At 72.7% G+C, this 52,709-nt stretch carries 44 protein-coding genes and 1 pseudogene; 26 read left to right on the top strand and 19 right to left on the bottom strand.

Translation table 11 applies throughout. The features are described 5' to 3' along the window. The first annotated feature begins 186 nt into the window (after nt 1-186). Complete coding sequence (locus ACWD4B_RS20575) at nt 187-996, top strand: polysaccharide deacetylase family protein (RefSeq protein WP_451422087.1); 810 nt, start codon at nt 187-189, stop codon at nt 994-996. A 23-nt stretch (nt 997-1,019) separates the two neighbouring features. Here ACWD4B_RS20575 and ACWD4B_RS20570 read toward each other — a convergent pair whose 3' ends face one another. Then, entirely contained in the window at nt 1,020-1,685 is a 666-nt protein-coding gene (locus ACWD4B_RS20570; protein ID WP_451422086.1) for an ABC transporter, read from the bottom strand. Continuing rightward, entirely contained in the window at nt 1,682-2,524 is an 843-nt protein-coding gene (locus ACWD4B_RS20565; protein WP_451422085.1) for an ABC transporter ATP-binding protein, read from the bottom strand. Before ACWD4B_RS20565 ends, ACWD4B_RS20570 begins: the two co-directional genes overlap by 4 nt. 22 nt (nt 2,525-2,546) lie before the next feature. On the opposite strand from ACWD4B_RS20565, the gene ACWD4B_RS20560 reads away from it, so the two are divergent. The 3 genes from ACWD4B_RS20560 (at nt 2,547) to ACWD4B_RS20550 (ending at nt 4,108) form a co-directional block, all read left to right on the top strand. Next, nucleotides 2,547-3,293 (top strand): peptidyl-tRNA hydrolase, encoded by a 747-nt coding sequence (locus ACWD4B_RS20560; RefSeq protein WP_451422084.1) that lies wholly within the window; start codon nt 2,547-2,549, stop codon nt 3,291-3,293. A 238-nt stretch (nt 3,294-3,531) separates the two neighbouring features. Continuing rightward, the gene (locus ACWD4B_RS20555) at nt 3,532-3,858 is read left to right on the top strand and encodes a plasmid stabilization protein (protein WP_451422083.1); all 327 of its coding nucleotides are present in this window, start codon (nt 3,532-3,534) and stop codon (nt 3,856-3,858) included. 94 nt (nt 3,859-3,952) lie between these two features. After that, nucleotides 3,953-4,108: a DUF6131 family protein gene (locus tag ACWD4B_RS20550; protein ID WP_451422082.1), complete on the top strand. Its 156-nt coding sequence runs from the start codon at nt 3,953-3,955 to the stop codon at nt 4,106-4,108. Nucleotides 4,109-4,121: 13 nt separating this feature from the next. On the opposite strand, the pseudogene ACWD4B_RS20545 reads toward ACWD4B_RS20550, so the two are convergent. Then, nucleotides 4,122-4,493 (bottom strand): annotated as a pseudogene (locus ACWD4B_RS20545) (glycoside hydrolase family 15 protein); the annotation flags it as partial. Beyond that, complete coding sequence (locus ACWD4B_RS20540) at nt 4,433-4,654, bottom strand: hypothetical protein (protein WP_451422081.1); 222 nt, start codon at nt 4,652-4,654, stop codon at nt 4,433-4,435. The gene ACWD4B_RS20540 and the pseudogene ACWD4B_RS20545, both read right to left, overlap by 61 nt. A gap of 352 nt (nt 4,655-5,006) precedes the next feature. On the opposite strand from ACWD4B_RS20540, the gene ACWD4B_RS20535 reads away from it, so the two are divergent. Beyond that, a complete protein-coding gene (locus tag ACWD4B_RS20535; protein ID WP_451422080.1) occupies nt 5,007-6,299 on the top strand; it encodes a hypothetical protein in 1,293 nt (430 codons plus the stop codon). An 18-nt stretch (nt 6,300-6,317) separates the two neighbouring features. Here the strand turns inward: ACWD4B_RS20535 and ACWD4B_RS20530 are convergent, their stop codons facing one another. After that, nucleotides 6,318-8,396 carry a transglycosylase domain-containing protein gene (locus ACWD4B_RS20530; RefSeq protein ID WP_451422079.1) on the bottom strand — a complete coding sequence of 693 codons (2,079 nt, stop codon included), beginning with the start codon at nt 8,394-8,396 and terminating at the stop codon, nt 6,318-6,320. A gap of 145 nt (nt 8,397-8,541) precedes the next feature. Between ACWD4B_RS20530 and ACWD4B_RS20525 the strand changes: the two genes are divergently transcribed. Further along, nucleotides 8,542-8,922: a BlaI/MecI/CopY family transcriptional regulator gene (locus tag ACWD4B_RS20525; protein WP_451422078.1), complete on the top strand. Its 381-nt coding sequence runs from the start codon at nt 8,542-8,544 to the stop codon at nt 8,920-8,922. A 145-nt stretch (nt 8,923-9,067) separates the two neighbouring features. Here ACWD4B_RS20525 and ACWD4B_RS20520 read toward each other — a convergent pair whose 3' ends face one another. The 5 genes from ACWD4B_RS20520 to ACWD4B_RS20500 form a co-directional block, all read right to left on the bottom strand. Then, a complete protein-coding gene (locus ACWD4B_RS20520; RefSeq protein ID WP_451422077.1) occupies nt 9,068-10,873 on the bottom strand; it encodes a phospholipase C in 1,806 nt (601 codons plus the stop codon). Nucleotides 10,874-10,881: 8 nt separating this feature from the next. Beyond that, nucleotides 10,882-12,255, bottom strand: coding sequence for a Dyp-type peroxidase (locus tag ACWD4B_RS20515; RefSeq protein ID WP_451422076.1), 1,374 nt, complete (start codon nt 12,253-12,255; stop codon nt 10,882-10,884). Further along, a complete protein-coding gene (locus tag ACWD4B_RS20510; protein WP_451422075.1) occupies nt 12,252-12,452 on the bottom strand; it encodes a hypothetical protein in 201 nt (66 codons plus the stop codon). The genes ACWD4B_RS20515 and ACWD4B_RS20510 overlap by 4 nt, the downstream gene beginning before the upstream one ends. Next, nucleotides 12,449-13,669 (bottom strand): imelysin family protein, encoded by a 1,221-nt coding sequence (locus tag ACWD4B_RS20505; RefSeq protein WP_451422074.1) that lies wholly within the window; start codon nt 13,667-13,669, stop codon nt 12,449-12,451. Before ACWD4B_RS20505 ends, ACWD4B_RS20510 begins: the two co-directional genes overlap by 4 nt. A 144-nt stretch (nt 13,670-13,813) precedes the next feature. Beyond that, complete coding sequence (locus tag ACWD4B_RS20500; protein WP_451422073.1) at nt 13,814-14,491, bottom strand: nuclease-related domain-containing protein; 678 nt, start codon at nt 14,489-14,491, stop codon at nt 13,814-13,816. A 367-nt stretch (nt 14,492-14,858) separates the two neighbouring features. On the opposite strand from ACWD4B_RS20500, the gene ACWD4B_RS20495 reads away from it, so the two are divergent. From ACWD4B_RS20495 to ACWD4B_RS20485, 3 genes are all read left to right on the top strand, one after another. Beyond that, entirely contained in the window at nt 14,859-15,524 is a 666-nt protein-coding gene (locus ACWD4B_RS20495) for a DUF4142 domain-containing protein (RefSeq protein ID WP_451422072.1), read from the top strand. Nucleotides 15,525-15,528: 4 nt separating this feature from the next. Beyond that, a complete protein-coding gene (locus ACWD4B_RS20490; RefSeq protein ID WP_451422071.1) occupies nt 15,529-16,545 on the top strand; it encodes a DUF1996 domain-containing protein in 1,017 nt (338 codons plus the stop codon). Between the two features lie 120 nt (nt 16,546-16,665). Beyond that, on the top strand, nt 16,666-18,237 hold the full coding sequence (locus ACWD4B_RS20485) for an alpha/beta hydrolase (RefSeq protein ID WP_451422070.1): 1,572 nt from the start codon (nt 16,666-16,668) through the stop codon (nt 18,235-18,237). A gap of 67 nt (nt 18,238-18,304) precedes the next feature. Here the strand turns inward: ACWD4B_RS20485 and hemQ are convergent, their stop codons facing one another. Then, nucleotides 18,305-19,021, bottom strand: a complete 717-nt coding sequence (gene hemQ / locus ACWD4B_RS20480; RefSeq protein WP_336416791.1) for a hydrogen peroxide-dependent heme synthase — start codon at nt 19,019-19,021, stop codon at nt 18,305-18,307. 10 nt (nt 19,022-19,031) lie between these two features. Next, the gene (gene hemG, locus ACWD4B_RS20475; RefSeq protein ID WP_451422069.1) at nt 19,032-20,456 is read right to left on the bottom strand and encodes a protoporphyrinogen oxidase; all 1,425 of its coding nucleotides are present in this window, start codon (nt 20,454-20,456) and stop codon (nt 19,032-19,034) included. Between the two features lie 111 nt (nt 20,457-20,567). Here hemG and ACWD4B_RS20470 point away from each other — a divergent pair, with 111 nt between their 5' ends. The 3 genes from ACWD4B_RS20470 to pcaG are packed head-to-tail and all read left to right on the top strand — an operon-like array spanning nt 20,568 to nt 23,036. After that, nucleotides 20,568-21,761, top strand: coding sequence for a thiolase family protein (locus ACWD4B_RS20470; protein WP_451422068.1), 1,194 nt, complete (start codon nt 20,568-20,570; stop codon nt 21,759-21,761). A 58-nt stretch (nt 21,762-21,819) separates the two neighbouring features. After that, nucleotides 21,820-22,512, top strand: coding sequence for a protocatechuate 3,4-dioxygenase subunit beta (pcaH, locus tag ACWD4B_RS20465; protein WP_451422067.1), 693 nt, complete (start codon nt 21,820-21,822; stop codon nt 22,510-22,512). Further along, nucleotides 22,512-23,036, top strand: a complete 525-nt coding sequence (gene pcaG, locus ACWD4B_RS20460) for a protocatechuate 3,4-dioxygenase subunit alpha (protein ID WP_451422066.1) — start codon at nt 22,512-22,514, stop codon at nt 23,034-23,036. The genes pcaH and pcaG overlap by 1 nt, the downstream gene beginning before the upstream one ends. Before the next feature lie 21 nt (nt 23,037-23,057). On the opposite strand, the gene hemE is transcribed toward pcaG, so the two are convergent. Continuing rightward, the gene (hemE, locus tag ACWD4B_RS20455) at nt 23,058-24,122 is read right to left on the bottom strand and encodes a uroporphyrinogen decarboxylase (RefSeq protein ID WP_451422065.1); all 1,065 of its coding nucleotides are present in this window, start codon (nt 24,120-24,122) and stop codon (nt 23,058-23,060) included. A gap of 91 nt (nt 24,123-24,213) precedes the next feature. On the opposite strand from hemE, the gene ACWD4B_RS20450 reads away from it, so the two are divergent. The 5 genes from ACWD4B_RS20450 to ACWD4B_RS20430 all read left to right on the top strand — a co-directional run bounded on the left by ACWD4B_RS20450 (nt 24,214) and on the right by ACWD4B_RS20430 (nt 30,706). Continuing rightward, entirely contained in the window at nt 24,214-24,876 is a 663-nt protein-coding gene (locus tag ACWD4B_RS20450) for a DUF3000 domain-containing protein (RefSeq protein WP_171078128.1), read from the top strand. 232 nt (nt 24,877-25,108) lie between these two features. After that, nucleotides 25,109-25,768, top strand: coding sequence for a response regulator transcription factor (locus ACWD4B_RS20445; RefSeq protein WP_086571339.1), 660 nt, complete (start codon nt 25,109-25,111; stop codon nt 25,766-25,768). A 77-nt stretch (nt 25,769-25,845) separates the two neighbouring features. Beyond that, entirely contained in the window at nt 25,846-27,123 is a 1,278-nt protein-coding gene (locus ACWD4B_RS20440) for an HRDC domain-containing protein (protein WP_451422064.1), read from the top strand. A gap of 227 nt (nt 27,124-27,350) precedes the next feature. Next, nucleotides 27,351-28,571 (top strand): thiolase family protein, encoded by a 1,221-nt coding sequence (locus ACWD4B_RS20435; RefSeq protein ID WP_451422063.1) that lies wholly within the window; start codon nt 27,351-27,353, stop codon nt 28,569-28,571. Continuing rightward, complete coding sequence (locus tag ACWD4B_RS20430) at nt 28,568-30,706, top strand: 3-hydroxyacyl-CoA dehydrogenase NAD-binding domain-containing protein (protein WP_451422062.1); 2,139 nt, start codon at nt 28,568-28,570, stop codon at nt 30,704-30,706. The genes ACWD4B_RS20435 and ACWD4B_RS20430 overlap by 4 nt, the downstream gene beginning before the upstream one ends. 76 nt (nt 30,707-30,782) lie before the next feature. On the opposite strand, the gene ACWD4B_RS20425 is transcribed toward ACWD4B_RS20430, so the two are convergent. Then, nucleotides 30,783-31,697 carry a UTP--glucose-1-phosphate uridylyltransferase gene (locus ACWD4B_RS20425; protein ID WP_451422088.1) on the bottom strand — a complete coding sequence of 305 codons (915 nt, stop codon included), beginning with the start codon at nt 31,695-31,697 and terminating at the stop codon, nt 30,783-30,785. A 62-nt stretch (nt 31,698-31,759) separates the two neighbouring features. Next, complete coding sequence (locus ACWD4B_RS20420) at nt 31,760-32,884, bottom strand: LCP family protein (protein ID WP_451422061.1); 1,125 nt, start codon at nt 32,882-32,884, stop codon at nt 31,760-31,762. A 155-nt stretch (nt 32,885-33,039) separates the two neighbouring features. Between ACWD4B_RS20420 and ACWD4B_RS20415 the strand changes: the two genes are divergently transcribed. The 7 genes from ACWD4B_RS20415 to ACWD4B_RS20385 all read left to right on the top strand — a co-directional run bounded on the left by ACWD4B_RS20415 (nt 33,040) and on the right by ACWD4B_RS20385 (nt 44,997). Next, a complete protein-coding gene (locus ACWD4B_RS20415) occupies nt 33,040-34,752 on the top strand; it encodes a hypothetical protein (protein ID WP_451422060.1) in 1,713 nt (570 codons plus the stop codon). Nucleotides 34,753-34,911: 159 nt separating this feature from the next. Next, nucleotides 34,912-36,549, top strand: coding sequence for a stealth family protein (locus ACWD4B_RS20410; RefSeq protein WP_451422059.1), 1,638 nt, complete (start codon nt 34,912-34,914; stop codon nt 36,547-36,549). After that, nucleotides 36,546-38,156, top strand: coding sequence for a sugar phosphotransferase (locus ACWD4B_RS20405; protein ID WP_451422058.1), 1,611 nt, complete (start codon nt 36,546-36,548; stop codon nt 38,154-38,156). The genes ACWD4B_RS20410 and ACWD4B_RS20405 overlap by 4 nt, the downstream gene beginning before the upstream one ends. After that, nucleotides 38,153-39,943 (top strand): stealth conserved region 3 domain-containing protein, encoded by a 1,791-nt coding sequence (locus tag ACWD4B_RS20400; RefSeq protein ID WP_451422057.1) that lies wholly within the window; start codon nt 38,153-38,155, stop codon nt 39,941-39,943. The genes ACWD4B_RS20405 and ACWD4B_RS20400 overlap by 4 nt, the downstream gene beginning before the upstream one ends. After that, complete coding sequence (locus ACWD4B_RS20395) at nt 39,940-42,042, top strand: glycosyltransferase family 4 protein (RefSeq protein WP_451422056.1); 2,103 nt, start codon at nt 39,940-39,942, stop codon at nt 42,040-42,042. The genes ACWD4B_RS20400 and ACWD4B_RS20395 overlap by 4 nt, the downstream gene beginning before the upstream one ends. Before the next feature lie 37 nt (nt 42,043-42,079). Beyond that, on the top strand, nt 42,080-44,050 hold the full coding sequence (locus tag ACWD4B_RS20390; protein WP_451422055.1) for a hypothetical protein: 1,971 nt from the start codon (nt 42,080-42,082) through the stop codon (nt 44,048-44,050). Between the two features lie 65 nt (nt 44,051-44,115). Next, a complete protein-coding gene (locus ACWD4B_RS20385; protein ID WP_451422054.1) occupies nt 44,116-44,997 on the top strand; it encodes an endonuclease/exonuclease/phosphatase family protein in 882 nt (293 codons plus the stop codon). Here ACWD4B_RS20385 and ACWD4B_RS20380 read toward each other — a convergent pair. After that, nucleotides 44,994-46,085: a hypothetical protein gene (locus ACWD4B_RS20380; RefSeq protein ID WP_451422053.1), complete on the bottom strand. Its 1,092-nt coding sequence runs from the start codon at nt 46,083-46,085 to the stop codon at nt 44,994-44,996. The two genes, ACWD4B_RS20385 and ACWD4B_RS20380, sit on opposite strands and share 4 nt — an antisense overlap. 119 nt (nt 46,086-46,204) lie before the next feature. Between ACWD4B_RS20380 and ACWD4B_RS20375 the strand changes: the two genes are divergently transcribed. Next, nucleotides 46,205-46,579, top strand: coding sequence for an NTP pyrophosphohydrolase (locus tag ACWD4B_RS20375; RefSeq protein ID WP_451422052.1), 375 nt, complete (start codon nt 46,205-46,207; stop codon nt 46,577-46,579). Nucleotides 46,580-46,586: 7 nt separating this feature from the next. Here the strand turns inward: ACWD4B_RS20375 and ACWD4B_RS20370 are convergent, their stop codons facing one another. The 3 genes from ACWD4B_RS20370 to ACWD4B_RS20360 all read right to left on the bottom strand — a co-directional run bounded on the left by ACWD4B_RS20370 (nt 46,587) and on the right by ACWD4B_RS20360 (nt 51,084). Then, entirely contained in the window at nt 46,587-48,068 is a 1,482-nt protein-coding gene (locus ACWD4B_RS20370; protein ID WP_451422051.1) for an amino acid permease, read from the bottom strand. 170 nt (nt 48,069-48,238) lie between these two features. Next, complete coding sequence (gene dxs, locus ACWD4B_RS20365; RefSeq protein WP_451422050.1) at nt 48,239-50,170, bottom strand: 1-deoxy-D-xylulose-5-phosphate synthase; 1,932 nt, start codon at nt 50,168-50,170, stop codon at nt 48,239-48,241. A 95-nt stretch (nt 50,171-50,265) separates the two neighbouring features. Next, nucleotides 50,266-51,084, bottom strand: a complete 819-nt coding sequence (locus ACWD4B_RS20360) for a TrmB family transcriptional regulator (RefSeq protein ID WP_451422049.1) — start codon at nt 51,082-51,084, stop codon at nt 50,266-50,268. A 222-nt stretch (nt 51,085-51,306) separates the two neighbouring features. Between ACWD4B_RS20360 and ACWD4B_RS20355 the strand changes: the two genes are divergently transcribed. Next, complete coding sequence (locus ACWD4B_RS20355; protein ID WP_451422048.1) at nt 51,307-52,590, top strand: S53 family peptidase; 1,284 nt, start codon at nt 51,307-51,309, stop codon at nt 52,588-52,590. Nucleotides 52,591-52,709 lie beyond the last annotated feature (119 nt).

Raw genomic sequence — 52,709 nt, 5'->3', positions numbered from 1 at the left:
TGATGACCCTCTTGCGGGTCGGTTTCGATGCACTGGTGTGCTCGGCCATCACCTCCCGCGCCGTTGCCACCCAGCGGTCGTCCCGCGCCCCTGACGGGGGCGCGGGGAACTGCGCGACCAGCCACGACGAGCCCGCATCCGACGCACCGCACCTCCCGCAGAGCGCTCAGCGGATACGGTGCCCGCGTGCTCCCTTCGACCAGGCTTCGCGCCACCGTCCTTGCGACGCTGCTGAGTTGCGCTCTCGTCGCCTGCGGCGGAGGGAAGAAGGCGCCTCCCCAGGCGGCCACCCCGGCACCGAGCGCCTCCCCCTCCGCCGGCCCCGGCCCCGTCCCCGTCTTCACACACGGCAGGCGCAACGGCGCCAAACGCGTCGCCCTCACCTTCGATGCCGACATGACGGCCGATCAGGGGCCGCGTGCCGCACGTGGTGAGCGTTTCGACAATCCCGCCCTGATCGCGACGCTGCGCCGGCTGAAGGTGCCCGCCACGGTCTTCATGACGGGCATGTGGGCCGACCAGTACCCCGCCGAGGCCAAGTCCCTCGGCGGCGACCCGCTGTTCGAGGTCGGCAACCACTCGTACACCCATCACGCGTTCTCCATGCCCTGCTACGGTCTGCCGGCCGTCGCGCCGGGCACCGCCCGTGCCGATGTGGAGCGTGCCTTCGACGCCTTCCGGCGCGCCGGAGTCGCGCGCACGGTGCCGTACTTCCGTTTCCCGGGCGGCTGTCACACGGATGCGGTGCTGCGCGAGCTCGGGCCGACGAGGGTGACGGCCGTGCAGTGGGACGTCGTGAGCGGCGACGCGTTCGCCGAGCAGGCGGGGCCGGTGGCCGCCGAGGTGCTCGACAAGGTCCGGCCCGGCTCGGTCGTCGTGATGCACTGCACGCGGAGTGCTGCGCCGGCCACGGAGGAGGCCGTGAGGCAGATCGTGCCGGAACTGCGGGCGCGGGGCTACGAGTTGGTGCGGGTCTCGGAGTTGATCGGAGGGTGAGGTGCCCCGGCCCCGGACACCCCCTACCTCCGCCCACTCACCGCACACGCCACAGCCGTTGCCCCCGCCGCAAGCACGGCAGCTATGCCGAACGGCAGCAGCGGCATGGTGACGGTCCCGTGCTGCGAGCCGGTGACCAGCCCGGTCACGGCGGCGTTGGCGGGTGAGCCCGCGGCGACCGTCACGATCAGTGCGGCGAGGACGGTCGAGGGCACCGCCCACGCCGTACTGCGCAGCAGCGGCCGGTTGCACAGTGCGCCCACGCCCGTGCCGAGCAGTGCGCACGCCAGCGCGGTCAGCAGGCCGGCCAGGGAGGCGGACAGGACGGGGACGGCCACGCGGTGATCGACGCTGCGGGGATCGCTGATCGCGGCGACGAGGGCCGTGCCGGCGACGGCGAGGACGGTCGAGGCGGACAGCCCGGTGAGCACTGCGGCGAGGTGCACCCGCCGGGGACCGGCCGCCGCGACGGTGCAATTGCGCGCGGCTTCGGGCTCGTTGGTCACGCACACCCGCACGAGCCAGGCGGCGACGGGCACGAGCGCGGCGGCGGCCCAGCCGAAGGAGTCGAGGATGGGCTGCCCGCCCTGCACCCCGATGCCCATGACGGCTCCGTAGAAGAGCAGCGGGGGCAGCCAGCGGTACGAGCGCAGCAGCAGGGCGGTCTGATAGCCGAGCAGCGGGATCACGGACGGGACTCCTCTTCGTGCACGGCCCTGATGTGCCAGGGAGGCTGGGCGGTCAGCAGGGATCCGAGCAGCGCGTCGGAGTGCGCGGCGGCGACGGTCAGCCGGACCGCACCGGGAAGGACTTCCCAGCGCGGGTCGCCGGGCAGCTCGGGCGGCAAGTGCGCGCCGCCGGGCGGGGCCTGGGCCTCGATGCGGACGCGGGGGCCGGCGGCGGCACCGCTCCCGGGGGCGGGAACCGTGGCCAGCCGGCCGGCCTCCACCCGGTACCCGGCGTCGGCGGCGCCGGCCAGGCGGCGCGGGTCGTGGTCGACGAACACCACCGACGCCCCGGCCGCCACCCGGTCCCGTACCGCGCCGTCGAGGAGGGTGCGCGAGGCCCGGTCGAGGCCCGTCCAGGCCTCGTCCAGGACGAGCAGGCCGGGGGTGCCCAGCAGGCCCTGGGCGACGGCCACCTTCTGGCTGGTGCCCTTGGAGAGTTCGGCGAGGCGGGTGCGGGCGTGGCCGCCCGCGCCGAAGCGGTCCAGCCAGTCACGGCCCGCAGCGGCCGCGGCCGCGCGGCCCAGGCCCTGCACGCGGCCCATGTGCGTGAGCCAGCCGAGCGCGGTGAACGGCAGCGCGGACGGGAAGCGTTCGGGGACGTAGGCGGTGCGGGGGCGGTCCGCGATGCGGCCGGCGCTCGGGGCGTCGATGCCCGCGAGCAGCCGCAGCAGCGTGGACTTGCCGCTGCCGTTGGCTCCTTCGATCCGCAGCAGCGTGCCCGCCGGCACTTCGAGATCGACGTCGCGCAGCACCCACGGTCCGCCGACTCCGTAGCGGCGACCGACCCCCATCAGTCTCATGGCCTCACGGTAGCGTGGGAGTGTGACAAGCCCTGCGACCAGCCCTGACACCCCCGACGAGATCCCCGCCACGCCCGATCCGCGCGACGACGCACCGCAGTTCGTGCTGCCGCTGGTGGTGCGGATCGAGAAGACGGCTCCCCCGGCCCGCACGGACGCGCTGGAGACGGCGGCGCGGGCGGTGCTGACCCTGCTGTCGGATGCGCGCGCGACCGACGAGGACGGGGAGTGGGCGCAGGCCGTGCGGGACTGGCAGGACGCCCGTATCCGCAAGGTGGTGCGCAGGGCGCGCGGCGCGGAGTGGCGCAAGGCGTCGGGGCTGCCGGGCATCACGGTGCACGGGGCCGGGGCCGAGGTGCGGGTCTTCCCGCCCGTGCCCCTGGACGGCTGGCCGAAGGAGCTGATCAAGCTCCAGGTGTCGGGCACGAACCTGGACGACCCGGAGCCCCCGGCGGCACCGGACCCCGCGCGGCCGGTGCTGTGGCTGAACCCGGAGCTGGACATGTCCGCGGGCAAGGCCATGGCCCAGGCCGGACACGGCGCCCAGCTGGCGTGGTGGGCGCTGGACGGGGCGGCCCGCAAGGCCTGGCAGGAGGACGGCTTCCCGCTGTCCGTGCGGACGGCGGACGCGGCCCGCTGGGCGGAACTCACGTCGAGCGGGCTGCCCGTGGTGCGGGATGCCGGCTTCACGGAGATCGCGCCCGGGCCGACTGTTGCCGTCGAAGGAGGCGAGCACTACTGCCCGCTCCCGCGCCTACGACGACCGTAAGGTACGTCCGGTAGGTCGGGGCGGACTCACCGGACCGGCCAGGCGAGGTCAAACCGGCCGTCATCGGGCTGCCGTTGCTCGCCGGAGGCGTGGGCGACCCGGACGGCACGCCATGTTCTGTGGCTCGCCGGCTGAGCCGCCGGGCCTCGATCGGCGGCTCACGCCCTGCGTCGCCGGGCAACGGGTGTCACGGTGAGTGGTGAACGACCAACCACGCACAGGCCGAGGAGACAGTGCGATGCCCCGTGGAGCAAGCCCCAAGCGCGAGCGGCAGTACGAGCACATCAAGGAGAGCGCGAAACAGCGCGGCGAGAGCACCAAGCGTGCGGAAGAGATCGCCGCGCGCACCGTCAACAAGGAACGCGCCCGCGCAGGCGAGTCCAGGACCGCCAGCCGCACCTCCCTGCAGGACATGTCCTCCTCCCGGCGCGGCGGACAGCGCTCGCACCCCGGCGCCCAGGGCCCCACCAAGGAACAGCTCTACAACGAGGCGAAACAGAAGAACGTCGAAGGCCGCTCCCACATGAACAAGGCCGAACTGAAGCGGGCCCTGGGCCGCAGCTGAGCCAAGGGCAGGGCCTGCGGGCGCCCCGGTTGCATACCCGCGGAAAAGAGCGTGAGCTGGATACGGAAGCAGCCGCGGGACTCAGGAGATCGTCATGATCGTCCTCGGGATCGTCTTGCTCATCATCGGATTCCTGACGGGGTTCAACATATTGTGGACGATCGGCATCGTTCTGGTCGTCATAGGCCTCGTCCTGTGGGTACTGGGGGCTGTCGGCCATGCCGTCGGCGGTCGACGTCACTATTGGTAGTCACTACCGGTAGTCACTGTTGGCAGGAGGCAAGGCGAGCAGCGCATTCCAGCATCAGTGCGTGGACGAAGGCCTGCGGAAGGTTGCCGCGCATCTGACGCTGGGCGATGTCGTACTCCTCGGAGTACAGCCCGGCCGGGCCGTATGCGGCGCGGTTCCGCTCGAACCACCGGAACGCCGCCGCTTCCCGGCCCTGTTGGTGTTCGGCCAGAGCCGTGATGAAGCCGCACAGCAGGAACGCTCCCTCGGCCTCCTGCAGCGGCCGTTCGTCGTGGCGGAAGCGGTAGGCGAAGTGGTCGTCAGTGAGCTCCCGGATGTACGCCTTCAAGGTCGCCACCGTCCGCGGGTCGTCGCCCGGAACCGCTCCGCGGATCGCGGCCAGCAGACGTACCGGTAGTCGTAGTTGCGCCCTTCCTCGGTGCGCTCGGGGAGGCTGGTCGTGCCGGCCGCCACCATGCCGCCGGACGCCGCCGTCAGACCGCGCAGCACCGTGTAGGCGTGCCGGGCATCCGCCGGTCGCCGTGCGGTCCGACCAGAACGCCCCACTAGCCGTCCGCCAGCAGCGCGTACCGGCGCAGGGGCTGCGGCGACATGAGCGTGGCGCCGAGCCCCGGGACGGGCGACGCTGCGTTCATGAGCTCCCTCGGCCGAGATCTCCACGCGGTGACGGGCCGCACCGTTCCGGCCGCCGGGCCGGGTGCGGGGATCGCACCCTCACACCCCCAGCCTTTCAGATGGCGGTCACCGTCGCCGGGGCACGCGGTACTCGCAGAGCGCCTTGATGAGCAACCACCCCAGGTTCACCCTGGCGGACCACCCGGACCTTCGCGACCGAACTGTCACATAGGCCTGTGATACTGGCGGCGGAACATCCGTACTGGCGTCAGGGAGTTCGACGTTGCCAAGGGGGAAGCGGGCGAAAAGGGCGAAGCCGCCTAAATACTCGAAGAAGACGACCCTTTACGCGGCGTCGGCCGTGGGCGCCGCCGCCTTGGTCACCGCCCTCGCGGTCGGCCTGCTGACGGGCTCCGACGGCTCGGGCCGTACGGGCAACGCCGCCGCCACCGCGCAGGCCAAGGCCCGCCCGGAGGACGGCGCCGACGGCCAGGACGAGCCGTGGGACGGCAAGGTCAAGGTGCTCGGGGACGGTTCGACGTCCTTCACCGGTCCGCAGCCCCACGTGCCCAAGCCCGAGAAGCTCAAACCGGGCGAAAAGCCCCCGCAGTTCGTCGTCTTCTCCTGGGACGGCGCCCTGGAGAACGACGACAAGCTCTTCTCCCACTTCCGCGAGGCCGGCAAGAAGTACAACGCGCAGATGACGTACTTCCTGAGCGGCATCTACCTGCTGCCCGATTCCAAGCGGAGCCTCTACCAGGCGCCCCGGCACAAGCAGGGCGCGGCGGACATCGACTTCACCTCCGACGCGCACATCAAGGACACCCTGGAACAGCTGCGCGGCGCCTGGCTCGACGGCAATGAGATCGGCACGCACTTCAACGGCCACTTCTGCGGCAAGGGCGGGGGCGTCGACTGGACGTCCGACGAGTGGCGCAAGGAGATCGACCAGGCGTATTCCTTCGTCCAGAACTGGAAGACGAACACCGGCTTCAAGGACGTCGACCCCCTGCCCTTCGACTACAAGAAGGAGCTGGTGGGCGGCCGCGCCCCGTGCCTGGAGGGACAGAAGGCGCTGATACCCGTGGAGAAGTCGCTCGGCTGGCGCTACGACGCCAGTTCCCCGGGCGACTTCCAGATATGGCCGTCGAAGACCGACGGCGTCTGGAACTTCCCGCTGCAGCTGCTCCCCTATCCGAAGAGCAACCGCCAGGTCCTCTCCATGGACTTCAACTTCCTCTACAACCAGTCCGGCGACAGCACCAAGGGCGATCCCGCGAAGTACGCCGAGTGGGAGAAGACGACCCGCGACGGCTATCTCAACGGCTTCGAGCGCGTCTACAACGGCAGCCGCGCACCGCTGTTCATGGGCAACCACTTCGAGACATGGAACGGCGGCATCTACATGAAGGCCATGGAGGACGTCATGCAGAGCGTGTGCCGCCGGGACGGGGTGCGCTGCGTGTCCTTCCGGCAGGTGGCCGACTGGCTGGACGCCCAGGACCCCAAGGTGCTGGCGAAACTGCGCACGCTGGACCCGGCGCAGTCGCCGGACTGGAAGACGTTCCTCAAGTAGAAGAAGCAGAAGCAGCCGTCAGCGCACGGCGGTCATGTACGCCGTCCAGATGTCGATGGGGAACGTGCTGCCGGTCACGGACGCGGCGGTGCCGCCGATGCCGGTGAGCGGGAGCAGTTCCTGACTCTTGGGGTCGATGCGCGAGAGCGAGATCGCGGTGGCCACCTTGCCCCGGTAGCCCGCGAACCAGGCGGACTTGTCGTCCGGCCCGGTGCCCGTCTTGCCCGCGGCATCGGGACCGGCCGCCTTGGCGGTGCCCCCGGTGCCGCGCTTGACCACGTCGTGCAGGGCGTCGTCGACGGCCCCGGCGACGCTCGCGGGCAGCACGCGATCGGCAGTGGGCTTCTCCACCTTGACGGCGTCGCCGTTGCGGCTGAGCCGGTCGACGGAGTACGGCTCGCTGTGCAGGCCCTGGGCGGCGAAGGTGGCGTACGCGCCCGCCAGCCGGATGGCGCTGGGCCGGGTGGTGCCGAGGGAGAAGCCGGGCACCTGCGGGCCGAGGCTCTCCTCCAGCAGCCCGGCCTGCACGGCCGTCCTGCTCACCCGGTCCAGGCCCACGTCCATGCCCAGCTGCACGACCGGGGAGTTGACGTTCTGCACGACGGCTTCCTTGAGGGGTATGTTCCCCCAGGACTTGCCGTCCTCGTTGACCGTCTTCGCCATCTTTCCGGCCCGGTCCCAGTACGGCCCCTCGGGCGTGCGGACGGCCGCCTTGTTGTCCCCGTTGTAGAGGGTGCCGGGGCTCACGGGCGTGCGGGCCCCGTTGCGTTCGCGCTGGATGCCGTCGCGCAGACCGGCGGCGTAGACGAAGGGCGCGAAGGTGCCCCCCGCCGGCACGACGCCCGAATTGGCGTCGTTGAAGCCCTGCTTGAGGTAGTCGGGACCGCCGTAGAGGGCGACGATGCGCCCGTCGGTGGTGACGGAGGCGGCACCGATCCGCACGTTCTTGTCGGCGTCCCGCTTCCCCGGGTCGAGCCGCTGCTCGCGGACGTCGACGATGGCCTTGTTCAGCGCGTCGACCTTCGGCTTCTCGAAGGTGGTGTGGATCTGGAAGCCGCCGAGGTCGAAGTCGGCGTCGGAGACGTCGGTATGGGCGCTCACATACGCATGCGCGGTGTCGACGAGATAGCCGACCTGCCCGGTCAGCCCGGCCGGCTTGGGCGGGGCCTTGGGCTCGGGGAAGGTCGTGTACTTCGCCCGCTCCTCGGGCGTGAGCTTCCCGATGACGACCATCCGGTCGAGGATCCACTTCCAGCGCTCGACGGCCCGCTCGTGGTTCTTCGGGCCGACCGCCGGGTCGTACATGCCCGCGCCCTTGAGCAACGAGGCCAGGAACGCGCCCTCGCTCGGGTCGAGCTGTGAGACGTCCTTGTTGTAGTAGGCGTGGGCGGCGCGCTGGATGCCGTAGGAACCGCGCCCGTACCAGCTGGTGTTGAGGTAGCCCTCCAGGATGTCCGACTTGCTCATCTTGTTGTCCAGCTTGATCGCGATGAACATCTCGGTGAACTTGCGGGTGAGGGTCTGCTGCTGGTTGAGGTAGGCGTTCTTCACGTACTGCTGGGTGATCGTGGAGCCGCCCTGGGTGTCGCCGCCGGTGACCATCTTCGTGATGGCGCGGGTGATGCCGCGGGGCGAAATGCCGCTGTCGGTGTAGAAGGTCTCGTTCTCGGCGGCGACGGCCGCCCAGCGCACCTTCTCGGGGACCTTGTCCAGCGACGTGTCCTGCCGGTTGACCTCGCCGGTGCGGGCCATCTCGGTGCCGTCGGCCCAGTAGTAGACGTTGTCCTGCTGAGTGGCGGAGGCGTTGAGGTCGGTGGGGATGTCGGTCAGCACGTAGAGGATGCCGACGGCGGCGACGAGCGTGCCGAAGCCGGCGCAGAAGAGGCCGAGCACCTGGCGCCAGGACGGCACCCAGCGGCGGAACCCGGTCCGGCCGGGCCGGGGGTAGGCGGGGCGCATCCGGCGCAGGCGCTCCACGAGGGGGGCCGGCGCGGCGGCGAGCCGGCCGCTGCCCTTCGGCTTGCGCCGACGGCTGCGGGCAGGGCTGAAGTCCTTGTGGGCACGCCGGCTGCGTGCCCTCTCTCGCCGCTCGACCACCGGTTGACCCCGACCTCGTCCGAACATCCGTCTGTGCATCTACTGCTCGATGACGGGCAGAGTCTTTCATATCCGTCCTTTACACTGCTGAGGCCCCTCTACAGTCCTGTAGAGGTGGAAGACCGGCAGAAGGAACCCCCCGACGATGCAAGCGGCCACCCCTGTCGCCGCGGTACGCCGCGGCCGCCGCCGCGCCAACGGAGCGCTGGAGGGCGAGGTCCTCGCCGCACTGCAGCGGGCGGGCGCCCCGCTGACCCCGCGCGAGGTGCAGGACACGCTGCCGGGCGAGCTGACGTACAGCACCGTGGTCACGATCCTGTCCCGGCTGCACGCCAAGGACGTCCTCACGCGGACGCCGCGCGGGCGGGCCTACGCGTATGCGCCAGTGACGGACGAGGCGGGGCTCGCTGCGCGAGGCATGCACCGGATCCTGGACGCCAGGACGGACCGCGAGGCGGTCCTCGCCCGCTTCGCGGGCGGTCTCACTGCGGCGGATGCGGTGCTGCTGCGCGAGCTGCTGCCGTAACGCCGGCTGCGCCCCGTCAGGGGCGCGGGGAACTGCGCGAGCAACCATCAGCCGACCCGCAGCCGACATCGCACGTCATCTGCGGGTGCGTCGTGGCTGATCGCGCAGTTCCCCGCGCCCCTGACGGGGCGCCCCGACGGGGCGCTTACCCCTTACGGCGCCGGACCGCCAATGCCACTGCCCCGCTCACGGCCCCGACGGCCACCGCGCCGGCCGCGACGGCCGACCGCAGCCCGTGCGGTCGCGGTGCCGGCTCCGGGGCCCACCGCTCGGCGGACCCCGGCGGCGCCCCGAGCGGCGGCGCGGCCGCCCCCCGCTGCACCGACTTCACCGAGCCGTTCCGCTCCAGCAGCACCCGCGCCCCGTTCGGGTGCGCGAAGTCGAAGAGGTGCGCCAGCGAACCGGCCCGCTCGTCGAACGCCCCGCCCCCGATCCGGCCCGTGTGCCAGTTGTCCTCGACGAAGCGCAGGATCGAGGTCTGCTCCGTCGGCGTGTGGTCCACCGCGTCGACCTTGCTGTACGGGGAGATCACCAGCAGCGGCAGCCGCGGACCCGGCCCGCAGCGGCCCGCGAACTTCCCTGCGGGCGCAGGCCCGTTCTGGCACGCGGACGCGTCCGTCGGTCTGCCGCCGGCCGCCTTGCTGCGGATCCGCGAGCCGTTCAGCGGCTTCGCGTACACGTGGTCGTACCAGCCGTCGGAGTCGTCGTAGGCGACGACCACCGCAGTGTCCCGCCACTGCGGCGCGCTCTGGATCTTGTTGATCCAGTCCACCAGGAAGTGCTGTTCGTCGAGGGGGTCGGAGTAGCCCGCGTGCCCGTCCTGGTAGGCGGGGGCCTTGAGGAAGCTCACCGCGGGCAGCCGGCCCGCCCGCAGGGCCGCATCGAAGTCGGCCAGGTCGTAGGCGTGGTTGGCCCGCCCGCCGTGGCCGATCTCGGCGACGGACGCCGGAGGCAGGTGGTGCGGGTTGGCGGTGGAGCGGTAGTACTGGAACGGTGCGTGGTGCGGCGAGTAGTCGATCACCCGGGCACCGCCCACGTTGGCGTGCGCCGTGCCCGAACAGCGCGCGTAGTGGCCGGACTTGCCGTCCCACGCGGTGCTCGGCCGGAAGCCGCCCTGGAACCAGCCCCAGGTCACGCCCTTGGCGTTGAGCAGGTCGCCGACGTTGCGCCCGGTGAGCGCGGCCAGGGCACTGCGGGCGGTGTGGTCGTTGCCCGAGCAGTCGTCGTAGGCGGGGTCGGGGTCCTCGGTCAGCGTGCCCACGCCCTTGGCGTCGGGCACGGTCACGGCGGACCGGTCCGGGGTGCGCGTCTGCCGCGGGTGCTCGGTGCCGGACGCCGGGTCGGTGGAGATCACCCCGTGCGTCTGGCCGGAGACGAGGTTGACGGCACCGGGCGTCGACGGGCCGTAGGTGGTGCCGAAGAAGCGGTCGCTCATGCTGTAGTGCTGGGCGTAGTTCCACAGGGCGGTGACGGTGTTGCCGTCGTAGTAGTCCATCACCAGTCCGGGCTCGCCGTAGAGCGGCCCGGAGCAGGTGCTCGTCTCGGTGTACTGGACGTACCGGTCGGCCCGGCCGCCGTTCGCGGCGTACTGCTCGGGGCTGTAATTGTGGTTCTGGTCGCAGGTCATGGCCCGGTCGGGGCCCAGCCGGCGGGGCGGGTACTGGTTGGGGTTGCGGCGCAGCAGCCCGGCGGTGCGCAGGTTGTCGACACGGGCGGGGGTCCCGCGGGTGGCGGTGAAGGACGTGCCGTCGGTGTTGGCGGCGTGGGGGTAGGTCGCGAAGTAGTGGTCGAAGGAGATGTTCTCGTCGTAGACGACCACCAGATGCCTGACCGGTGTCGCCGTGGTCACGGGCACCGGAGGTGCCGGCGCCGCGGCTCCTGCGGTCACGCCCAGGGCCGCGGCAACCCCGGCGAGTGCTGCTGCACGTCTGGCGACAGGTCTGCCGGCCATGTTCCGTCTCACTTTCCGCTCGCGCCCAGCAGCGCGCGCCCGTACCAGTCCGCACCGTCCCGTACACCGGGAAGCACGAAGAACCAGCCGCCGCCGAAGGGCTTCACGTAGTCGGTCAGCGGTTCGCCCGCCAGCCGTTGCTGTACGGCCGTGAACTGCCGTACGGGGTCCTGCTGGTAGCAGCAGAAGAGCAGCCCCATGTCGAGGCTTCCGTTGACGTCCACGCCCCGGTCGTAGCTGTAGGAGCGGCGCAACAGGCGCTGCCCGTCGGCCTCCGGGGTGCGCGGGCCGGCCAGCCGGATGTGGCTGTCCAGGGGGATCACCTCGCCCGTGGGATCACGGTCGTAGGCCGGTTCGTCGGTCTCCCGGTCGCCGTCCAGCGGGGCGCCGGTGTCCCGGCTGCGGCCGAGCATCCGCTCCTGTTCGCGGAGGGTGACGCGGTCCCAGAACTCGGTGAACATCCGGATCAGCCGCACCACTTGATAGCTCCCGCCGGCCGTCCACGCGGGTTCGCCGCGGCCGGGCGGCACCCACACGAGCCGGTCCATGAGGCGGGCGTCGCGGACGTCGGGGTTGGCGATGCCGTCCTTGAAGCCGAAGAGGTTGCGCGGGGCGCCCGAGGGCCGGGGCGGGGCGGTGAAGCCGTCCAGCCGCCAGCGGATCTGCAGGCCTCCGCGCGTGTGGCGGGTGATGTCCCGCAGTGCGTGCAGGACGGTGTCCGTGCTGTCGGCGCACAGCTGGAGGCTCACGTCCCCGTGGCACCAGGCCGAGTCGGGGTCGTCGTCCGGGAAGACCGGCATGGCCCTGAGCCTCCGGGGCACCCGGTCCGCGAGCCCGTACCGCCCGTCGAAGAGCGAGGCCCCGACCCCGAGCGTGATCCGCACGGAGCCGTCGGCGGGGATGCGGGGTCCGAGCACCCCGGAGTCGGTGGGCGGCGCGGTGATGCCGGCCGGGGGCGGGGAGCCGCCGCCGGTGAGGAAGCGGGCCCGGGCGGTGAGGGTGCGCAACAGCTCGACGAGCCCTGCCCGGTCGGGGGCGGTGACGTCGAAGGCGGTGAAGGCGGTGGCCCGGGCGGGCGGGGTGAGCAGGGTCTGCTGGCGCGGGGCGTGGAAGGGGGTTCCCCCGCGGGGGGCGGCGCCGGTACGGGGCCCGGTGCCGTCCGCGGGACGGCCCCCGGCGAGGTCGGCACAGGCCTCGGCGCCGGCCGGACGCCCGCCCGCGCCGGAACCGGCCCCGGCCACGGGCCCGTTCGCGTCGTCCGGCCCGCCGCCGTCCGCGAGGGCCTGGCTGCCCGCCAGCACGCCGCCGAAGCCTGCCATGGCCCCGCGCAGGACACCACGCCGACGCACCGGGCGGGTTGCTGCGGTCGGCTCGCCGCTCATGCCGTTCTCCCTGGCTCGCACAGCGCCCCCGCCTCCGCCGGCCGGTCGGGCGCCGCGGGCCCTCCCCCGCCGCTCGCCCACCCCCCGGCCGCACGTACCGGGCTGCTCGGCACCGCCCCGCCGAGGCCCGCCATGACCCCGCGCAGCACGCCGGGCCGACGCACCCCGCGGACGACCGCGTCCGACTCGCCGCTCATGCCGTTCTCCGCGGCTCGCACAGCGCCGCCACGTCCGCCAAGTGCTCCAGCAGGTCGCCGAGTTCGGCGTCGATGCGCTCACGGTCGGCACGTGCGAGCCGCCGGGGCGGCGTCCAGGTGCTGCCCCGGCGGTGGGACTCCAGCGTGCGCCCGAAGCCGTCGAGCCGGCGGTCCAGCAGCGGCAGGTCCGCGTACCGGCTGCTCAACAGCGGCCGCAGCCGGGCGAGTACGGCGCGGGTGCCGTCCACGCCGGCCCGGACGGCGGCGAGGCCGGTGCCGCTGCCGTAGTCGGTGCGGCCGGTCAGTTCCTGCCGGAAGGCGTCCTCCAGGATCTCGTGCGCGCGGCGCGGCAGGTCCGCCGGATCCATGCGGGCCCGGTCCCCCTGCGCGCGCAGGGTGCGGACGTCCGCGGCCAGCCGCTGCGCGGCGCGGCGCAGGCCGGGGCCGTTCTCGCCGTGCCACAGCCCGTACTCGACACGGTGGAAACCGGTGAAGCGCCGGTCGTGCACGCCGCCGGGCAGGCCGGCCGTCGTGCGGTCGACGGCCTCGCCCGCGGCGCCGAACGCGCCGTAGGCGGCTCCCAGCCGTGCGTAGCCGAGGTGGGCGGAGAGCCAGGCCGCGCGGGCGGCGCGCCGGTCCCCGGCGGCGACGGCCGCGCTCAGGGCGTCGGTCCGCGCCACGAGGCCGTCCAGATGCCGGGCCACCCATCGCTGGTGGTCCAGGGCCGGCGGGATCAGGTCGTGCCGCGTGACGGGCACGGCGGCGGGGCCGCCGGCCGCGGCGGCCCCGCCGATCCGCACGGTGGGGCCGGTGACGGCATCCGCGTCCTCGTGCAGACAGACGAACGCGTACGCGCCGGGGCCCAGCCGGGCCCGCAGCTCCCGGACCGTGCCCGGCCCGAGCCCCTCCGCCTCGCCGAACACCGCTCCGGTGCGGGCGTCCTGCAGCCGCACGTCGGCCGCCGTGGCGGAGGTGTTGCGCAGGGCGAAGTCCTGCATCCCGGCGTGCGGGCGGGACCAGCCCGTTCCGCAGCCGCCCGGCGAGACCTCGACGGCGGTGCGGTCCGTCCCGTCGCCCGGCCGGGCGGCGGGCGCCTTCCCGGCCGCCCCCGGCACCCAGGCGGCGGCAACGGCCAGTGCGCCCGCGCCCAGCAGCCCTCCGCACACGGCCGGCACCAGGAATCGCGGCCGCGGCACGGCGGGAGGGGCAGCTGGCATTCCGGGGTCTCCCCACGCGGTCTGCGGCAGACGTCAACAACAGGCTGACGGCGGCTCATGCTAGGCACCGCGCCCGTCGGCACCGGGCGTGCCTGCGCCGTGCCGGTCGGGAACGCCCCCGGACTTCACCCGTCCGACGTCACATCAGGCGGCCGTCCAGACACGGCGGTTGCGGGCCACCGTGTGGATCCTGTCGACCTGCTCCGGGTGCAGTACGCCGCCCAGCGCGCCGAGCCCCGCGACCTCCGGCTCCCGCAGCACCCGGACGTCCTCCACCGCGTCCGCCCCGTCCACGCCCGTGGCCCCGGCCAGGGCCAGGACCGCCTCCACCCGCACCGTGAAGCGGCAGCCGTACGAGAGCACGTACGCGGACCGCGCGGCGCACTGCCGGGCCCGGCGGACGCAGGGCCGCGGGCGCTCCCGGGGGACGCGGACCATGGCGTCGTCCACCAGGGCCCGGACCCTGCGGGTCTGCTCGGCGGTGATGCAGAAGACGCCGCCGGGGCCGATGAGCAGGTGGGATATGACCGCGTCGCCCGGCAGGGCGATGGAGTGCACCACCTCCCAGCCGCCCGCGGTCAGCCCGTCCAGCCGGGCCCCGACGAGCTGTTCGGCCGCGAGCGAGCGGAGCCAGGCGTCCTCGACGGGACGGCGGCCGAGGAGCCGGGCGAGCAGCAGCCCGGCGCGGCCGGTGCGGGAGCCGTCGAGGCGCGCGCGGAGCGTCTCGCCCGGGCGGTTCGGGGCGAGATCGTCGTCGGGTGGCAGGAAGAGCCTCTCGGGGTCGTAGCGCCTTCCGTTCGCGCTGCTCTTCGGCTCGTGCACGCCCATCACCCCCATCCGCCATATTGCCGCAGAAGCGCGGGAACCAACCCATTCGGCCGTCCGTTGGACAGGGTGAGGCCCCGCGACTCCCCCCGTTCGCGGGGCCTCACCAGTGCCCGGCCGGTACGGCGAACCGAGCACCGTACCAACGGCCCTTCCCCGCGCGGGCGGCCTTGCCCACGCAGTGACGCAGCACACATCCGTGCGTCGAACATCTGCAACCGATCGCATCCCAGGTCAGCGCCGCATTGCCGGCCCCGCCCGGCCGCCCGCGCCCGGCGAACCTCCTCGGGGATCACCTCCGGACGTCTAGCGTGCGGTGCCGCCGCTCCCCCAGCTACCGCTGGGGGTGCCCCCAGGAGGCGCCATGCGATCCCGCACCGGCACCGGCCTGCTCGTCGCCGCGCTGGCGGCGACCCTGGCCGCGCTGCTCTTCCCCCTCTGGACCTACCACCCCCGCACCGGAACGGTCACCGTCGATCTCGCGGCGGGCTCCGTCCCCACCCGCTACGGGCCACTGTCCGCCGCCGACCGCGACTTCGTCACCCGGGTCCGGCAGGCCGGCCTGTGGGAGATGCCGGCCGGGCAGCAGGCCATGGCGCGCGGCACGACGGCGGCCGTGCGGCGCGCGGGCGAGCACCTGGTGGAAGGCCACACCGCGCTCGACAAGCACGTCCGCGACGTGGCCGGCCGGCTGGGGCTCCCCCTGCCCAGCCAGCCGACCGCCGAGCAGCGCGGCTGGCTCACCCGGCTCGACGCCGCGCAGGGCGACGCGTACGACCGGGAGTTCGCCAACATCCTGCGGCTCGCCCACGGCAGGGTCTTCGCCCTCGTCGGGCAGGTGCGGGCGGCCACCCGCAACTCGGCCGTGCGCGAGCTGGCCGACGACGCCAACGCGACCGTCCTCGACCACATGAAGGTGCTGGAGGACACGGGCCTCGTCGACTTCGACGCCCTCGCCTCCCAGCTGCCCCAGCCACCGGCTCCTGCACCGGATTCCCCCTCCCCCTCGAACTCCCCCTCGGAGAAATGAGCCCATGCCGACCCGCCACCGCCGCCGCCTCGGCGGCACGCACCTGATCCTGATCGCCTTACTGGCCCTGCTCGGCTCGGCCGCCGCCTTCGCCACCGTCACCGGCAACGCCTCCGCCCACCAGGCACCGTCCAGTGTGCCGTCCGACACTGACAGCGAACCCGGCGAACCCGGCCACACCCACGCGGGCCCCTCCCCCGCCGACTTCGCCGACATCCGCCGGGCCCCCCGCGACGCGTCCGACCCGGAGCCCGGCCCCGAGGCGTCCACCGGCACCTTCACCGCCCGCTGCGGCCGCAACGGGAACGGCCACCGCAACCCCGACAACTTCATCGTCACGCCCGGCGTCGCCAACGGCGCCCATCACGTCCACGACTACGTCGGCAACCTCTCCACCGACGCCTTCTCGACGGACGCCTCCCTGCAGGCCGCGGGCACCACGTGCGCCCGGGGCGACAAGTCCGCGTACTTCTGGCCCGTGCTCCGCGACGTACGGAAATCCGGCCGCATCCTCACCCCCGACAGCGTCGCCCTGACCTTCCGCGGCAACCCCGCCTCCCCGGTCACCGCCATGCCCGAGGGGCTCCGCGCGATCACCGGCGACGCCAAGGCGTTCACCGCCGGGACCGGCAACGCCCGGGCCCGCTGGGGCTGCACCGGCGTCGCCGGACGGCACTTCACCGACCGGTACCCGCTGTGCCCGCGCGACAGCCGCGTCGTCCGGCTGCTGGACTTCCCCAGCTGCTGGGACGGGCGGCACCGCGACAGCGCGGACCACCGCTCCCACCTCCGCTTCCCCGACGCCGCGTCAGGCCGCTGCGCAGCAGGCACCGTTGCCGTGCCGCAGCTGCGGATGGAGCTCACCTACACCGTGCCGCGCGGCCCGGCCTTCGCCGTCGACAGCTTCCCCGAGCAGCTGCGCAAACCCGTCACCGACCATGCGGACTTCGCCGACGTCATGTCCCGGGCGCTGATGACGACGGTCGTGCAGTGCATCGACGAGGGCCGCCGCTGCGGCTGACAGGAGGCCGCGTCAGGTCCCTTCGGGCGCATTGGCCCGACATCGCAGGACGGTGCTTTACTTCGTCAACCGCCATCCCAATTATCCCCTTTATCGCACAATCATCGGAGGGATGGCCCCGTGAAAGCAGCAGCCCTGTACGGCACGATCGGCTCACTGATCCTCACGGGGTTCACCGGCCTGCCGGTTGCCCCGGCCGGCGCGACCGGCACCGCGCCCCCGGGCAGCAACGCCGCCGAGGCCCGCGGCGAGACTCTCGCAGCCCGGCGCGCAGCGGACCGGGGCATCGACTTCGACAGCTGCGCGGCGGTCGAGGGACTGCCCGCCAGCGTCGAGTGCGGCACCGTCCTGGTGCCCCTGGACTACGCCCGCCCCGACGGCCGGCAGATCAGGCTCACCGTCAGCCGCCACCGCGCCACGGGCGACGAGCGGCAGGGGGCCCTGGTCTTCAACCCGGGCGGGCCCGGCGGGAACGGCATGTTCTACCCGCTCATCGCCGGCCTCCCCGCCTGGCGGAACGTCGCCGAGGCCTACGACATCGTCGGCTACGCGCCGCGCGGCGTCGGCCGCTCCGCCCCCATCTCCTGCGTCGACGCGGCAGGCTTCGACGGCGGCCCCAGCGCCGCCCCGGAACACCCCACGGCCGCGTTCAAGAAGAGGCAGATCGCCAAGGCCCGCTCCTACGCGGCAGGCTGCGCACGCCGCAACGGGGCGTCCCTGCGGTACTTCACCAGCATCAACAACGCCCGCGACCTCGACGTCCTGCGGGCCGCGCTCGGCGAGAAGAAGCTCAACTACGTGGGCGCCTCCTACGGCACCTACTTCGGCGCCCTGTACGCGACGCTCTTCCCCGGGCACGTGCGCCGCATGGTCTTCGACAGCGTGGTCAACCCCGACCCGCGCCAGATCTGGTACGGCAACAACCTCGACCAGTCCGCCGCCTTCGACCGGCGCTTCGGCGACTGGCGCCGCTGGGTGGCCAAGCATGACGCGGTCTACCACCTGGGCCGCCGCGCGGCCCAGGTGCTGGCCGCGTACGAGAAGGCGAGCAGGCAGCTGGAGCGCCACCCGGCCGGCGGCGTGGTCGGCCCCGGCCAGCTGCAGGGCGCGCTCCTCAAGTCCGGCTACAGCGACAGCCATTGGGCGCGCGACGCGCAGGCGCTCTCCGCGTACGTGCACGGTGACGAGGGGCCGCTGCTGGCCATCGCCTCGCCGCCCGACGCGAACACCGCGGCGAGCTCGGAGAACGAGAACGCGGTCTACACGGCCGTCGAGTGCAACGACTCGGCCTGGCCCAAGGCGTGGGAGGTGTGGGACAAGGACAACACCCGGCTCGCCAAGCACGCACCGTTCGAGACGTGGAGCAACGCCTGGATGAACCTGCCGTGCGCCTTCTGGCAGGGCCCCCGGCAGAGAGTGGTCGAGGTCGGCACCGGGCGCCGCTCCGCCCTGCCGCCCACCCTGCTGCTGGCCGCCGAACGGGACGCGGCCACGCCGTACCGGGGAGCGCTGGAGCTCCAGAAGAGACTGCCGGGGTCGGCCCTGGTCACCGAGCGCGGTGCGGGCACGCACGGCATCGGCGGCGGCCCCAACGCGTGCGTCAACCGGTACCTGGACACGTACCTGCTGACGGGACGCCTCCCCGCCCGCCGCACGTACTGCGCACCGCGCGCGGAGCCCCGGGCGACCTGAGCGGGACAGACGACGGAGGGGCCCGGGAGCAGGTTGCTCCCGGGCCCCTCCGTCGTCTGCAAGAGCCTTACGCCAGGCCCGCGATCAGGTCCGCGACGGCCTTGCGGCGGCCGGTGTAGAACGGGACCTCCTCGCGCACGTGCATGCGCGCCTCGGACGCGCGCAGGTGACGCATCAGGTCGACGATCCGGTACAGGTCGTTCGCCTCGAAGGCCAGGATCCACTCGTAGTCGCCCAGCGAGAAGGACGCGACCGTGTTGGCCCGCACGTCCGGGTAGCCGCGGGCCATCTTGCCGTGGTCGGCGAGCATGCGGCGGCGGTCCTCGTCGGGCAGCAGGTACCAGTCGTAGGAGCGGACGAAGGGGTAGACGCTGACGTAGTCGCGCGGGGTCTCGTCGGCCAGGAACGCCGGGATGTGCGACTTGTTGAACTCGGCGGGGCGGTGCAGTGCCATGTTCGACCAGACCGGCTCCAGGGCGCGGCCCAGGTTCGTCCGGCGGAAGAGGTTGTACGCGTCCTGGAGGGCGTCCGAGGTCTCGGAGTGCCACCAGATCATGACGTCGGCGTCGGCCCGCAGCCCGGAGAGGTCGTAGGTGCCGCGCACCGTGACGTCCTTCTCGGCGAGCTGGGCGAAGAGCTCCTCGACCTCGTCGGCCCAGCCGGCCCGGTCCTGCGGGAGTACGTCGCGCAGCTTGAACACCGACCACAGGGTGTAACGGATGACCTCGTTGAGGTCCTTGGCCTTCTTGCCGGCGTTCGGGGTCTTCACAGGGGCGTCAGTCATGTCCCTATTCTCACTCGCCGCCGTCGCCGCGTGCCGCCAGGGTGGCGAGTACCTCGCCGGCGGCCCGCTGTCCGCTGGAAATGCAGGCCGGGATGCCCACTCCGTCGTAGGCCGCGCCGCACACCTGCAGGCCGGTCAGCCGGGAGACGTGGTCGCGGATGCGGGCGACGCGGCCGAGGTGGCCGACGGGGTACTGCGGGAGTCCGCGGTGCCAGCGGGTGACCCGGCTGTCGACCGGTGCCGCCGCGAGGCCCACGGCCTCGCCGAGGTCCTTGAGCGACAGCGATACCAGATCGGCGTCCTCGCGCCTCAGGTCGTCCTCGTCGCCAAACCGCCCGATCGAGGTACGCAGCACGAAGAGGTCCGGGGCGGCCTCCGTGTTCCAGCGCCACTTGTTGCTGGAGAAGGTGGACGCCTTGATCGTCCGTCCGTCGACGGGCGGGACGAGGAAGCCGCTGCCCTGCAGCAGCCCCTCGACGTCGGAGCGGCGGAAGGCCATGGTGACCAGCGCCATGGAGGCGTACTCGACGGCGGCGAGCTCGGCGGCGGCCGCGGGGGACGCGTCCGCCAGCAGGGCCGCCGCGGCGGGCGCGGGCGCGGCGAGCACCACGGCGTCGGCGGCGAGCACGCCCGCGTCGGTCGTCACGCTCCAGCCGTCCGCGCCGCGGACCAGCGAGCGGACGGGCGTCCCGGTACGGATCCCGCCTCCGGCGGCGCGCACGGCATCCGCCGCCGCGAGCGGCAGTTGCCCGATGCCGCCCTCGATGCCCTGGAAGACCGGGCCGGCCTGCTGCGGTGCACTCGCGGCGCGCGCCTGCACGGCCCGTACGGCCTCGGTCAGCGTGCGGTGCGTGCGGACGGCCTCGAAGAGCTGGGGCACGGCGGCGCGCATCGAGATCCGGTAGGCGTCGCCGGCGTAGACGCCGCCCAGCAGGGGCTCGACGAGCCGGTCCACGACCTCGCGGCCCATGCGCTCGGCGACGTGGGTGCCGATGGCGACGTCCTCGCCGACCTCGGCGGGCGGCAGTTCCGCGTCCCGGGCGATCCTGGCGAGGCCCTCCGCGGAGAAGACGCCGGAGGCGGCGAGCGCGGCCGGGTCGCCGGGGACGCCCATCACATGGCCCTGGGGCAGCGGCCGCAGTCCGCCGCGGGTCCACAGCATCGCGGTGGCGGCGGGCGGCTGCAGCCGGTCCGCGAGGCCGACGGCGCGGGCCAGCTCGACGGCCTCCGGCCGCCGCGCCAGCACCGACTCGGCGCCCAGGTCGACGGGCATGCCCGCGATCTCGCCCGCGTGCAGCTTGCCGCCGACCCGGTCCGAGGCCTCCAGGAGCGTCACCCGCGCCCCGCCCTCCAACAGCCGGAGGGCCGCCGCCAGCCCCGAGATTCCGCCGCCGATGACGACCACATGCCGCGAGGAGGTGTGCGCTGCGCTCATGGGTCCACTGTCTCAAACCGCCGTACGGCCGCAGTCGGCAACCCCATTGACAGGTACCGGCGCCCGGCCGAGACTCGCGCGCAGCGATCACCGATGGTTTACGGAGACCCCATGACCGACCGCATCCGGGATGTGTACATCGTCGACGCCGTCCGCACGCCCGTCGGCAAGTACGGCGGCGCGCTCGCGGGCGTCCGCCCCGACGACCTCGCCGCGCACGTCGTCCGCTCCTTGGTCGGCCGGTCGCCGGCACTGGACCCGGCGCGCATCGACGATGTCGTCCTGGGCAACGCCAACGGCGCGGGCGAGGAGAACCGGAACGTGGCCCGCATGGCCGTGCTGCTCGCCGGGTTGCCGGTCTCGGTGCCCGGCGCGACCGTCAACCGGCTGTGCGCGTCCGGGATGGAGGCGGTCGTGCAGGCGTACCGCGCGATCGCGCTCGGCGACGCGTCGGTGGTGATCGCGGGCGGCGTGGAGTCGATGAGCCGCGCCCCCTGGGTGCTGCCCAAGCCCGAACGGGCCTTCCCTGCGGGGCACCAGGAGATGTACTCGACCACGCTCGGCTGGCGGATGACCAATCCCGCCATGCCGCCGCAGTGGACGGTCTCGCTGGGCGAGGGCGCCGAGCTGATCGCCGAGAAGCACGGCATCGGCCGGGCCGAGCAGGACGCGTTCGCGCTCGCCAGCCACGAGAAGGCCGCGCGGGCGTGGCGGGAGGGCGCGTACGCGGCCGAGGTGGTGCCCGTGCCGGGGGTGTCGCTCGCGCGGGACGAGTCCATCCGCGACGCCACCTCGCCGGAGGCCCTCGCCGCGCTGAAGCCCGCGTTCCGCAAGGACGGCGGCACGGTCACGGCGGGCAACTCCTCGCCGCTGAGCGACGGTGCGGCGGCGCTGCTGCTGTGCGACGAGGACGGGCTGCGCGAGACGGGCCGCGAGCCGCTCGCCCGGGTGCGGTCCACGGCGGTCACCGGCATCGAGCCGGACCTGTACGGGCTCGGGCCGGTGGACGCGGTGCGGCGGGCGCTCGCCAAGGCGCGGCGGTGCTTCGCGGAGGTGACCCACTTCGAGCTCAACGAGGCCTTCGCCGCCCAGGCGCTGGGCTGCTTCGCCGAGTGGCCCGACCTCGACCCGGGCATCGTCAACCCGCGCGGCGGCGCCATCGCCGTCGGCCACCCGCTGGGCTGCTCCGGCGCCCGGCTGACCGGTGCCGTCGCCCACCAGCTGGCGGCCGCGGGCTCGGGCACGGGGCTGGCGGCGCTGTGCATCGGGGTGGGGCAGGGCCAGGCCCTGGTCCTCGAACGCTGACCCGAACTGACCGGAAACCGGCGGCGGATGACCGGTCCGGCCGGGGTAGGTCACCGTCATGACAGCACCTCGACATCTGACGGAACAGGCATCCCCGCACTACCGCGGGCTGGAGAGCCGCCGCCCGCAGCGGCCGCCGATCCCGTTCGTCCCCGACCCGGACGCCGTCGAGGCGGCCGGGCCGGTCTTCGGCGCGGCCGACGTGGGCCCGTTCGACGCCGATCTGACCCGGCAGCACCCGGGCGAGCCGATCGGCGAGCGCATCGTCGTCACCGGGCGGGTCCTGGACGGCCGGGGCCGACCGGTCCGCGGCCAGCTGCTGGAGCTGTGGCAGGCCAACGCCGCGGGCCGCTACGTCCACCGGGCCGACCGGCACGCGGCGCCCCTCGACCCCAACTTCACCGGCACGGGCCGCTGTCTGACCGACGACGAAGGCCGGTACCGCTTCACCACGATCCGCCCCGGGGCCTATCCGCTGGAAGACTGCGCGAACACCTGGCGCCCGGCGCACCTGCACTTCTCGGTCTTCGGCACGGCGTTCACCGAGCGCCTGGTGACCCAGATGTACTTCCCGGGCGATCCGCTGCTGGCGTACGACCCGGTGCTGCACGCGGTCGCCGACCCGGCCGCCCGCCGGTCCCTCGTCGCCGCGCACGACCCGGCGCTCGACGAGCCGATGCACGCGCTCGGTTACCGCTGGGACGTCGTGCTGGACGGAGCGCACGCCACCTGGACCGAGGGGAGCCGCTGATGCCCGCGACGCCTTCGCAGACGATCGGCCCGTACTTCCACATCGGCCTGCCGTTCCCCGGCGGCGGCGACCTCGCGCCCGCCGGGCACCCGGAGGCCGTCACCGTGCACGGGTACGTTCTGGACGGCGCGGGGGACGCCGTGCCGGACGCCCTGCTGGAGTTCTGGCAGGCCGCCCCGGACGGTTCGCGCATGGGCGCCCCCGGCAGCCTGCGCCGCGACGGCGCCCGGTTCACCGGGTTCGCCCGCGTGCCCACCGGCGACGACGGCCACTACGCCCTGCGGACGCTGCCGCCGGGCGGCACGCCCTGCCTGGCGGTGTGCGTCTTCACCCGGGGCCTGACCCATCACCTGTTCACGCGCGTCTACTTCGCGCTGCCGGAGGACGACCCACTGCTGCGCACGGTCCCGCCGGAGCGACGCACCACACTGCTGGCGACACCGGACCCGGCGGGGCACCGCACGTACCGCTTCGACGTGCGGCTGCAGGGCGAGGCGGAGACGGTGTTCTTCCGCGCCCCGTAAGGGGCGCCGTAGTTGACGCGGTCAGCTCGCGGTCTGCTCGTGCACGTGAGCCACCAGCCGGGTAAGGGCGTCGGGGTCGGTGTCGGGCATCACGCCGTGCCCGAGGTTGAAGATGTGGCCCTCCAGGCCACGCGCCGCGTCGAGCACCTCGCGGGTCTTCGCCTCGACCGCCTCGGTCGGGGCGAAGAGGACGGCCGGGTCGAGGTTGCCCTGCAGCGCCTTGCCCGGGCCGACGCGGCGGGCGGCCTCGTCCATCGGGACGCGCCAGTCGACGCCGACGACGTCCGCACCGGCCTCGCCCATGAGGCCGAGCAGCTCGCCGGTGCCGACGCCGAAGTGGATGCGCGGCACGCCGTAACCGGCGACGGCGTCGAAGACCTTGGCGGAGGCGGGCAGCACGTACTGGCGGTAGTCGGCGGGGGCGAGGGCACCGGCCCAGGAGTCGAAGAGCTGGACGGCGCTCGCGCCCGCCTCGATCTGGACGCGCAGGAACGCGGAGGTGATGTCCGCGAGCCGGTCCACCAGGTCGCGCCACAGCTCCGGGTCGCCGTAGATCATGGCCTTGGTGCGCTCGTAGCTGCGCGAGGGCCCGCCCTCGATGAGGTAGCTGGCGAGCGTGAAGGGGGCGCCGGCGAAGCCGATCAGCGGGGTGCTGCCCAGCTCGGCGGTGAGCATGCCGATGGCCTCGGTCACGTACGGGACGTCCGACGGGTCGAGCGCGCGCAGCCGGTCGAGGTCGGCGCGGGTGCGCACCGGCTCGGCGACGACCGGGCCGACGCCCGCCTTGATGTCGAGGTCGACGCCGATGGCCTTGAGCGGCACGACGATGTCGCTGAAGAAGATGGCGGCGTCGACGCCGTGGCGGCGGACGGGCTGCAGCGTGATCTCGGTGACGAGCTCGGGCCGCATGCAGGACTCGAGCATCGGGATGCCCTCGCGGACCTTGCGGTACTCGGGCAGCGAACGCCCTGCCTGCCGCATGAACCAAACCGGCGTGTGCGGGACGGGTTCGCGCCGGCACGCCTTCAGGAAGGCCGAATCGTGTGCCGCGGTGCGGCCCGTCTGCTGCTGGCTGCGCTCACTCATGTCCCAAATCTTCGCACGGGCCGAACGAGTGACCCGCCCATGTGGGTGTCCCTACGCGGAACCGCGCGTCCTTCCGCCTAGTCTTCCGGGCATGGCTGCGGCGCAGGGACACCTCTCGGACGGTCCGGACGACGCGGATGGGGAGGGCATCCCGTCCGTCTTCCGGCAGGCGGTCGCGGGGCTCCAAGGGGTCCGGCTGCGGCCGGAGATCGAGCTGGACGCCACTCCGCCCCCGCAGCGGCTCGCCCCCTTCTCGTACGCGCTGGAGGCGGCGGTCGTCGTGGACGACGAGGAGCTGGCGGACGGCCGGCTGATCCTGCTGCACGACCCGGCGGGCCACGAGGCGTGGGGCGGGACGTTCCGTCTGGTGACGCTGATCCACGCCGACCTCGAGGAGGAGATGGCGGAGGACCCGCTGCTGCCCGAGGTGTGCTGGTCCTGGCTGACGGGCGCGCTGGAGGCGCGCCGGGTGCCGTACGCGGCGATCAGCGGGACGGTGACGCGGGCGAGCTCGCACTACTTCGGGGGGCTGCAGGAGCGCGAGCCGTCGACGCGGATCGAGATCCGGGCGTCGTGGTCGCCGGTGCGGCCGGGCCCGGCCGTCCCGGCGTCGGGGCAGGGCGTGCCGGACACGGCGGCGCATCTGTCGGCGTGGTGCGATCTGCTCTGCCAGATCGCGGGGCTGCCGCCGGGCGGCGCCCCGGAGGCGGGTGTGGTGACGCTGCCTCAGCGGCGGGGCCCGCAGAGCCGCTGACGGGGTGTCGCCACCGCGACGTTCGTCAAGGAATCGTGTTCCGGTACCGCTGATCGGGCATCCCTGATAGGGCAATCATCCCAATTGCCCGAATTGTTACTCACCAATTCGTGATCATTCCCTAAAGCCGGACCGTTTGAGTGCCGAAGGACCTTGTGACCCTTCCTGCACGGATCGCCCGGCTTATCCCCAAAGTCGGCACCCGTCCCCGCCACTCCCTTTTGGAGGCCTGGTGTCCGTTCTCCTCGAGCAACCCGCGAGCCTCGCCTACCGCCCGAACAAACCGACGGCCATGGTCGTCGTCGCCGACCCCCGCGTCCGCTCCACGGTCACCCGCCACCTGTGGGCCCTGGGAGTGCGCGACGTGATCGAGGCCTCGTCCATCGCGGAGGCCCGCCCGCGCATCGGCAACCCGCGCGACATCTGCGTCGCCGACGTGCACCTCCCGGACGGCTCCGGGCTGACCCTCCTCTCCGAAACCCGCGCCGCCGGCTGGCCCAACGGCCTGGCCCTGTCCGCCGCCGACGACATCGGTGCCGTGCGCAACGCCCTCGCGGGCGGCGTCAAGGGCTATGTCGTCACCGGCACCCGTACCAACCTCGGCGTCCCCGGCCGCCCCGGAGCCGCCCCCATCGGCTCCGCCGCGGCCCGGATGCAACGCCGCCCGCCCGGGGCCCCCGGGCACCCGGGCGGCTACCGCGAACTGTCCGGCCGCGAGGTCGAGGTCCTGCGGCTGGTGGCGGAGGGCCAGTCGAACAAGGCCATCGGCGTCTCGATGGGGCTGTCCGCACTCACCGTGAAGAGCCACCTGGCCCGGATCGCCCGCAAACTGGGCACCGGGGACCGGGCCGGGATGGTCGCCGTGGCGCTGCGCACCGGCATCATCCACTGACCCCTCCCGACCGCATCGCGCCCGTCGCCGGAACGTTCCGGCGACGGGCGCTTGCCATCCACGGATACCCTTGACCGGTGACCGACGCCCAAGACACCGCAGCAGAAGCGACACTGCGAACCCCCGGGGGCGGCCCCCCGGACGACGTCGAACCGGCGCCGATCCCCCTGCTGGAGCCGCGCGAGGGCATCCCCCCGGTCGTCGCCGACCCCGACGCCCTGGCCGATGTCGTCGCCGCCTTCGCCGCGGGCACCGGCCCCGTCGCCGTCGACGCCGAGCGGGCCTCCGGCTACCGCTACGGCCAGCGCGCCTACCTCGTCCAGCTGCGCCGCGAGGGCGCCGGCTCGGCGCTGATCGACCCGGTCGGCTGCCCCGACCTGTCCGCCCTGGGCGAAGCGGTCGCGGATGCCGAGTGGGTGCTGCACGCCGCCACCCAGGACCTGCCCTGCCTGCGCGAGATAGGGATGGTGCCCACGCGGCTGTTCGACACCGAGCTGGCGGGCCGGCTCGCGGGCTTCGCGCGGGTGGGACTCGGCGCCATGGTCGAGAACGTCCTGGGATACGCCCTGGAGAAGGGCCACTCCGCCGTCGACTGGTCCACCCGCCCGCTGCCCGAGCCCTGGCTGCGCTACGCCGCGCTGGACGTGGAGCTCCTCGTCGACCTGCGCGACGCCCTGGAGGCCGAGCTGGACCGGCAGGGCAAGCTGGAGTGGGCCCGGCAGGAGTTCGCCGCCATCGCCGCCGCCCCGCCGCCCCCGCCCCGCAAGGACCCCTGGCGCCGCACCTCCGGCATGCACAAGGTGCGCAGGCGCCGCCAGATGGCCGTGGTGCGCGAGCTGTGGAACGTGCGCGACCACGTCGCGCAGCGGCGCGACGTCTCGCCGGGCAAGGTGCTCGGCGACGGCGCGATCGTCGAGGCCGCGCTGAACATGCCGCCGAACGCCCACGCCCTGGCCGCCCTGCCCGGCTTCGGGCACCGGATGAGCCGCAAGCAGCTGGAGCAGTGGCAGTCGGCCGTCGACCGGGCCCGGGCCATCCCGGAGGCGGAACTCCCGCAGCCCGGCCAGCCGCTCACGGGCCCGCCCCCGCCGCGCGCCTGGGCCGACAAGGACCCGGTCGCCGCGGCCCGGCTGGCGGCGGCGCGGTCCGCGGTCTCCGGGCTGGCCGAGCGGCTCACGATGCCGCAGGAGAACCTGATCACGCCGGACACCGTGCGCCGGCTGTGCTGGGAGCCGCCCAGGGACCCCACCCCGGAGGCGGTCGCCGAGGTCCTCGCGGCCCACGGCGCCCGCCCCTGGCAGGTGGAGCAGGTGACTCCGGTACTGGTCACGGCGCTCCGCACGCCCACGGCCTGATCCCCCCTTCCCGACGGGCCCGGCCCCGCCCCAGGCGGCGGACCGGGCCCGTCGGCGTACCCGGACCAGCGGGAACGGCACCCCGCGTGTGATCTGTGACGCTCCCCGCCAGAGGGCTGGGCAGCGTGGTTACCCGCAAGTAGCATGACGGTGAGCTTCCGCGCTGTGGCGTACCCCTGTTCCGGCATGCCCGAGCGCAGCGACCCCGCATCTGGAGGAGAGCCAACGTGCCTCGTACCGCTAGGGACGTCGTCTTCGTCGACGGCGTCCGCACCCCGTTCGGCAAGGCGGGCCCGAAGGGCATCTACCACGAGACCCGCGCCGACGACCTGGTCGTCAAGTGCATCCGGGAGCTGCTGCGCCGCAACCCGGACCTGGACCCGGCCCGGATCGACGAGGTGGCCCTCGCCGCCACGACCCAGATCGGCGACCAGGGCCTGACCCTGGGCCGCACCGCGGGCATCCTCGCGGGCCTCCCGCAGTCGGTGCCCGGCTTCTCCATCGACCGCATGTGTGCCGGTGCGATGACGGCCGTCACCAGCGTCGCCGGCGGCATCGCCTTCGGTGCCTACGACCTCGCCGTCGCGGGCGGCGTCGAGCACATGGGCCGCCACCCGATGGGCGAGGGTGTGGACCCCAACCCGCGCTTCGTCTCGGAGAAGCTGGTCGACCAGTCCGCCCTGTTCATGGGCATGACGGCGGAGAACCTGCACGACCGCCTGCCGCACATCACCAAGCAGCGCGCCGACGAGTACGCGGTCCGCAGCCAGGAGAAGGCCGCCAAGGCCTACGCCGACGGCAAGATCCAGGCCGACCTGGTGCCGATCTCCGTGCGCCGCACCAGCCCCGACGGCGGCGAGACCGGCTGGGGCCTGGCCACCGCCGACGAGCCGATGCGCCCGGGCACCACGCTGGACGGCCTGGCCACGCTGAAGACCCCGTTCCGTCCGCACGGCCGGGTCACCGCGGGCAACGCGGCCGGTCTCAACGACGGTGCCACCGCCTCGCTGATCGCCTCCGAGGACGTGGCGCGCGAGCTGGGTCTGCCGGTCAAGATGCGCCTGGTCTCCTACGCGTTCGCGGGCGTCGAGCCGGAGGTCATGGGCATCGGCCCGGTCCCGGCGACCGAGAAGGCGCTCGCCAAGGCGGGCCTGTCGATCGACGACATCGGCCTGTTCGAGATCAACGAGGCCTTCGCGGTGCAGGTGCTCTCGCTCCTGGACCACTACGGCATCGCCGACGACGACCCGCGCGTCAACCAGTACGGCGGCGCCATCGCGTTCGGCCACCCGCTGGCGTCCTCCGGTGTGCGTCTGATGACGCAGCTGGCGCGGCAGTTCGAGGAGCAGCCGCACGTCCGCTACGGCATCACGTCGATGTGCGTGGGCTTCGGCATGGGCGGCACGGTCATCTGGGAGAACCCCCACTTCGACGGAGGCAACAAGTGAGCACCACCGCCGAACTGTTGAAGGGCGCGGCAGAGCTCTTCCCCGACGAGGTCGTCACGCAGGCGCACGTGCGCCACCTCGACCTCCCGCAGGGCGCAGGGAAGTTCGCCCTGATCACGCTGGACAACGGCCTGGACCACACCAAGCCGACCACCTTCGGCCCGCAGTCGCTCGCCAACCTCAACGTGGCGATCGACCAGGTCGAGAAGGAGGCCGCCGAGGGCGGCATCGTCGGTGTCGGTGTCACCGGCAAGCCGTTCATCTTCGCCGTCGGCGCCGACCTCAAGGGCGTCGAGCTGCTCAAGCGCCACGAGGACGCGCTGGCCATCGGCAAGGGCGGCCACGACGTCTTCAAGCGCCTGGCGGCCCTCGCGGTCCCGACCTTCGCGTACTACAACGGCGCGGCCATGGGCGGCGGCGTCGAGGTCGGCCTGCACTGCACCTACCGCACGGTGTCCCGGGCGATCCCGGCCTTCTCGCTGCCCGAGGTCTTCCTCGGCCTCGTCCCGGGCTGGGGCGGCTGCACCCTGCTGCCGAACATCATCGGTGCGGACCGCGCGGTCTCGGTGATCATCGAGAACTCGCTCAACCAGAACAAGCAGCTCAAGGGCAAGCAGGTCTTCGACCTCGGGATCGCCGACGCGCTCTTCGACGGTGCGGACTTCCTTGAGCAGTCGCTGATCTGGACCGCCTCCGTCCTGACGGGCGAGACCGAGGTCTCCCGTCCCGAGGTCGACCGCGGCGAGGCCTGGGACCGGGCCGTCGAGCGCGGCCGCTTCATCGCCGACGGCAAGGTGCACGGTGCCGCTCCGGCCGCGTACCGCGCGCTGGACATCATCGCCCAGGCCAAGAACGGCGACCTGCGCCAGGGCTTCGACGCCGAGGACCAGGCCCTCGCCGACCTGATCATGGGCGGCGAACTGCGCAGCGGCATCTACGCGTTCAACCTGGTGCAGAAGCGCGGCAAGCGCCCCGCCGGCGCCCCGGACAAGTCGCTGGCCCGCCCGGTCACCAAGGTGGGCGTCGTCGGCGCCGGCCTGATGGCCTCGCAGCTGGCACTGCTCTTCGCGCGCCGCCTTGAGGTGCCGGTCGTGCTGACCGACATCGACCAGGCGCGCGTCGACAAGGGCGTGGGCTACGTCCACGGCGAGATCGACAAGCTGCTCGGCAAGGGCCGCATCAACCAGGACAAGGCCAACCGCCTCAAGGGCCTGGTGTCCGGCTCCCTCGACAAGGCCGCCGCCTTCGGCGACGCGGACTTCGTCATCGAGGCCGTCTTCGAGGAGATGGGCGTCAAGCAGCAGGTGTTCGCGGAGGTCGAGGCGGTGGTCCCGGAGACCGCGATCCTCGCCACCAACACCTCCTCGCTGTCGGTGTCCGAGATGGCGTCGAAGCTCAAGCACCCCGAGCGGGTCGTCGGCTTCCACTTCTTCAACCCGGTCGCGATCCTGCCCCTGCTGGAGATCGTGCGCGGCGAGCAGACCGACGACGCGGCGCTGGCCACCGCCTTCGCGGTCGCCAAGTCCCTGAAGAAGACGGCCGTGTTGGTGAAGGACGCTCCCGCGTTCGTCGTCAACCGCATCCTGACCCGCTTCATGGGCGAGATCCAGAACGTCATCGACGAGGGCACCCCGGTCGCGACGGCCGAGAAGGCCGTCGAGCCGCTCGGCCTCCCGATGTCCCCGCTGGTCCTGCTGGAGCTGGTCGGCCCGGCGATCGGCCTGCACGTCTCCGAGACGCTGGCCGCCGCCTTCCCCGACCGCTTCAAGGTCTCCCCGAACCTGGCGGCGGTCGTCAAGGCCGGCAAGCGCGGCTTCTACGTCTACTCCGCCGAAAATCCTGCCAAGCCGGAGCTGGACCCCGAGGTCGAGGCCCTCCTGGTGCAGGGCGACACGGCCCTGACGGAGGAGCAGGTCCGCGCCCGCGTCCTGGACGCGGTCGCGCAGGAGATCGGCCTGATGCTGGACGAGGACGTCGTCGCCGAGGCCCAGGACATCGACCTGTGCCTGATCACCGGCGCCGGCTGGCCCTTCCACCTGGGCGGCATCACGCCGTACCTGGACCGCGAGGGCGTCTCGGAACGGGTGAACGGCAAGCGCTTCCTGACGCAGGGCGTGGCGAGCGTTCCGGCGTAACGGACGGCGTGCACCCGAACGGGGGCGTGCGAGCGGGGAGTTCTCCCGCCCGCACGCCCCCTTCGGACGTCTCCGGTCAGTCCGCCGACAGCTCGTTGGCGGCGAACTCGCGCAGCCAGGCCCGGAAGTCCGGCCCGAGGTCGGCCCGTTCGCAGGCCAGGCGCACGGTGGCACGCAGGTACTCGCCGCGGTCACCGGTGTCGTACCGGCGGCCGCGGGAGACGACACCGTGCACCGGGCCGCCCGCGCCGGTAGTGGCCAGGGTGTGCAGTGCGTCGGTGAGCTGGATCTCCCCGCCCCGGCCCGGTGCGGTGGCGCGCAGGACATCGAAGACCGCGGGGTCCAGGACGTACCGGCCGATGACCGCATACCGGCTGGGGGCTGTTCCGGGGGCGGGCTTCTCCACCAGTCCAGTGACCCGCAGCGCCTCGTCGTCGCCGGGCACGGTCCGCACCTCGGCGCACCCGTAGAGGTGGATGCGGTCGTCGGGCACCTCGGTGAGGGCGACGACGCTGCCGCCCAGCCGTCTGCGCACCTCGGTCATTCGGGAGAGCAGTGGGTCGCGGGGGTCGATGAGGTCGTCGCCGAGCAGCACGGCGAAGGGGTTCTTCCCCACGTGGGCCTCCGCACAGAGCACGGCGTGCCCCAGGCCCAGTGGGTCGCCCTGGCGGGCGTAGTGCACGGTGGCCAGGGTGCTGGACTGCCGCACCAGGGCGAGACGTTCGAGGTCGCCCTTGCCCTCCAGCACGCTTTCCAGCTCGTGGGCCCGGTCGAAGTGGTCCTCCAGAGCGCGCTTGTTGCGGCCGGTGATCATCAGGACATCGTCGAGTCCGGCGGCAGCCGCCTCCTCCACGACGTACTGGATGGCCGGCTTGTCGACCAGCGGCAGCATCTCCTTGGGTGTCGCCTTGGTGGCCGGCAGGAAGCGCGTGCCGAGGCCCGCTGCGGGGATGACGGCCTTGACCACGGGCGCGTTGGCGGGTGACTGCATACGGTGCACGGCCGGACGGCCGCTCCTCTCTCGTGCGCCGCCCGGCGAGGGCGACTTGACCATTACTTTATGGAGCCTTCAGCGCTTTTACCAATCGCACCTTTTGGTGGCGATGCAGCCGATATGCCCTTGTCGTCCCGTACGGCGGACCACAGCTTTCCCGCCGCGGGCTCGTCGGCGACGACCCGGTTGGGGTCCGCTCGGTCCGGCACCACGGGGAGCATCACGGTCGCCATCCGGCCCGGGTCGACGCGCTTCATACTGCGGGCGAAGTCCGAAAGCGCGGAGAGCGACGCCAGACCGGTGTCCGTGGTCAGGGACTTGGTGGCGGCGTCGGCCAGCCGGTACAGCTTGGCCGGACTGCCGAGCGCGTCCTGCCGCTTGACCTCCGCCAGCACGGCGATCAGGAACTGCTGCTGGAGCCCGATGCGCCCCAGGTCGCTGCCGTCGCCGATGCCGTGCCGGGTCCGGACGAATGCCAGCGCCCGTGCGCCGTCCAGCCGGTGCTCCCCCGCCGGGAGGTGCAGCCCGCTCGACGTGTCGTCGATGGCCCGGTCGATGGTGACCGTCACTCCGCCCAGCGCGTCCACCAGTCCCTCGAACCCCGCGAAGTCCAGCTCGATGTAGTGGTCCAGCCGCACGCCCGACATCTGCTCCACAGTCTTGACCACACAGGCCGGACCGGCCTCCGTGTAGACGGAGTTGAACATCACGCGCTGCGCGGACTGCAGCGTCGAGCCGTCGGACCTCCGGCACTCGGGCCGCGTGACCAGAGTGTCGCGCGGGATGCTCACCGCGGTGGCCCGGGTACGGTCCCCGGGGACGTGCAGCACCATGGCCGTGTCGGACCGCGCCGTTCCGCCCGTGTCCCCGCCCGCGAGTCCTGCATTGGCCCCCGACCGCGAATCCGAGCCGAGCACCAGGATATCCACCGCACCGCTCGACACCTTCTGCGGACGGTCCTTGCCCAGCGCTTCCTCCAGATCGACACTGCGCAGGTTGGATTCGAATCGATGGTAGATCCACCAACCACCGGCACCGGTGACCAGAATCACCGCCAAGAATGCCCAGAGCAGGATCCTGCGGATGCGCTGACTCCGATTACGTCGACCCTTCCGACCCGCACGGGCTCTTTTTCTCCGGCCCGCTCCACCCCTCTGCGGTGAACCGGCTGTGAGATCGGTCATCAGTTGCGTGTCCCTTGAAATGGATCAAAGGATTCCGCACACAGCGGATCCTCTCATCGCCCATACCATGAAAATCCCCTTGAACACCCGCACTAATGTGAGGGCAAAGTGAGTGTAATGTGAGGGTCATATGACACGGGGGACTGGGAGTACCGATGGGACGCGCCAGCGCGAAAGATGAGCGGCGCGCGACGCGACGGGAGCGGCGCAGCGCCGGCACCGGGGAGACCGCGGGCCGGATTCCGCACACCCGGTCCTCCGGCGCACTCCCGGCCGTTCTCCACGTGGTCGCCCACCCGTGCGACGCCTTGACGGTCACCGGCCCCGAACTGCGGCGCAGCCTCCAGGAACACGGGCGCCCAGTGGTCGTGGCCTGCCTGACGCCCGGCGAGACGCAAGGCCGCCGGGCCCTGCTCGGTGCACTGGGCGACGACGGGTCCTGGAACGAGCACGCCGAGGAGCTCCCCGGCGGCTCCGTCCTGCGGTTGCACACCTTCGCCACCGCCCCGCACGTCCGGGTCTGCTTCCTCGAAGCGGGGCCGCAGCCCGTCGATCTGACGGAGTGCACCGGGCACCTGCTGGAGCGCTTTGGGCCCGGCACCGTCCTCACCCTCGACCCCGACCCCGAGCACACCGGCTGGAGCGACGAGACAGGCGCCCGGTACGCCGATCACCCCGAGCACGGCGCCGTGGCCCGGGCCGTCCTCGAGGCTGTGCACCGGCACACGGCCCGCGGCACGGGCGAAGCCCCGGTCATAGAGTGCTTCCGGGCCGCGGAGAGTTGCGAGGAGCACACCGCGCGCCGCGCCGCCGTCGTCCGGTACCCGGGTCGCCGCGTGTGGCTGACGCATGGCAGGGACGGCCGGCTGACCGCGTACGCCGCGGTCGGCGGCGGACTCGTCCGCTGGACCGAGACCTCCCCGGGCGGGCCGGAGTGGAGCAACCGCACGACGATCCCCTCTCCCCCGCTGCTGCCGGTACTCTCCGTGGCCCAAAGCCCGGAGGGCTGGGTCCACTTGGTGTCGCTCCGGCGCACCCCGGGGGACTCCGGCCGGGGCCCGGTCGAGGTGATGCACACCGTGCAGTACCAGACGGGCCGTCCGACCGGGGCCTGGCGCTCCCTCGGCAACCCCAACGGCACGCACCCCGTCAAGGGACGCGAGGCCGGTGTGCCGGCCGTCGTGGTGGACCAGGACGGCTGCGCCCACGTCTTCGCCCGCAACTTCGGGCGGGGCGTGAGCGCGCGCAGTCAGCAGCCGAACGGCGTCTGGGGCCCGTGGCGGGACATCCAGGGGTCCGGCGTCCGGGACGGACTGGCTGCGGTGCTCGACGACGACGGCCGCCCCGAGCTGTTCGGTGCGTCCCCCGCCGGAGTGCTGCACTGGCAACACGGCCCGGAAGGCGGCACGTTGCAGCAGGTACCGCGACCGCTGCCCCTGTCGGCCGAACCCGGCTCGGCGCTCGCCGCACTGCGGACGGGGCCGGGAGGGACCACCGTCTACGGCTGTGCCGCACACGACGGCGTGCTCGGCGCCGTCCGGACCGACGGCGCCGCCGGCTCGCTCGGCGGGGCGGGCGGCCACGGCGTCACGGCCGTCCGCACGGTGATCGGCGGTTACGACTGCACCGTTCTGCTCCAGCGCTCCGCCGAGGGGGACACGGCGGTCGGCGCCTTCCCGACCGGCTACGAGTCACCCGGCCTGTGGTGGCAGCGCACCGGCGGGCAGGGGGTGCGTGAGCCCGCCGCCGCGGCCGACGCCCACGGCCGGCTCGTGGTGGCCTCACTGGGACTCGACGGCCGCTTGCAGGTGGCACGGCAAGTCCCGGACGGACAAACCTTTTTGCTCGGCGAATGGACGACCGTCTGAATCAAGCGGGGGGATCCGACTCGGTGGGGGCTGCGTCCGGCCGGGGCTTGCGGTGCAAGTCCCAGGGCGCAGCACGGCCCGCAACAGGTCCGAAAAATCATCTTATTGAGTCGAACTCAGTTGATTTTCACTACGTATCGTGCCGCAGGGAGGCACAACATGACCACCATGCCTGGCTATGTGACACGGGCGGGTGCGGACGACGGTCACCACGCCGCCGCCGATGCGCATGCCGCTGCACCGCCGACGAGGATCCGCGTCGGCGATGCCCAGGACGAGGCATACGTCCACCGCCCGGCGACCCCGCTGGCCGCGCGCGAGGCCAACCGGGCCGCCGTGGCCGGCGTGCTCGGCCACCTCGGCGTACCGCACTTCGCGGTGCGCGGCACCTCCGACCACGGCACGGTGATCGGTGTGCCGGAGCACGAACGCGAGCGCGTGCTCGGCGGGATGTTCCGCTACCTGTCGCAGTACCCGGGCCACATCTCGGTGCTGGAGGAGAGCCCGGTCCGGGCGGCCCGCCCCCTGTCCAGCCGGGATCCCAAGGCGTGGCGCGACGTGCGGACCGCGCCGGCCATCCAGCTGAGCTGGTACCGGACCGACCCCGGCGGGCACCTGGTCATGGGCCACGAGTACGGCTGTGCCATCGAGTTCTGGGGTGCCCAGGGCGACCGGCTCACCGCTCCCCGGGCCAACCGTGTGACCTGGTCGGTCTCGGCCCACGGCAGCAACGTCCCGGGGGCAGCACCACTGTTCAGCCGGTTCGTCTCGCACAGCACCCCGGCCCACGAGGCCCCCGCCCTGATGACGCGGCCCGAATTCCTGGTGCTCACGGCCGAGGACATCGACTTCCCCGTGGACGCCGTCTACACCTGGGTCGACGGCGACGACCCGGCGTGGAAGGAGCGCAAGGCCGCCGCCAAGGGCGAGGTGTACCACGCCGAATCGGCCAGCGACGCACGGTTCATCAGCCGCGACGAACTGCGCTACTCCATCCGTTCCCTGCACCTGTTCGCGCCCTGGATCCGCAACATCTACGTCGTCACCGACGACCAGGTGCCGGTGTGGATGCGCCGGGACGTCCCCGGCATCCGGGTCGTCGGCCACCGTGAGATCTTCCGCAACCCGGCCGACCTGCCCACGTTCAACTCGCACTCCATCGAGAGCCAGCTCCACCACATCGACGGACTGGCCGAGCACTTCCTCTACTTCAACGACGACATGTTCATCGGCCGCCCCGTGGCTCCCCAGTCCTTCTTCACCCCCACCGGGACGGCCCGCTACTTCCCCTCCCGCAACCGCATCCCCCAGGGGCCGGTGGTGGAGACGGACAGCCCGGTCGACGCCGCCTGCAAGAACAACCGCGCTCTGCTGCGCGAGCGCTTCGGCCGGGTGATCACCCAGCCTATGGAGCACATCCCCTACGCCCTGCGCCGCAGCGCCATGGAGGAGGCGGAGGCGGACTTCCCCGAGGCCTGGGCACGCACGTCGGCCAGCCGCTTCCGCGCGATGACCGACCTGTCGCCCACCTCGTCGTTCGCGCTCTACTACGCGGCCCTCACCGGCCGCGCGCTGCCGGGCTCCATGCCCTTCACCTACCTCCAGCTGGCCGTGCCGGACCTGGCCGACCGCCTCCAGCGGCTGCTCGACGGGCGCGACCAGGACACCTTCTGCCTCAACGACGCCTTCTCCACACCGGAGGACCTGGAGGCCCAACAGGAACTCCTCGACGGCTTCCTCAACGCCTACTTCCCCACCCCCAGCCCCTACGAGTACGCGGACGGAGCACCGGCATGACCGACAAGGCGTCGATGAGCTCCGCCGCACACGTCTACCGCAAGTACGTCCCGCTGCCCGTGCGTTCCGCGGCCGCCCACCGGGTGCCGCCCCGGGTACGCCGCGGGGTCCAGCGCAAGCTGGCGCGCACGCTCGCCGAGCGGGAGTCGCGCAAGCATCGACGCGCCCTGAAGCAGGTCCGCGAGGCCGGTCCCGGCCCCCTGCCGGAGCGCCGGACGGCCGCCGCCGACGGCCGGGTGGGACACGTCCACCGCGGCCTGACGGCCGACGTGGCGCGCAGGCTGGACCATGAGCTGGTCACCACCGCACTGGACGCCGCCGGGATCCCCTGGTTCGCGGTGCCCGCCCTCGACGACCGCCGACTGGCCGTGGCGGTGCCCCGGGAGCACAAGCCCGCCGTGCGTCGGGTACTGCGTGCCCTGCTGGAGGAGCACACCGGGTACGTCGTGTCGGTGTCCCCGGCGAACGCGTCCACCGCTCGGACTCCGGGCTCGCACGTCAAGGCGTGGAAGCATTACGGCAAGACGCGAGTGATCCGCGTGACGTGGCTGCGGACCGACCCGACCGAGTCCCTGTGGTTCGGAGAGGACCAAGGCGTCGAGATCGAGTTCTGGACCGTCGACAAGGCCCTCTCCGGACCCCGTCTGGTCGGCCCGCGGCCCAACCGCGTGCAGCGCGTGGTGCCGCTGGAGATCGACCCGGTGGAGGTCTCCCTCGACAGGCTGACCGGGTACGCCGATATCGGGACGGACGGGGAATCCACCGTCATTCACGCCGACTTCGACGTCCCGCGCCTGGAGGAAGTCCTCTTCCCCGTGGACGCCGTGGTGCTGTGGCAGCACGACGAGCCCTGGGCCGAGGAGCTGCTGCGCGCGACGCTGCGCTCGCTGCACCAGTACGCGCCCTGGATCGACGTGGTGCACCTCGTCGCGCAGGCCCCCATCCCGGCGTGGGTGCGCATCGAGGACCGCATCAGCACGACGGTCGCCGGGCCGGATGCGGAGCTGCGGCTGCACGAACTTCCCGATCTGGCCGACCGGTTCCTGCTCTTCCGGCCCGGTGCCGCGCTGGCCCGGCCGGTCCGGCCGTTCGACTTCTTCACCCCGCTCGGCAGCACCCGCCCACGACGCCGGCCGCTGACCGCCCGGGACTCCGCCGCGCCGTGGACCGGGCTCGCGTACTCCCTCTCCGGACGCGCCGTGGCCCACGGCTTCGCCGACGGCCCCCAGCCGTACACGCGGGCCGCGCTGCAGTCGCTCACCCGCGCCTACGACTTGAGCGGATACCTGCTCCAGGGCCAGTACCTGCCCGAGTTGACGGGTACCCATCCGCTGGACGGGCTCGTCCACCACACCGCCCACTGCGGCGGGCGGGCGGAACCATCGGGAGAGGCAACCTTCGCGCTGCACGCGGCCCTGCCCGGCGTCGGGCAATGGCTGGAACGGTTGCTGGTGCGCCGGGACGCGCAGCAGTTCCACTTCCTCGGCCTGGGCGCCGGACAGGCGTGGGAGAACGGCGGCACCAAGGCCGTCCTGGACTTCCTGCCCCGCTACTTCCCCGTGCCGAGCCCGTACGAGCACGGCACGGAGGGGGACGGCCCGCAGTGACCGCACACAACCCCGAGGCCTCGTCCGCGGTCGGCCTCTACCGCACCCTGCTGCCCGCCGCGCTGCGGCGCCGCATTGCGCGCCGGGTGCCGATGGGCCTGCGTATGACGGCCAAACGGCTGCTCCGGAGGGCCCAAGCGGGCACCGGTCTGCTACGGGCGTTGCGCGCCCTGTTCGCGCGGCGCCGCTGGCCGCACCTCTTCGCGAGCGGTGAGCGGCTCGCCGCGCTCGTCGGGCGGGGGATGCTGATCGCCCTGGTGCGGCCGACGGCATCCCCGCTCGGCCTGCGCGAGGCCAACCTCGAATTCGTCGTCTCCGCTCTGGACCGGGCGGGCGTCGACCACTTCGCGGTGCGCGGCACGTCGGAGTTCCGCGCCACCGTGGCCGTGTCCGCCGCCGACCGCGAGCGGGTGTGCCTGGTACTGGCCGAAGCAGTGCGGGACATGCCGGTGTACGTGACCCCGGGCGACCGCGCCCAGGCGTCCGTGCAGCCGGCTCTGAGCGGGTCGCGGCGGGGCAGGCGGATCTGCACCCGGGCGTCCGTCGTCCGCGTCGGCATGCTGTGGCGCGACCCGGGCGGTTCGCTGGTGCTGGGCCTGGAGTACGGCTGCGACGTCGAGTTCTGGCGCGCCGAGGGCGGCCGTCTCGTGGCCCCGCGCCCGAACCGGGTCACCGATGACGTGGCGGCCGACGCCCCCCGGGTGACGGTGCCCCTGCACCGGATGACGGGCTTCACGGCCCGGCACACCAGACGCACCCGGCTCGTCCGCACCATCGCTCCCTGCGCAGCCACGCTTCCTGAGGATGTCCGCTTCCCCGTCGACGTCGTCTACACCTGGGTCGACGGCAACGACCCGCAGTGGCAGCGGCGCCGCCGGGAGCACGGCGAGGACGGCTACCACGCCGAGTCGGCGAACCCGTCCCGCTACATCAGCCGGGACGAACTCCGCTACTCGCTACGGGCGTTGGAGCAGCACGCCCCCTGGGTGCGCCGTGTCTTCCTGGTGACCGACCGGCAGCGGCCGGCCTGGCTGGACGACCGGCACCCGCGGATCACGGTGGTCGATCACACAGAGATCTTCGACGATCCCCGCGCGCTGCCCACGTTCAACTCGCACGCCATCGAGAGCCGGCTGCACCACATCGACGGACTGGCCGAGCACTTCCTGTACTTCAACGACGACATGTTCCTCGGACGTCCGGTCACGCCCCAGGACTTCTTCCTGTCCAACGGAATGACCCGGGTCTTCCTGTCCCCCTCCCAGGTCCCCCAGTGGGAACTCACCCTGGGGGACCGGCCGGTGGACGCCGCGGGCAAGAACAACCGCCGGATCATCTCGGAGAACTTCGACTCGATGATCGTGCAGAAGTTGCGGCACGCGCCCTATGCGATGCGCCGCAGTGTGCTGTTCGAGATCGAGCAGGAGTTCGCGGAGGCGCACCGCAGGACTTCGTTCAGCAGGTTCCGCAGTCCGACCGACATCTCCATCCCGTCGTCCCTGTACCACTATTACGCGTATTTCACCGGGCGGGCCGTTCCCTCGCAGATCGAATTCGCTTATCTGGACCTGGCGAAACCGGAGATCGAACGCCGCCTCGGCATTCTGCTCGCCGGCCGCGACCGCCAGGCGTTCTGCATCAACGACACCGTTTCCGACGGCGTGGACACCGAGCGGCAGACCCGGATGGTCCGGCGCTTCCTCGACGCCTACTACCCGATACCCGGCCCGTTCGAGCGAACGGGCCGTTCCCAGGGACGTTCTCAGGAAGGGGAAGTGGCCCGGTGAAGATCTCGTTCCTGATCAACAACATCTACGGCATCGGCGGCACCAACCGCACGGTGATCAACCTCGCCGAGGCACTCTCGCACGAGCACGACGTCGAGATCGTCTCGGTGTTCCGCCGGACCGGCGCACCGAAGTTCGAGATATCCCCGCTGGTGGCCGTGCGCGCCCTGGTGGACCTGCGCCCCGGCCGGGCAGGTGCCGACCGCGGCACGGACGGGCTGGACGAGCCCAGCGACGTGGTGCCGCGGCAGGAGGAGTTCTTCGCGCAGTACAGCAGGCTGAGTGACGAGCGCATCATCGGCCACCTGCGCAGGACCGACGCGGACGTCGTCATCGGCACCCGTCCGAGCCTGAACCTCTTCGTGGCCCGCTTCACCCGGGACTCGGCCCTGCGGATCGCCCAGGAGCACATGACGCACCTGGCGATCCCACCTGCCGTCCGGGCGGAGATGACCCGGGTCTACCCCCGGCTCGACGCGGTCACGACCGTCACCGAGGCCGACGCCCGTTCCTTCCGGGAGAACACGCCGATCGACGGGCTGCCGGTGACCGGCATCCCCAACAGCGTTCCGCAGCCGGTCGTCCAGCCCTCCGACTGCACCCACAAGGTGATCGTCAGCGCCGGCCGGATGCACCACGTCAAGCGTTACGACCTGCTCATCCGCGCCTTCGGACAGGTCGCCGACGAGTTCCCCGACTGGCGGCTGCGCATCTACGGCGACGGCGGGGAGGCCGCGAAGCTGCGCGGCCTCGTCACCGAACTCGGGCTCGGCGGACGTGCGTTGCTCATGGGAGGTTTCGCACCGATCGAGTCGGAGTGGGCCAAGGGCTCCATCGCCGCCGTCACCTCCAGCGCCGAGTCCTTCGGCATGACGCTCGTCGAGGCCATGCGCTGCGGCCTGCCCGTCGTGGCCACGGACTGCCCGGTCGGACCGCGGGAAATCCTGCGCCACGGCGAGGACGGCCTCCTCGTGCCCAATGGCGACACCGACGCCGTCGCAGCGGGCCTGCGCCGGCTGATGGGCGACGACGCACTGCGGATCCGCATGGGCGAGGCGGCCCTGCGCAACTCGGAGCGCTACGACCCCGGAGCGGTGGCCCGGCGCTACATCGCGCTCTTCGAGGACGCCGCCGAACGGCGTGCCGCCCACGACCGCAAGTACCGCGGCCCGTCCGGGAAGCCGCGGTCGCGCGGCGCAGGCCGGGGCACCGCTCCCGTATCCGTCCACCGGACCGTCGTGCACACCGCTGCCGACCCTTCGGGCTGGCTCAGGTTCTCCGCCGAGGGCCCGGCCGACGGCAAGCACCGGCGCCGCTTCGTGCTGCGGCACAGTCCCTCCGGGGGCGAGCGGCTGCCCGACCTGCCCCTGCGCACCGTCCGCAAGGCCCTGCCGTCCGGAGCCACCCACTACTCGGCGGCCGTCACGCCCTCGGCGCTCGAGCAACTCGGCGACGGCCGCTGGCGGGTGATGATGGAGTCCGCCAACTCCGAGGCCGTCCACATGAAGGCCGGCATCCGCGACACGTCCGCCCTGATCGATGTCCGCGACCGTCTCCTCTCCGCACCCGACGCCTCCGCCGTCCTGTGGAACCTCCCCTACGCACAGCCCAACGGCCGCCTCATGCTGCGTACCGTCCACCGCACCCTGCATGCGGAGGTCACGGAGGTCGACGTCGGACACGACTCCATCACCCTCTCCGGCGTCCTCTGCGGCGACCGGCCGCTGGCCCCCGGCGCCCGCTTCGTCCTGAGCCGCCGCGGCCGGCACGCCGCGGACGTCGCCGTACCGGTCCGCGTCTTCGACAGCCGCGTCTTCCGGGCGCAGGTCCCGGTGCGGCAGGTCGTGGACGCCCGTCTGGAGCGCTGGGAGGACTGGGACTGGTGGCTCCAGCCCGACCCGGCCGACCGCCGCAAGGTGCGCATCTGCCACCTCCTGGAGGACTTCCTGGACGTGAAGGGCGCCTACGCGTACCCGGCCGTCCCGGTGGCTCCGGAGGAGGACCTGCGCTTCGTGTCCGCGTACCCGGGGCGCCCGGTGCGGGTGCGGGCGTACTGCTCGGCGTCGGGCGCGATGGCGATGAATGTGGTGGACCGGTGAGCCGTCCGCACGCCCCTTCACAGAAGACCGAGGACCAATGAGGACCGAACCCGGCTCCGTCGTCCATGTGATCGCCCACCACGACGACGACCTCTACTTCATGAACCCCGACCTGGTGCGCTCGCTCCAGGACGGGGACCGCGTCACCACGATCGTGGTCACCGCGGGCGAGGGCGACGGGATCAACGCCGACACCGGCGACCCGAAGCGGACGACGATGCCGCCGGACCGCCCCGGGTACAGCAGTGCCCGCGGCTGCGGACTGCGCTCCGCCTACGCCCGGATGGCCACCGGCGACCGCTCCGCCCTCTGGCACCGGTCCGCCGTGGAGCCCGTGCCCGGCTTCACGGTGGAGCACTTCACCCTGGCGGCGCAGGAGAACGTCCGGTTGTTCTTCCTGAACCTGTGCATGTGGGCACCCACACCCCACGGCGAGCGCACCCGGCTGCGCGACCTGTGGGAGGGCACCACGGCCACCCATCCCACGCTGGTCCTGCCCGGCTCCACCGTCCGTACCGCCCAGAGCGTCTCGCGCGAGCAGCTGATCAGCGCGCTCGCCGCCCTGCTCGCCGACGCCCGGCCCACCGTCGTCCGCACCATGGACCCCGACCCCGAACACGATGGCGGCAAGCCCGGGTTCGTGGTCTCCGACCACCAGGACCACACGGTCACCGCGGAGTTCGCCCTGGCCGCACTGGCCCGCTACCGGGAGAGCACGGCCCGGGCACCGGTCGTCGAGCACTACCGCGCCTATGCCAACAGGTTCTGGCCCCACAACCTGGACTCCGCGGCCACCGCCGAAAAGGCCGAGTATCTCGCGACGTACGCGGGCCTCGACGCCACCGACTGCCCGCAGGGCATCTGCGAGCACTGCGGCGACCGGCAGTTGGGCACCGATCCGTACCGCAGCACCCACATGATGAGCACGGCCCTCCGCTACACGCCGGGCACCGACTGGCTGCGCATGGGACCCGGCGGGCGGCTCAACGCCTACGCGGTCCTGGGCGGACGGCTGGCCTTCTGGTCGGAGACCGGCCCTGCCACCGGCGAGTGGAAGGGCCCGTTCCTCCTCGGCGACGGCTGGCTCTGCCCGGCCGTCAGGGTCGCGGGGGCACCGGGCGCACCCGCGCACCTGGTGGCCCTGCACCGGCAGACCACCGCCCAGGGGGCCGTCGTCGTGGATCTGGTGCACACCGTGCAGGACCCCGACGGCAAGGGCTTCGCGGGATGGCAGTCGTTGGAGAACCCCGACCTGCATCACGACGATCCCCGCGCGGGACGCGAGGCGGGTGTGCCCGCAGTGGCCGCGGACGGCACCGGTCGACTGCACGTCTTCCTGCGCAACTTCGGCCAGGGCATCAGCATGCGTCGGCAGACCGACGGCGGCGGATGGGGACCGTGGGAGGACCTCGGCGGCAGCTTCGTCCAGGACGGGAGCGTCGCCCACACCACCGACAGGGGCACCGTCGAGCTGTACGTCCCCGGCAAGAAGTCCGTCCACCGCTGGCACCAGACCGAACTCTCGGGCCCCTTCCTGCAGGACGACTCGCTGCGCACCGGCAAGGTCGCGACGGGTGGCATCACGGCGGTCGACTCGGGCGGCGGGCGCACCTGCCTGTACTACCGCGAGGCGGACACCCAGCAGGTCATGGCCTACCGGCAGCACGACGACGGCCGCTGGCCCGGCGCGGGCGCCGGCCTCGGCGGCCACGGCGGCACCGGGCCGGTCGCCGCGATCTGGGCCCCTCAACGCGGCGCCCGGGAAGCCCACCTGGCGCACCGCAGCGCACGCGGCCGCCTGGCGCTGTCCCTTCCCGACCGTGACAAGGACGTCCCGGGCCCCCGTTGGCGCGAGACGGGTGAGATGTTCACCCACGCCCCGTCCCTGGCCTTCGACGCCTCGGGCCGGATCGTCGCAGCCGCCGTCGGCACGGACGGCCGGCTGCACGTCCGGCGACAGCTCTCACCGGCGGTCGGCAGCCCGATGGGGCCGGGCCGGGTGATCTAGACATGTCGCCCGAGGCCCGCCGGGCGGTCCGCACAACATCCCTGCGTAGAGCGGCTCTCGCCGCCTTGACCGTCTGCCTCGGCGCGCTCGTGCCGGACGCGGCCCCGCAGGCGAGGAACACTTCGCCCCGGATCAAGGTGATGCACTACAACATCTGCGGCGCAGCCCACCTGTGTTCGGGCAAGGAGGGGAACAAGGGCGCCTATGGGCCGGGCAGTTCCATCGCCCGGGTGGTCGGGGAAGCCGTCGCCCACACCCCGGACGTCATCTCCCTCAACGAGATCTGCCACTCGCAGTACACGGCCCTCATGAGACGGCTGAGAGCAGCCGGCTACGTCATGGACGGCACCTACGCCTCGTCGCAGAACAATGTCGTCAACTGCGGGACGGATCAGCGCTACGGATCCGCCGTGCTCAGCCGACAGGACGTTGCGGACGACGTGCAGGAGTACCACGCCTTCCGGAACACCGCCGACGAGACCTACACCAACGGCGGCCGCTCGGTGAAGGTCGAGCGGGGCCTGCTGTGCGCCAACACCTGGTTCGCCGGGCGGCCGCTCAAGGCCTGCACGGCACACGCCAACGGGAAGGCGCCCGAGCAGATGCGCGAAATCCGGGATTGGGTCGAGGACCCGTCGCTCTTCCCACCGGACATAGCGGTCGTCATCGCGGGCGACATGAACCTACGGCCGGACTCCCCTGCCATGGCCGACCTCTACGGCCACGCACATGTGCTCCGCGACGCGGCGGAACCGCCGGGACGGTTCGTCGAGGCCGACGAGGAGGACCGGGGCACGGTCCCCGGGGGACAGAAGATCGACTATGTCTTCGCGGACCGCAGGCACTTCACCGAACCCGGTGCGGTCGTCGAGAAGTTCGACGAGTCCGACCACGCGCTCTACCGCGCCTCGTTCACGCTGGTCCCCACGGCCCGAACGGGCGCCTAGGCCCGCTCCCACTCCCCGAACCCGAGCTCCGCGCCGGCGGCCCGCTGGCGGGCGACCCGCAGCCCGCCGTCCTCGCCGACGAAGGCCAGCACGACGCGGTCGTCCCCGTCGAGCGCAAGCGCCGGCGCACCGGCGCACGGCTCCGTGCCCACCTCCGCCCACGAGACCAGGGCGGGATCGTCCTGGTCGTCCGGCACCACGGCCACACCCACCCGCTGCGAAGCGTCCCGCTGGGCCAGCACCGTGCAGGATCGCCCGTCGACCGTCGCACGCAGCGCGGCGACCGGGCCCGAGCCGCCCGGGTCCGGCGAGGCGAGGGGGGCCGGGGCGGGGGCCTCGGCGCCCTGCGGGCCGGCCTCGGGGCGCTGGGCGAACAGGGCGGAGTCCGTGGCGTCCCGCCAGAAGTGCGCGATGCGGCCGTCGCCGAGGGGCACGGACGCCTGCGAGCCGGGCAGCGGCTTCGCGGGGGTGTTGAGGGCCTTGACGAACTCGCCGCCGGGCTCCTCCTGGCGCCAGCGCAGGGCGACCTCGCTCGCGGGGGCGAGCAGCTCCGCCCGGCCGTCGGCGGTCGCCGCGGCGGACACCGAGTCGAGCACCCGGCTGCCCCCGAGGTCCAGCCACGGCCCCCAAACGCCCTTGGCGTCCTGCTTGCGCGCACTCAGCCCGTTTCCGGCGTTGCGCAGGACGATGAAGAGGCCCTCGGAGTCCACGACCGCCGTCGGGGCGCCGATCTGGTCGGCGCGCTCCCAGTCCCGGCCGTAGGGGGTGCCGATGGTGCGCCAGTTGGTGACAGCGCGGCCCGACTGGAACTGGGTGGCGTAGACGACGTCCGTCTCGGCCCGGCCGTCCTCGTGCGCCCGGCGGCGCAGGCCGGCCAGGTACACGTACCCCTCGGGGGTCTGCGCTATGGACAGGTGCGGCTCCAGGCCGGGCATCGCCAGGTGCTGGGGGCCGGTCCAGCCGGGGCCGCCGGGGCGGGTCTCGGTCCAGCGCGTGAGGCCGTCCTGGGCCGGGGCGTAGGCCGTCAGCCGGCCGTCCTTGCCCCGCAGCAACCAGCCGGTGGTGGGGGCGGCCGTCCGCACTGCCATGACTCGCTGTCAGCCTCTCTCGTCGGGGAGTTCGCCGGCTCTGCCGACGCCCGACCCTAACATTGCACGCCCGGCGGGCCGCCGGGCGTGCGACGCTGTCCGGCGTGAAGGATCAGCCCGTGGACGAGCACACAGCACTTCTTGTCGTGGATGCGGCGAATGTCGTCGGGTCCGTGCCCGACGGCTGGTGGCGCGACCGCGCGGGCGCCGCCGGACGGCTGCGTGACCGCCTCGCGGCGGGCGCGGCGGACGGGCTGTCGGCCGGGCCGCTGGAGATCGTGCTCGTGGTGGAGGGAGCGGCCCGGGGCGTCGCCCCGGTGCCGGGGGTACAGGTCGTCGCCGCTGCGGGCAGCGGCGACGAGTGCATCGTGGAGCTCGTGGCCGCCCGCGCCCCCGGCCGGCGGTGCATCGTCGTCACCGCGGACCGGGAGCTGCGTGACCGGGTGCGGGCGCTGGGTGCAGAGGTCGTGGGGCCTCGCACGGTACGGGGCTGAGGGCCCCCTACCGGGCTCCGCCCACCCGGCTGTGCCGGCGCCCGTACGCGAAGTACACCGCCACGCCCAGCACCATCCACGCCGCGAACCGCAGCCACGTCTCCGCGGGCAGGTTGAGCATCAGCCACACCGACGCCAGCACCGACAGCACCGGCACGGCCGGGACGAACGGGGTGCGGAAGGCGCGTGGCAGGTCGGGCCGCATACGGCGCAGGATGATCACGCCGAGCGCGACGACGACGAAGGCGAACAGCGTGCCGATGTTGACCAGTTCGGCCAGGACGTCGATCGAGGTGAAGCCCGCCACCACCGCGACCACCACGCCCAGCAGGACCGTCGAGCGGTAGGGGGTGCCGAAGCGGGGGTGGACGGTCGAGAAGAACCGCGGCAGCAGCCCGTCGCGGCTCATGGCGAAGAACACCCGGCTCTGGCCGAGCAGCAGGATCATGCAGACGGTGGTCAGGCCGACCGCGGCGCCGAAGCTGATCAGCCCGGCCCAGAAGGGGTGCCCCTGGCTCTTGAACGCGTCGGCGAGCGGCGCCTCCGTGGAGAGCCGGCTGTACTTCTCCATGCCGGTGACGACGACGGAGACGCCCACGTAGAGCGCGGTGCAGATGGCGAGCGAGCCGAGGATGCCGCGGGGGACGTCGTGCTGGGGGTTGCGGGTCTCCTCGGCGGCGGTGGCGACGATGTCGAAGCCGATGAAGGCGAAGAAGACGACGGCGGCGGCCGAGAAGATGCCCATGACGCCGAAGTTCGAGGGGGTGAAGCCGAACATCAGCTGCGAGAGCGGTGCGGCGAGCCCGCTGCCGCCGGAGGTGCTCTCGGCGGGCGGGATGAACGGGCTGTAGTTGTCGCCGTTGATCAGGAAGGCGCCCACGACGATGACGATGAGGACGACGGTGACCTTCACCGCGACCACCACCGCGGTCACCCGCGAGGAGAGCTTCATCCCGGCGACCAGGATGACCGTCAGCAGCAGGACCAGGGCGCAGGCGAGGATGTCGAAGCCGAACGTGCCGCCGTGCGGGCCGCTGAGCTCGGCGGGCAGGTGCCAGCCGGCGTTGTCCAGCAGCGAGCGGACGTAGCCGGACCAGCCGACGGCGACCACGGCGCACCCGAGCGCCAGCTCCAGGATCAGGTCCCAGCCGATGATCCAGGCGGGCAGTTCGCCGAGCGTGGCGTACGAGAAGGTGTACGCGGAGCCCGCGACCGGGACGGTGGAGGCGAACTCGGCGTAGCACAGGGCCGCGAGCCCGCACACGATGCCGGCGAGCACGAACGCCAGGGCCACGGCGGGCCCGGCGTTCTGCTTGGCGACCTTGCCGGTGAGCACGAAGATGCCGGTGCCGATGACGACACCGACGCCGAACACCGTGAGGTCCAGGGCGGAGAGGGACTTCTTGAGTGCGTGCTCCGGTTCCTCGGTGTCCTGAATGGACTGCTCGACCGTCTTGGTCCGGAACATGCTGCTCGTACCACGGGCCATGCCCTCACCTCCACCGTCGCGAGTCTCCGCGATGATGCGACCCGTTCGGGGGTGACCACAGCCACCCCCGCGCGGGTTTCACCCGATGGAGGGGTATGTGAAACGCCGGACGGGCTGATTTCGGCCCGTCCGGCGTGACAAGAGGATCCGGGGCGGGGCCCCTGGCGCGATCAGTCGCGCGCCGGCTCCGCCGCGTCGGAGGCCGTGGCCTCGTCCAGACGCCCGTCCAGCTTGGCCACCAGACCCGTCACCTGCCGGGCGATGTCCGGCGCCGTGAGGCCGATCTCGGCCATGATCTCCTTGCGGGAGGCGTGGTCGAGGAAGCGGGCGGGGATGCCGAAGTCGCGCAGCGGGAGGTCGACGCCCGCGTCGCGCAGGGCCTGGGCGATCGCCGAACCGACGCCGCCGACGCGGCCGTTGTCCTCGACGGTGACGACGACGCGGTGCTCCGCCGCGAGCCCGGGCAGGGCCTCGTCGACCGGCTTGACCCAGCGGGGGTCGACGACGGTCGAGGAGATGCCCTGCTTGTCGAGCAGGCCGGCGATCTCCAGGCACATCGGGGCGAGCGCGCCGACGGAGACGAGGAGCACGTCCGGCCGGGCGGCGTCCTCGGCCGGGCGGCGGAGCACGTCCATGCCGCCGATGCGGCCGACGGCCTCGACGGCCGGGCCGACGGTGCCCTTGGAGTAGCGCACGACGGTGGGGGCGTCCTTGACCTCGACTGCCTCGCGCAGCTGGGCGCGCACCTGGTCGGCGTCGCGCGGGGCCGCGATCCGCAGGCCGGGGACGACCTGGAGGATCGACATGTCCCACATGCCGTTGTGGGAGGCGCCGTCGTCACCGGTGACGCCGGCCCGGTCCAGGACGAACGTCACGCCGCACCTGTGCAGGGCGACGTCCATCAGGACCTGGTCGAAGGCGCGGTTGAGGAAGGTCGCGTAGACCGCGAAGACCGGGTGCAGGCCGCCCGTGGCCAGGCCGGCCGCGGAGACGGCCGCGTGCTGCTCGGCGATGCCCACGTCGTAGACGCGGTCGGGGAAGGCCTTGGCGAAGGGCTGCAGGCCGACGGGCTGCATCATGGCGGCGGTGATCGCCACGATGTCGTCGCGCTCGCGGCCGAGCTTGACCATCTCCTCGCCGAAGACCGAGGTCCAGCTGGTGCCGCCGGAGGAGACCGGGAGGCCGGTGTCGGGGTGGATGACGCCGATGCCGTGGAAGCGGTCGCCCTCGTGCTGCTCGGCGGGCTTGTAGCCGCGGCCCTTCTCGGTGAGGCAGTGGACGAGGACGGGGCCGTTGAAGCGCTTGGCGCGCTGCAGGGCGGACTCCAGGGCCTCCATGTCGTGGCCGTCGATGGGGCCGACGTACTTCAGGCCGAGGTCCTCGAACATGCCCTGCGGGGCGATGAAGTCCTTGAGGCCCTTCTTGGCGCCGTGCAGCGTCTCGTAGAGGGGCTTGCCGAGGACGGGGGTGCGCTCCAGCAGGTCCTTGCCGCGGGCCAGGAAGCGCTCGTAGCCGTCGGTGGTGCGCAGGGTGGCGAGGTGGTTGGCCAGGCCGCCGATGGTGGGCGCGTACGAGCGCTCGTTGTCGTTGACGACGATGACGAGCGGGCGGTCCTTGGCGGCGGCGATGTTGTTCAGCGCCTCCCAGGCCATGCCGCCGGTCAGCGCGCCGTCACCGATGACGGCGACGACGTGGTCCTTGCGGCCCCGCACCTCGTTGGCCTTGGCCAGACCGTCGGCCCAGCCCAGGACGGTCGAGGCGTGGCTGTTCTCGATGACGTCGTGCTCGGACTCGGCGCGGGAGGGGTAGCCGGACAGGCCGTCCTTGGCGCGCAGCCGGGAGAAGTCCTGGCGGCCGGTGAGCAGCTTGTGGACGTAGGCCTGGTGGCCGGTGTCGAAGAGGATCTTGTCCTTCGGGGAGTCGAACACCCGGTGCAGAGCGATGGTGAGCTCCACCACTCCGAGGTTGGGTCCCAGGTGGCCGCCGGTCTTCGCGACCGCGTCGACGAGGAAGGACCGGATCTCCGAGGCCAGCCGGCCGAGCTGCTCCGGGCCGAGCCGGTCCAGGTCGCGCGGTCCCCCGATGCGGGTCAGCAGGGCCACCCGTGCCTCCTTGAGTGTCGGTCGACGCTGACTAATGATCCCGTCGAGTCTAATCTTCCGTCCGCGATCACGGTGAACGGGTTATGCGACCTATGTCACGCGTTCGGCTCAGCGCGGTCCCAAACCGTCTGAAAAGCGAGGCGGAGACAGGATGCCAGGGCCGGGTGCTCGATGTAGAGGGCGGTGGTGGATCCGGTGCCGGCCACCGGATCGGGCATGTCGCACAGGACGAGCGAGGCGTCGGCGACGACGAGCTTCAGCGGCAGCTCCGCGGCGAAGCGGGCCTCCTCCCCCGCCTGGCCGAAGCGCAGGACGCTCTCCTTCAGCTCCGGGTCGTCGAGCGCGTCCCGGGTGTAGACGGCGCGGACCGTGCCGCCCTCGCGGCTGATGCGGCGGGCCGCCTTGATGCCGGCGGTGTTGCGGGTGGGGGCGACGAAGGGGGGCCGGCAGAAGGTGAGGAGCTCGCCGGCGGCCTGGGTCTGGATGTCGGCGAACCGGTCGGCGATGGCGCCGGGGTCGCGGAGCACCTCGATGTAGTCCAGCGGGTCGGTGTGCGTGCGGCCGTCGGTCCACAGCGGCAGCAGAGCCGCCGCGAGTCCGGCCGAGACCCGCTCCAGCTCTTCGAGCGTCTCCCTGCGGCGGGCCATCAGCCGGGTGAGGGCCAGCTCGGGGGCGACGGCGGACCAGGTGGCGACCCGCCCGCCGTGGGCCGTGGCCAGGCCGCTGCGGGCGAGCGCGTCCAGGACGTCGTAGATCCGCTGACGGGGCACCCCGGCCTCGCGGGCCACCTGGGCGGCCGTGAACGCCTCGCGTCTGACCAGGGCCTGGTAGACGCGCGCCTCGTAGCGCGACAGCCCGAGCGCCACGAGGCCGGCGACGGTTTCCTGCTCCGGCTCCATGACGACCACCTCCATGACGACCAAGCTATCCAGCGGCGATCACCCGGAACCGGCCGGTGCGACACCCATAACAAGCCTTTGCCGTAAGGCTGTTGTCGACCGGAGGGGGCGTCGCTACTTTCGGGACAGTGCCACCACTCACCGGGGTGGCACTTTTCGGAGGGCGTGATTGTCATGCCCCCAACACCCATCGGCTCGCCTGCAGCGCAGGCGGACACCCCCCATGGAGGCTCATCCATGCACCCGACGAGTCCCTCGTCCCCCGGCTCCAGACGGCCCACCGGCCGCGCCGTCGCCGCCCTGTTCTCCCTTGCGGCCCTGGTCAGCGGCGGTCTGATAGCCGCCGCCCCCGCGTCGTCCGCCGCCGTCTCCCCCCACACCTCCGACGGCGCCCATGTGCGGCAGCTCTGCTCCGAAAGCACCCGCCCGGGGCAGATGCACTGCCTGGGCCTGGTCCGCACGGACGTCGAGCAGCACCTCGGCATCACCGTCGACGACGCCCCCTCCGGCTACGGCCCGGCCGACCTGCAGAGCGCCTACAACCTGCCCTCCGGCGCGGGCTCCGGCGCCACCGTGGCCATCGTCGACGCGTACGACGACCCCAACGCCGAGCAGGACCTGGCCACTTACCGCGCCCAGTACGGCCTGCCCGAGTGCAGCACCGCCAACGGCTGCTTCCAGAAGGCGGACCAGAACGGCGGCACCGCCTACCCGACGGCCGACTCCGGCTGGGCCGGCGAGATCTCCCTCGACGTCGACATGGTCAGCGCGGCCTGCCCGCAGTGCCACATCCTGCTCGTCGAGGCGAACAGTGCCACCATGGACGACCTCGGCGCAGCGGTGAACCGCGCCGTCACCATGGGCGCCAAGTACGTCTCCAACAGCTACGGCGGCAACGAGGACGCGACCGACCCCGCCTCCGACGCCTCCTACTTCAACCACCCCGGCGTCGCCATCACCGTGAGCTCCGGCGACAGCGGCTACGGCGTGGAGTACCCGGCGGCCTCCCAGTACGTGACGGCCGTGGGCGGCACCTCGCTCACCCGCGACAGCAGCAGCCGCGGCTGGTCCGAGTCGGTGTGGGGCTCCAGCTTCGGCGGCCAGGGCGCGGGCTCCGGCTGCTCCGCGTACGACCCCAAGCCGTCCTGGCAGCAGGACACCGGCTGCAGCAAGCGCAGCGTCGCCGACGTCGCGGCCGTCGCCGACCCCGCCACGGGCGTCGCGGTCTACGACAGCTACCAGGCGAGCGGCTGGAACGTCTACGGCGGCACCAGCGCCTCGTCGCCGATCATCGCCTCCGTGTACGCGCTGGCCGGCACCCCGGCCGCGGGCACGTACCCGGCCTCGTACCCCTACGCCCACCCCTCGGCGCTCAACAACGTGACCAGCGGCGCCAACGGCACCTGCACCCCGTCCTACCTGTGCACCGGGGGCCCCGGCTACAACGGCCCCACCGGCCTCGGCACCCCCAACGGCACCGCCGCCTTCACCGCCGGCTCCGCCGACGGCGACAGCGCCTGAACACTTTGCACGGCGGCCGGCTTCTTCCGCACGGCCCAGTACACCGGCGCCGAGCTCCTCGACGCCGTCCACCGCAACGCCGACCGGATGCAACGCGTCATCGCCGACCTGCTGCTCAC

It is taken from the genome of Streptomyces sp. NPDC002536 (assembly GCF_053594995.1).
This window is presented reverse-complemented; position numbering and strand designations above follow the sequence as displayed.

Excerpts from the sequence above, each read along its gene's own strand:
- ACWD4B_RS20565 (WP_451422085.1), bottom strand. The coding sequence starts at position 2,524 with ATGAGACTGATGGGGGTCGGTCGCCGCTACGGAGTCGGCGGACCGTGG.
- ACWD4B_RS20555 (WP_451422083.1), top strand. The coding sequence starts at position 3,532 with ATGCCCCGTGGAGCAAGCCCCAAGCGCGAGCGGCAGTACGAGCACATC.
- ACWD4B_RS20550 (WP_451422082.1), top strand. The coding sequence starts at position 3,953 with ATGATCGTCCTCGGGATCGTCTTGCTCATCATCGGATTCCTGACGGGG.
- ACWD4B_RS20525 (WP_451422078.1), top strand. The coding sequence starts at position 8,542 with ATGCAAGCGGCCACCCCTGTCGCCGCGGTACGCCGCGGCCGCCGCCGC.
- ACWD4B_RS20520 (WP_451422077.1), bottom strand. The coding sequence starts at position 10,873 with ATGGCCGGCAGACCTGTCGCCAGACGTGCAGCAGCACTCGCCGGGGTT.
- ACWD4B_RS20515 (WP_451422076.1), bottom strand. The coding sequence starts at position 12,255 with ATGAGCGGCGAGCCGACCGCAGCAACCCGCCCGGTGCGTCGGCGTGGT.
- ACWD4B_RS20510 (WP_451422075.1), bottom strand. The coding sequence starts at position 12,452 with ATGAGCGGCGAGTCGGACGCGGTCGTCCGCGGGGTGCGTCGGCCCGGC.
- ACWD4B_RS20505 (WP_451422074.1), bottom strand. The coding sequence starts at position 13,669 with ATGCCAGCTGCCCCTCCCGCCGTGCCGCGGCCGCGATTCCTGGTGCCG.
- ACWD4B_RS20495 (WP_451422072.1), top strand. The coding sequence starts at position 14,859 with ATGCGATCCCGCACCGGCACCGGCCTGCTCGTCGCCGCGCTGGCGGCG.
- ACWD4B_RS20490 (WP_451422071.1), top strand. The coding sequence starts at position 15,529 with ATGCCGACCCGCCACCGCCGCCGCCTCGGCGGCACGCACCTGATCCTG.
- hemQ (WP_336416791.1), bottom strand. The coding sequence starts at position 19,021 with ATGACTGACGCCCCTGTGAAGACCCCGAACGCCGGCAAGAAGGCCAAG.
- hemG (WP_451422069.1), bottom strand. The coding sequence starts at position 20,456 with ATGAGCGCAGCGCACACCTCCTCGCGGCATGTGGTCGTCATCGGCGGC.
- ACWD4B_RS20470 (WP_451422068.1), top strand. The coding sequence starts at position 20,568 with ATGACCGACCGCATCCGGGATGTGTACATCGTCGACGCCGTCCGCACG.
- pcaH (WP_451422067.1), top strand. The coding sequence starts at position 21,820 with ATGACAGCACCTCGACATCTGACGGAACAGGCATCCCCGCACTACCGC.
- pcaG (WP_451422066.1), top strand. The coding sequence starts at position 22,512 with ATGCCCGCGACGCCTTCGCAGACGATCGGCCCGTACTTCCACATCGGC.
- hemE (WP_451422065.1), bottom strand. The coding sequence starts at position 24,122 with ATGAGTGAGCGCAGCCAGCAGCAGACGGGCCGCACCGCGGCACACGAT.
- ACWD4B_RS20450 (WP_171078128.1), top strand. The coding sequence starts at position 24,214 with ATGGCTGCGGCGCAGGGACACCTCTCGGACGGTCCGGACGACGCGGAT.
- ACWD4B_RS20425 (WP_451422088.1), bottom strand. The coding sequence starts at position 31,697 with ATGCAGTCACCCGCCAACGCGCCCGTGGTCAAGGCCGTCATCCCCGCA.
- ACWD4B_RS20420 (WP_451422061.1), bottom strand. The coding sequence starts at position 32,884 with ATGACCGATCTCACAGCCGGTTCACCGCAGAGGGGTGGAGCGGGCCGG.
- ACWD4B_RS20415 (WP_451422060.1), top strand. The coding sequence starts at position 33,040 with ATGGGACGCGCCAGCGCGAAAGATGAGCGGCGCGCGACGCGACGGGAG.
- ACWD4B_RS20410 (WP_451422059.1), top strand. The coding sequence starts at position 34,912 with ATGACCACCATGCCTGGCTATGTGACACGGGCGGGTGCGGACGACGGT.
- ACWD4B_RS20405 (WP_451422058.1), top strand. The coding sequence starts at position 36,546 with ATGACCGACAAGGCGTCGATGAGCTCCGCCGCACACGTCTACCGCAAG.
- ACWD4B_RS20390 (WP_451422055.1), top strand. The coding sequence starts at position 42,080 with ATGAGGACCGAACCCGGCTCCGTCGTCCATGTGATCGCCCACCACGAC.
- ACWD4B_RS20380 (WP_451422053.1), bottom strand. The coding sequence starts at position 46,085 with ATGGCAGTGCGGACGGCCGCCCCCACCACCGGCTGGTTGCTGCGGGGC.
- ACWD4B_RS20370 (WP_451422051.1), bottom strand. The coding sequence starts at position 48,068 with ATGGCCCGTGGTACGAGCAGCATGTTCCGGACCAAGACGGTCGAGCAG.
- ACWD4B_RS20360 (WP_451422049.1), bottom strand. The coding sequence starts at position 51,084 with ATGGAGGTGGTCGTCATGGAGCCGGAGCAGGAAACCGTCGCCGGCCTC.
- ACWD4B_RS20355 (WP_451422048.1), top strand. The coding sequence starts at position 51,307 with ATGCACCCGACGAGTCCCTCGTCCCCCGGCTCCAGACGGCCCACCGGC.